We start from the raw sequence: 55,683 nt of genomic DNA on the forward strand, positions 1-55,683 counted from the left end.
ACGAGCTCGACGGCCTCGTCGTCAGCATCCCCGAGCGACAGGGCTAGTTCGCGAACTCGCAAATCCAATCGAAATGGTGTGACGGCCGGGCGCTTTTGGTTATTGTCGGCCCATGGATGAGATCGCCAGAACCGACGTCGTCATCATCGGAGCCGGCCCCGTCGGCCTCTTCGCCGTCTTCGAGCTTGGTCTCTACGACCTGAAATGCCACCTGATCGACATTCTCGATCGGCCCGGCGGGCAGTGCGCCGAACTCTATCCCGACAAGCCGATCTACGACATTCCCGGCTATCCGGTGATCGGCGCGCAGGAACTCGTCGATCGGTTGATGGAGCAGATCAAGCCCTTCAATCCGCAATTCACCTTCAACCGGATGGTCTCGGGCCTCGAAAGGCGCGAGGACGGCACGTTCCGCTTGACGACCGACGAGGGCGAGGTGGTCGAGGCGAAGGTGGTGGTGATCGCCGCCGGCGGCGGCTCCTTCCAGCCGAAACGCCCTCCCATCCCTGGAATCGAACCGTTCGAGGGCGACAGCGTCTTCTACTCGGTGCGCCGCCGCGAGGATTTTCGCGACCATGACGTGCTGATCGTCGGCGGCGGCGATTCCGCGCTCGACTGGACGCTCAACCTGCAGCCGATCGCCAGCAGCGTCACGCTGGTGCACCGGCGCCCCGAATTCCGCGCCGCTCCCGACAGCGTCAACAAGATGTACGCGCTTCAGGAGATGAAGAAGCTGGAATTCCATGTCGGGCAGGTGACCGGCTTGAAGGGACGGGACGGCAGGCTGGAGGCCGCGACGGTCAAGGGTTCCGACGGCGAGTTCGACGTCGCCTGCACCAGGCTCCTGCCGTTCTTCGGCCTGACGATGAAGCTCGGACCGGTCGCCGAATGGGGGCTGAACCTGCACGAAAACCTCATTCCCGTCGACACGGAGAAGTTCGAGACCTCGGTGCCGGGCATCTTCGCGATCGGCGATATAAACTGGTATCCGGGCAAGCTGAAGCTCATCCTTTCGGGCTTCCATGAAGCCGCGCTGATGACGCAGGCGGCGAAACGGATCGTCAGCCCTCAGGAGAGGGTGGTGTTCCAGTACACCACGTCGTCGACCAGCCTTCAAAAGAAGCTCGGCGTCTCCTGAGGAGCTTTCTCAGCCGGGAATACGGCCGGCCTCGATCTGCTCGAGCCGGTAGCGCAGCAGCCGCAGAAGGCGGCTCTCGAAATTTATCCCCTCGACCCGGTCGAACTCCTCCTGGGCGCGGTCGTGCTGGGCCAGGATGCGCTCGCTGAGGTCCTTCGCCTTCTGCGCGGCGACCTCGCAACTGCGCTGGTTGCGGATGTGGTGCAGGGCTTCCTCGAGCTCGCGGGCGTGGTTCTTGGCGATGATGACGTGGCTTTCCTCGTGGCGCTTGATATCCGAGGAGAGCGTGTCCCAGATGAGCCTCGTGTCCTGGTCAGAGCCCTTGCGCCTGTTCCAGCGCGGCAGGATCATGTTCGCCTTGACCGTCACCTTCGCATCCATGACGCTGCATCGCCCGTTGCGCTCGCCATAGCTGACGCGCGTGGTGAACTCCATGCGGGTCGCGCCGGGGTGACGCTTGCCCGACGACTGGACGGACGGTCCGCGGCGGTCGAGCTCCTTCTCGATTTCCTCGAGTGTTTTGCCGCCTATTGAGAAATAGGTGTAAGTCTTTGAAACGCTTGCGCTATATGCCGGAGGCGCAAGCAGTGCCAAGACCATGGCGGCGAGAAAAGCTGTCTTCATCAGGTACCTCTTCGGGGCACACTGCGCCAGCCTGATCGGTGAAGCAATGGCGCCCGCCCGGTAAAGAAGTTCGGAACGGCTCTTTTCGCCCGGGCGTTGCCAAATGAGCGCAGTCCGGATTCCCGGTTGATTTTGCGCCTTCGCCGCCGCAAAAGAAATTCAAAATATCGGAAAGCTCCGTCGATGTTCGAACCCACCCTTTGGCCGTTGGCGCATGGCCGTGAAATCGAGATCGGCGCGCGCGCCGTCGTCATGGGCGTGTTGAACGTGACGCCCGACAGTTTCTCCGACGGCGGCCGGTTTTCCGAGACCGAAACGGCATTGGCGCAGGCGGAAAGGATGATCGGCGAGGGGGCCGCGATCATCGATGTCGGCGGGGAGTCGACGCGACCGGGCGCGGCCCCGGTCACGCTGGAGGAAGAACAGCGCCGCATCCTGCCGATCATCGAGGCCCTTGCCCGCCGCGGCGATGCGGTCATTTCCGTCGACACCTATCGCGAGGAGACGGCGCGGCGCGCGGTCGAGGCCGGGGCGCATATCGTCAACGACGTCTGGGGCCTTCAGCGCGAGCCGGCGATCGCCCGCCTCGCCGCCGAGACCGGCGCGGGGCTGGTGGTGATGCATACGGGGCGCGAGCGCGACAAGCTGCCCGACGTGATCGACGACCAGCTTTCCTTTCTTCAGCGCTCTCTGGAAATCGCCGCGGAGGCGGGCGTCGAAAGAAAACGCATCCTGCTCGATCCGGGCTTCGGCTTTGCCAAGGAGACCATGGAGGAAAATCTCGATCTGATGGCGCGGTTCTTCGAGCTCCGCTCACTCGGCTATCCCTGGCTCGTCGGCACGTCGCGCAAGCGTTTCATCGGTCAGGTCACCGACCGCCCAGCCGGCCAGCGTGACATCGGCACGGCGGCGACGAGCATGATCCTGCGGTTGCAGGGAGCGGCGATCTTCCGCGTCCACGACGTGGCGACGAACATGGACGCCCTGCGCTTTGCCGACGCCATGATCGCGCGCGGACTGACCGCGCGGGGCACGTCATGACGGCGATCGAAACCAGCGCCTTTCTCGGGCTTGGAGGCAATATCGGCGATCCCGCGACGGCAATGGCGGCGGCGCTTTCGGCTATCGACAAAAGCCCGGACGCACGGGTGGCGCGCGTCTCGCCGCTCTACCGCACGCCGCCCTGGGGAAAGACCGACCAGCCGGATTTCCTGAATGCCGTCGCCGAGTTGCGCACGACGCTTTCGGCGCGCGAATTGCTGGAACTCTGCCTCGATACCGAGCGCGTCCTGAAGCGCGTGCGGAACGAACGCTGGGGGCCGCGTGTCATCGACATGGACATTCTCGTCTTCGGTAAGGAAATCATCGACGAACCGGGCCTCCAGATCCCGCATCCGCGAATGCTCGACCGCGCTTTCGTGCTGGCGCCGCTGGCGGATGTCGCGCCCGACCTGGAGATCGAGGGAAGGACGGTGAGCGAGCATCTCGCCGCGCTCGATCTCGCCGGAATAACGCGGATCGACGGCGATCCGAATTGGTGGCGGAACGTCTGACCGGAGCCTGCGGTCACGCCGAACATCTGACAAATGGGATTATGCAGCAGCAATATCCATTTGTTTCTGCATGAATTTTCTCCCAGGATACGCCAGAGAAGCTCGGGCGATCCTATCGGGCAGCCTTTCCCTCTTCCGCGCCGCGCATGACCTCGGCTGCCTGTTCGTTGCCGGCACGGCCGGTCTGGCGCGGTGGCGCGAGCGGCGTCGGCACCGGCTGATTGCCCTGCAGGAGCGCGGTGCCGGCATAGATGCCGCCGGCCACCTGCAGTTCCAGCCTCTCCGCGTCGCGCCGGCGCACCTCGTCCATGAGGTCGATCGCCTCCTCCTCGGGAACACCGAGCTTGAGCAGCGTCTTCTTGCCGAAGACGATGGCCGATTCCACCGTCTCGCGGATCTGATAGTCGACGCCGGCATTGATGAGGTCGAGTGCCGCGCCGCGGTCGAAGGCGCGGGCGAGCACCTTGGTCAGCGGAAACTCGGTCTTGACGAGCTGCGCGATCCTGAGTGCCGTTTCCGGCTTGTCGACGCAGATCAGCACCGCCTCGGCATTGCCGGCGCCCGCCGCATGGAGGATGTCGAGCCGCCTTCCATCGCCGTAATAGACCTTGAAGCCGAAATCCGCGGCCGCCTGGATCATCTCGACATCGTCGTCGATGATCGAGACGTCAACGCCGCGCAGGAGCAGCGGCTGCGACGCGATCTGGCCGAAGCGGCCGAAGCCGATGATCAGCACGCTTCCCGTCAGCCCGTCCGCGACTTCCACGCCGTCGAGCGACTGGCTCGGCGCCGGTGTAAGCCGCTTCAGCGCCATGATCGCGAACGGCGTCAGCACCATCGATATGATCACGGTCGAAGTGAAGATCGCGTTGGTCGGCCCGTCGATCAGGCCGACACTCGCGGCGGTGGAATAGAGGACGAAGGCGAATTCGCCGCCCTGCGCCATCAGGACAGCGCGTTCCAGCGCCTCCCGGTGACCGGTCCTGAGCAATCTTGCGATCGCGTAGATGCCGATGCCCTTCATTACCATGAAAGCGACGACGGCAACCGCGATAAGCCCCGCATTCTCCGCGATCACCGAGAGGTCCAGCGCCATGCCGACGCCGAGGAAGAACAGCCCCAGCAGGATGCCCCGGAAAGGCTCGATGTCGGCTTCGAGCTGATGGCGGAAGGTGCTTTCGGAAAGAAGCACGCCTGCGAGGAAGGCTCCCATCGCCATCGACAGGCCGCCGAGCTGCATGGCGAGCGCCGATCCGAGGACGACGAGCAATGCCGCCGCGGTCATCACCTCGCGGGCGCCGGACTGGGCGAGAATGCCGAACATCGGATTGAGGAGGAAGCGTCCGACGAGAACGAGGCCGGCGACGGAGCCCAGCGCTATCCCGATGCTCGCCCAACGTGCCGCGGCGCTGACATCCTCGGTCCCATGGGCAATGAAGGCGACGAAGGCGAGCAGCGGGACGATCGCAAGATCCTCCAGCAGCAGGATCGAGACGATGCGCTGGCCCTTCGGCGTGGAAAGCTCGCCGCGCTCGTTGAGAATCTGGAAGACGATCGCGGTGGACGTCAGCACGAAGCCCATGCCGAAGACGAAGGCCACGGCCGCCGGATAGCCGAGCAGCATGCCGATGCCTGTGAGCAGCGCGCCGCAGGTGGCGACCTGGAGCGCGCCGAGGCCGAGGATTTCACGCCGCAGGCCCCATAGGCGGGAAGGCTGCATTTCGAGCCCGATCACGAACAGGAACATGACCACGCCGAGCTCGGCGACGCCGATTATGGTCTCGGGATCGCTGAAGAGGCCGAAGCCGAAAGGTCCGATGACGAGCCCTGCGGCCAGATAGCCGAGCACGGAATCGAGCCCGAACCGCTTGAACAACGGTACCGCGACCACGCCCGCCGAAAGCAGGGCCACCACCGGAACGAGGTCCACACCGTGCGCCGCTTCGCCTGCCATCTTCGTTTCTCCGTCCGGGCCCCGCTGTCCCGATTGCTATCTTTAGAGCATTTGCGGTGTTGTGAAATGACGGATTATCTCAGGAATGCACGCGCGCATACCAGCGGAAGCTGATCGAGGGCGGTGTTGCCGGCGATGAGGGCGGCCCGCGGGAGACTATTGCCTTGCGATGGCACCGACGGCGCTGGAATCCACGCGCTTCAGGTTCATGCCGATGACGGGAACCATCTGATCGTCGACCTTCACGGAGACGGTGACGTGCATGGTGTTGTCGTCGGGCAGGCGGGCGAGCATGGCGCCGTCGAGCTGGTTGCGGTTGAGCGTCAGGATGACCTTTCTGCCGGAGACATTGCCGCCGACGACATCGAGGCCCTTGCCGACCGCGCCGTCCATGAAGGTTCCGCGATAGCCCTGCTTGCCCTTGTGTTCGACGCTTGCGGCCATCTTCTGCGTGAACAGGCCGACACGGCAGCCGCCTTCCAGCGACATGCCGATCTTGCCGTCCGGCGTCGCGCCGGTGAAATTGCAGACGAACTTGGTGCCCTTGTACTTGCCGGCGACGATCTCGCCCGGGCCCGACCATGCCCCGGTAACGGAGCTGAAGAACTTCTTGTCCTTCTCGGAGGCGCTCGCGGAGCCGGCGGCCCCGAAGGTCATGGCTGCGGCCGCAGCCAGCGGCAAGATTGCGGACAGGAAGGCGCGAGCCATCATGAGAACACCCAGAAACCGGAGATACGGAAAACAGCGTGGCAAATCATCGCCATGAATGGTTAATGCTTCGTCAACTTTCCGCCCGATCCCCAGCCGCGAGAATGGGCAAGTCGACTTTTCCGTGCAAGCTCAATCTTTGGAATCGGCCGCCGTCTGGCCCTTTTTGCGCGCAAAGCGGGTAAGGGCGGCGAGGAAATCGCTCATGCCGGGTCGCCTGAGCGCGCTGAACGGCATCGGCCGGACCGTTTCCATGGCGGCAACGCCGATTCGCGCCGTCATCATGCCGTTGACCACGCCTTCGCCGAGCTTCGCCGAGAGCCGTGCCGCAAGCCCTTGCCCGACCAGCTGGTGCACCAGTTCGTCGCCCGCGGCGATCGCGCCGGTGACGGCGAGATGCGCGAGCACGTCGCGCGTCAGCCGGATGAAGCCGAGCGTGCCCGGTCGGGCGCCGTAGAGCTCGGCGAGCCGGCGGATCAGCCTTCCCGCCTCGAACAGCACGTAGGCGAGATCGACGAGCGCGCGCGGGCTTACCGCGGTCACCACCGATACGCGCTTGGCGGCATCCAGGATCAGCACCTGCGCCCTCGCGTCGAGCGGGCCGAGGAGTTCGGTCTCGGCGAGGCGAATGAGGTCGGCGCCGTCGATGATGTCGTTCTCGATATCGGCGAGTGTCCGCCTGCCGGCGGCCGTTTCCGGCTTCGTCGAGACGAGATCCGTCAGGTCGCGCACGACATTGCGCGCCGCCTTGGTGTCGTCGCGCTCGAGCGCGTCGAGCGCCCGCCCATGCAGCTTTTCCACCGAGGCGAGCCTGAAAAGCCCGGCAAGCTCGCGCACGAGGATGGCGAGGAATGCGATGGCTGCCACGGCGGCGACACCGGTCGCCAGCCAGCCGAGCCAGTCGGAGCGCGAGAACAGGTCGCGGATGAGGCGGTCGGTCCAGAGACCCACGGCAAGCGTGACCAGAATGCCGAGCGCACCCAGGAAGATCGCGCCGATCCGCGAGCGTCGCCGCGGCGGGCTTGCCGGCGGCGGCTCGGCGAGAGCCGTGTCCGGCTCGTCGAAGACGTCGACCTCCGCGGGGACGACGACGGCCATATCCGCGCTCTTCACGGCGCGTGGCCGGCGTGGCGCTTCGGGCTCGGGCCTAGGTTCCGGCTTTTTCTCCGGCTCGATGCGGAAGGCGGCGGGTTTTCGCGGTGCGGTCATGCGAGGCGGTCTCCGAGCAGGAATTGCAATGCGCGGTCGAGCCTGATGTGGGGCATGGAGAGCGTCACGCCTTCCGCCGTGCGTTCCAGCTTGGGCGGGCGGAAGCGGACGAATCGTATCGCGGGTTCGATCGCCCTGGCGGCGTCGCCTTCCGCAGGCTGATGAAAAAGGAGATCAACATCTTTTGGCAAGTCACCGGGAAATATAGCAGTTTCGGTTTCGCCATCGAAAGTCTCGTCGCCGATCCTTTCGCCCTTGAGCGGTGTGCCGATGATCACCGGCAGCGTCTCTCGACCCTGCTTGACCGTGCCCTCGCGCGTCGCCCGGATCGCCGCCATCGCCAGCACGTCGACGCTCGCACCGGTGAAGCTCGCGCGCTCGACCGCGCGATCCGTCAGCCGCCTGACGATCGCCTGGAGCCTGTCGTGGCTTTCATGATGGATATGGTCGGCCTTGGTCGCCGCGATCAGGATGCGGTCGATGCGGCGCGAGAAGAGGTTGGTCAGGATGCCGTCCCTGCCGGCGCGGAAGCAGGCGAGGATTTCCGTCACGGCGCGTTCGAGGTCGGCGACGGCCGCCGGTCCGGCGTTCAGCGCCTGCATCGCGTCGATCAGGACGATCTGGCGGTCGAGCCGGGCGACATGCTCGCGGAAGAAGGGTTTGACGACATGCGTCTTGTAGGCCTCGTAGCGCCGCTCCATCATCGCCCGCAGCGAACCGGGCCTCGAGCGCTCCTCTTCGAGGTTCGGAAGCGGCGCGAAGGTGAGGGCGGGCGAGCCGTCGAGGTCGCCGGGCATGAGGAACCGCCCCGGCGGCAGCGTGGAAAGCGCGCGCTCGTCGTCCTTGCAGGCCCTGAGATAGCGCGTGAAGGCCTCGGCGAGGCTGCGTGCGGTCATTTCGTCGGCATCCGCGTCAGGGTCGGCCGCTTCGGCGAGGTGGCGCCATTCCTCAGAAAGATCGGCCCGCACCGGCAGCAGCGAGAGCTCGTGCGCGTCGCGTGAGAACTCGGCATAGTCCTTGCCGAGCAGTGGCAGGTCGAGGAGCCACTCGCCGGGATAGTCGACGATGTCGAGCGAGAGACGGCCACGCGAGAACAGTCTGCCCCAGCCGGACGCCGATTCGAAGTCGATGGTCAGCCGCAGCTCCGATATGGCGCGTGTCGAATCCGGCCAGACGCGCTCCTTCACCAGCGCGGCGACATGGTCCTCGTACTGGAAGCGCGGCACGGCGTCGTCGGGCTGGTGCTCGAGATAGGCCTTGGCGATACGTCCGCTCTTTTGCGCCTCGAACATGGGCAGGCGCCCGCCATGGATCAGATTATGGACGAGGGAGGAGATGAAGACGGTCTTGCCGGCGCGCGAGAGGCCGGTTACGCCGAGGCGCAGGGACGGTGAGACGAGATCCGTCGCGCGGCCCGTAAGCGTGTCGAGCGCGATGCGCGCCTCGTCGCCGAAAGTCGTCAATCCCGCCAAATGCATGCTCCTGCGCTGTTGCCGGACCGATATAGGGTCTCGCCGCCGGCAATGAAACGGCGGGCGTTCAAAGATCGCGCGGCGTCAAGAAGGCTTCAAGATAGCCGTCTTCCGGCGAAACGTGGGAAAGCGGCGTCGAAAAGCGGATAACGGCGAGGCCGGAGGTTGGAAAACCACCCGCCACCGTCTCCAGCGCTGCCGTCTCGCCGTCGCTCGAAAGCGCCGCCGCCAGATCCTCCATCATCGGATTGTGGCCGACGACCAGCAGGGAAGCGACGTCGCCGGAAGCGCGGATTATATCGAGATAGCCGGCCGAATCCGTGCTGTAGAGCTCGTCGGTGTATTCGATCGTCTCGGTGGGCAGGTGGCGCGCCACCGCCTGCCAGGTTTCCCGCGCCCGCTTCGCGCTCGAGCAGAGGACTTTATGGGGAACGTAACCGCTCAGCACCATCGAGGCGCCGATCATATCGGCGTCGGCCTGACCCGACGGGTCGAGCGGCCTGTCGAAATCGCGTGTGCCGGGCTGCGCCCATTTGGCCTTGGCGTGGCGAAGGAGGTAAAGCCGGGTCATCGTGTTTCCCCTCTCGGCCCGGCCGCGACGTTGCTCGCAGGCCTTTGGTCAAGGATTTAGCGGGCTCGGGCGCGGCGCGCAAGAAGAGCGGGGCGCGGTGGAAAATACACGCGCGCCGATTGTGCGCGGGATCTGCATTTGGTTCAGACTTCGATGGATTTCCTTGCACTTAGCGGCAGTGAAACCTTCCGCAACGTAATGTGAGCGGGCGGTTTGACATTCACGTGAAGGGGTTAGCCTTTGCGCTTGTGCGACCCGAAAGCGGCGAATATATAGGCGCCCGGGTATCTGTTTTGGGGTGAGTCGAATGACCGAATTCATTGAGGCCGATTACGTACCCTCCGAGGACGAGCCGTTCATGAACGAACGACAGAAGTCCTACTTCCGCGCCAAGCTCGTCGCATGGAAGAACGACATACTGCGCGAGGCGCGCGAGACCCTTGAAATTCTGCAGCAGGAAAACGCCAACCATCCGGACCTGGCCGACCGGGCGTCTTCGGAAACCGACCGCGCTATCGAGTTGAGGGCAAGGGATCGGCAGCGCAAGCTGATTGCCAAGATCGACGCGGCCCTGCAGAGGATCGAGGATGGAACGTACGGATATTGCGAAGAGACCGGCGAGCCGATCGCGCTCAAACGGCTGGACGCGCGACCGATCGCGACGCTGTCGATAGAGGCGCAGGAGCGCCACGAGCGCCGCGAGAAAGTCTATCGCGACGATTGAACGACGACTGAAGCTTGATGGCGGCCCGGAGCCGCCTTTTTTGTCTGCGGCATTTCGCAGGGCCCGCGGCCCACGAGGCTGCACGTGCTGGCGGAGCGGATCACAGGACGCGCCCGCCTTGGTCGGGCATCCCGGGATGCCGGCTTCCGCCAGGCACCACGTTCGGTTTTCAGCGATTGTGACCGGAGAGCTCGTTGAGCAGCCTGCTCATCTCCTCGTCGAGGGAATCTTCTTCGCTGGCTGCCTCCTCGGTGGCCGTCTGCTTCGTCCTGTCGCTTTCAAGCGTGACCTCGAGCTCCTCGAGCAGCGCCTCGTTGAGGTCCGGCTCGTCGATCCCATGCTCCTCGCTCGCGGCGGGTTCGATCTCGACGGGCCGTTCCGGCTCGATGATGCCGTTCGGCTGAGCAAGCGCGCTTCCCGCCGCAATGGCGGCAGGGGCGGCGATGGTCGGCGCCAGGGATTGGGGTCGAGGCGCGGGCTGCGCCTCCTGTTGCGCCGGAGGCTGTGGAACCGGCGCGGCCGGTCGCAACTCGCGCTGAAACTCGAATTTAGGGGGGACGATGGGCTCCGGCCGGCGCTCCGGCTCGCTGCGGGGCGTTGGCGCGGCTGCGGTGGGCTCGGCCGCCGGCGTGGCTGCGTTCTGCTGGCTCGGCGCCGCGGGTTGCGGAATGGGCGCAACCGGATGCGCGGCCGTCGGCTGCGGTTCGCGAGCGGGTTGGCGCGGCGGCGTCGCGGCTTGGCTCGGGGAGGGAGAAGACGGGGCGGACACCGGCTGCGCTCGCTGGCGCAGGTCCGGTGATGCGGTGGTTGCGTGCTCGTGGTCGCGAAACTCGTCGATCGCAGGGCGTCTTGCCGGCGGCAAGAGGCGGATGTTCTGCTCGACCACCACGTCGCTCGGCCCGCCTATGAGGATGAGGTGCTCGACGTCGTCGCGGCGCACGAGGACGAGGCGGCGATGGCTGTCGACCGCCGTTGCGTCCATCACGGCGAGCCGCGCCTTGCGGTTGCGTCCGCCGGCCACGAAGGTGCCGAAGGTAAGGCTGCGCGCAATTCGGATGATGATGAGCAGGACCAGGAGCGCGATGAGCGCCACCACGGTCCACATCAGCGCGGAGGCGTATTCGGCCCCCGCCACGCTTTCAAGCCACCCGCGCATCTCTCGAACTCCCTGAAAATCCCCGGCCGTCGTCTTGTTGTCGGATTTAAACTAGCGGCGGCCGCGCATGGCCGCAAGCTGCGGGCGAAGCCGGTTTTCAACGTCGTCGTGGCGTCATTTGCCGCGAAGCTTGAGCGAAACCTGCGGACAGTGTCCTCTCGGGGCCATCCCCGGGCCTGCGGACCTTGCGGATGCGGACGGCCATGATGTATGCCGGATTGCCCCCGAACCACCGTGTTCGGACATCCACAGGCAGGGAAAGAATGGCCAGAGAAAGCGGCGGCGAGCCTTCACCAGCTCCGATTGTGGACCAGAACACCCGGCCGGGGGCCATCACCCGACTCGTCATATTCATCATCGTTTTGACGGTTTCGGCGATATTCTTCGCCATCTTCCGCGAGCGGCTGGGCGACCCGTTCCTCCTTGGCCTGCTCGGCGTGCTGGCGATGATCGGCATCGGCTATCTCTTCGCCACCGCGATCGGCTTCATCCAGATCGCGCCGCGCTCCACCGCCGACGAACTGTCGCGCGCCTTCGTCGACACGATGGACGAGGGTCTCGTCGTCAGCGACGCCAAGGGACGCATCGTCTATGCCAACCGCGCCTACGCGCAGATGACCGGTTCGACCTCCGCCGCCGACATCAAGACGGTCGACGGCCTGCTTTCCGACAGCCCTGAAGCCTCGCCGACCGTCTACCGCATCGCCTCGGGACTGCGCGACGGCCAGCCCGGCGACGGCGAATTCAGGCTGACGCAGGCGATCCGCCCGGGCGCCCAGCCGGGCGCCCACTGGTACCGGACGCGGGCGCGCATGTTCAAGGTTCCCGGCTACCGTCAGCCGCTGCAGGCCTGGCAGCTCGCCGACATCTCCGCCGAGCGGGCCGAGCAGGAGCGGTTCTTCCTCGACCTGCAGAAGGCGATCGACCATCTCGACCACGCGCCGGCGGGCTTCTTCGCCGCCGATGCGGAAGGCCGCGTCACCTATATCAACGCGACGCTCGCCGAGTGGCTGGGGCTCGATCTCGCCAATTTCACGCCGGGCTCGACGACGCTGTCGCAGATCATCGCCGGCGACGGCATGGCGCTGGTGCGCTCGGTGAAGGCCGATCCGGGGGCGACGCGCAATGCCGTCGTCGACCTCGACCTTTCCACGGTCAATGGCGAGGCTCTGCCGGTGCGCTTCATGCACCGCGTGTCGGCCAGCCGTGACGGCGTGCCTGGCGCGTCGCGGACCATAGTGCTCAACCGCAACCAGGGCGAAGACGCCTCCGCCGACCTGCGCGCTTCCGAGGTGCGCTTCACGCGGTTCTTCAACTCGACGCCGATGGCGATCGCCGGTGTCGACGGGGAAGGGCGGATATTGCGCACCAACGCGCCGTTCCTGTCGCTGTTCTCCTCCGTCGTCGACAGCGACATGGTCGATCGCCGCGTGCGGCTCGACACGGCGATCCATCCGCGCGACCGCGCCGCCTTCGAAGCCGCGCTCGAAAAGGCCAAGCAGCACCAGGCCGACATCGCGCCGATCGATACCGTCATGCCCGACAATGAGGAGCGCTTCATGCGCTTCTACGTCAATGCGGTGGCTGACGCTGCCGGCGGCGAGGGCGCCGAGGAAGCCGCGATCGTCTACGCCGTGGAGACGACGGAGCAGAAGGCGCTCGAGGCGCAGATGGCGCAGAGCCAGAAGATGCAGGCGGTGGGCCAGCTCGCCGGCGGCATCGCGCACGACTTCAACAACGTCCTGACCGCCATCATCATGGCTTCGGACCTTCTGCTGACCAACCACCGCCCGTCCGATCCGTCCTTCCCGGACATCATGAACATCAAACAGAACGCCAACCGCGCCGCCTCGCTCGTGCGGCAACTCCTGGCGTTCTCGCGCAAGCAGACCCTGAGGCCGGAAGTGCTGAGCCTCACAGACGTGCTCGCCGACATCCGCATGCTCCTGTCGCGGCTCGCCGGGGCCGACATCAAGCTCAACATCGACCATGGCCGCGATCTGTGGCCGGTCAAGGCGGATATCGGCCAGTTCGAGCAGGTCGTGGTCAATCTGACGGTCAATGCGCGCGACGCGATGCCGGAAGGAGGCGAACTCACGGTTCGCACCAAGAACGTGTCGACGGACGAATGCGCGCGCTACGGCTATCGCGAACTGACGCCGGCCGACTACGTGCTCGTCGAGGTGGAGGACACAGGCACCGGCATCCCGACCGAAGTGCTGGAAAAGATATTCGAGCCGTTCTTCACCACCAAGGAAGTCGGCAAGGGCACCGGCCTCGGCCTTTCCATGGTCTACGGCATCATCAAGCAGACCGGCGGCTTCATCTTCTGCTCGTCGGAGGTGGGCAAGGGCACGGTGTTCCGCATTTTCCTGCCGCGGCACGTGGCCGAGGCGAAGCCTTCGGCAGTCGGCGAGGCGGCGGCCATTCCGAACGGTGGGCCCAAGGCGGCCGAAAACAAGGACCTTTCCGGTTCCGCCACCGTGCTCCTGGTCGAGGACGAGGATGCCGTGCGCGTGGGCGGCGTGAGGGCTCTTTCCTCGCGCGGCTACACGGTTCACGAAGCCTCGTCCGGGGTCGAGGCGCTGGAACTCTTCAAGGAGCTCGACGGCAAGGTCGACATCGTCGTCTCCGACGTGGTCATGCCGGAGATGGACGGTCCGACCCTGCTCGGCGAATTGCGCAAGCAGCAGCCGGACATCAAGTTCATCTTCGTCTCCGGCTATGCCGAGGATGCGTTTGCGAGGAATCTGCCGGCGGATGCGCAGTTCGGCTTCCTGCCCAAGCCGTTCTCGCTCAAACAGCTTGCGACGGTCGTCAAGGACATGCTCGACGACGATCAGGCCGAAGGCCGCTGACGGGCGAAAGCGAGGTATTGCGCCATGGCGAAGGCGATCCACAGCATGATCCGCGTGCTCGACGAGGAGTGGTCGGTGAATTTCTACCGCTCCGCCTTCGGCCTCGAGATCGCCGACCGTTTCGACTTCGATGATTTCACCCTGGTCTATCTGCGCAACGGCGAGGCCGATTTCGAGGTCGAGCTGACCATCAACAAGGGCAGGCGGGAGCCCTATTCGCTCGGCGACGGCTATGGCCACATCGCCTTCTGCGTGGACGATCTGGACGCAGAGCACGACCGCTTCACGAAATCGGGTCTCAATCCCGGCAGGATCGTCGAGCTCAACCGCGACGGCGTCGCGCTCGCCCGCTTCTTTTTCGTGCAGGATCCCGACGGCTACAAGATCGAGGTGCTTCAGCGCGGCGGTCGGTATCGATAATGCTGCTGGCTGAAGTAAAGGCAATTCGTGGTCTTGCCTATTTTTTGAGCTAAAAATCCCGAGCCGCACAAGTTTGCCTCATCATCGCGGGTCCCGGCCCGTCGCAAATCCGGTTCCGCTTTCCAAGCGAAGCCTCATATTCCCTTGATTGGATTGCCCTTCGGCCGCCTCTCCGCTGCCGGCGCAGAACTGGCACGGCTGTTGCTTTGCTTTGTGCGGTGCAAACAAAACAAGGCACGGAGGGTATCAATGAGGGGTAACACGTCGCTTGTGGTCCGGCTGGCTTCCGCCGGTCTCGTCGCTGCGGGGCTTCTGGCTTCGCCGGCGCTGGCGCAGGAGGACACCATCAAGGTCGGCATTCTGCATTCGCTTTCGGGGACGATGGCGATTTCGGAGACGACCCTGAAGGACACGATGCTGTTCCTGATCGAGGAGCAGAACAAGAAGGGCGGCCTGCTCGGCAAGAAGCTGGAGGCCGTGGTGGTCGATCCGGCTTCCGACTGGCCGCTCTTCGCGGAAAAGGCGCGCGAGCTGATCTCGGTCAACAAGGTCGACGCGGTGTTCGGCTGCTGGACGTCCGTCAGCCGCAAATCCGTCCTGCCGGTATTCGAGGAGCTGAACTCGCTGCTCTTCTACCCCGTCCAGTACGAGGGCGAGGAAAGCCAGCGCAACGTGTTCTACACCGGTGCCGCGCCCAACCAGCAGGCCATTCCCGCCGTCGACTACCTGATGAACGAAGAGGGCGTCGAGCGCTGGGTGCTGGCCGGCACCGATTACGTCTATCCGCAGACGACGAACAAGATCCTCGAGGCCTATCTGAAGGCGAAGGGCGTCGCCGCCGAGGACATCATGGTCAACTACACGCCGTTCGGCCATTCCGACTGGCAGACCATCGTGACCGACATCAAGAATTTCGGCTCGGCCGGCAAGAAGACGGCGGTCGTCTCCACCATCAACGGCGACGCCAACGTGCCGTTCTACAAGGAGCTCGCCAACCAGGGCATCAAGGCCGAGGACATCCCGGTCGTCGCCTTCTCGGTCGGCGAGGAGGAGCTTGCCGGTCTCGATACCGAGCCGCTGGTCGGTCATCTCGCCGCCTGGAACTACTTCCAGTCGGTCGACACGTCGGAGAACGAGGAGTTCATCGCGGCGTGGAAGTCCTATATCGGCGACGACAAGCGCGTCACCAACGACCCGATGGAGGCGCACTATATCGGCTTCAACATGTGGGTGAAGGCGGTGGAGAAAGCTGGTACGACCGAAGCTGACGCGGTCATCGACGCCATCGTCGGCGTCTCCGTGCCGAACCTCTCGGGCGGCTATTCGGCGATGATGCCGAACCACCACATCACCAAGCCGGTGCTGATCGGCGAGATCCAGGCGGACGGCCAGTTCGAGACGGTGTGGGAGACCCCCGGCCTCGTCGTGGGCGACGAATGGTCGGACTACCTGCCCGATTCCAAGGACCTGATCGCCGATTGGCGGGCGCCGCTCTCCTGCGGAAACTTCAACGTCGCCACCGGCAAGTGCGGGGGCAAGGGCATCAACTGATCGCGACGAGGGGGCGGGGGCTTTCTTATCGCGATCCGTTCCGGGCGGGCTCTACTCCGCCCGCCCGGACGATCTTCCGCAAAAACGAGACCGAACAGGTAGACCGAACCGCATGCGACTTCTCCGCGCCCTTGGCCTGATCCTGCTTTTTGCCGCCGGCTTCGGCGCGCCCGCGCATGCCGACGAGGGCGAACTGAGGACGATCATCGCCAAGTTCGCCACTTCCAAGAATTTTCGCGAGACCGAAGCGGTCGTGCGCGAACTCGCCGCCACTGGCGACCCGGCCGTCGGCCGGCCGCTCGGGGCGCTGGCCGACGGCAATCTTTCCTTCCGCAAGTCCGACGGGCAGGTTTTCATCGTCTCGGAGGCCGGCGGCGCGCTGACGCTCCTCGACCCGCTTTCCGGCGGGCGGTCGGGCGAGGCGGCAAGCCGGGAGGTGACCAAGGTTCGGGTCAACAACAGCCTGCGCCGCGCCGTACGAGAGGCGATCGGCGCGCTGACGCTCAATTCGCCGGACGCCGGCGTGCGCCTGTCGGCCGCCGAAACCATGTTCCGCTCGCCGGATCCCGAGGCGATCGACGCGCTCGATGCGGCAATCGCCGTCGAAGCGGTCGCAAACGTCAAATCCCGCATGGAAGAGGCCCGCGCCGCCGCCGTGCTCGCCTCCGACCTTGGCGACAGCGAGAAGCTTGCGGCGCTGAAGACGATCGAGCGGCGCGGCGACAGGACGGCGCTCTCCTTGCTGGCTGCCGTCAAAGGCCGGGCGGATGGCGTACTGAAGGGCGCCGCCGCGCGCTCCGCGGCGAACGTCCGGGAAACCCTCTCGGCGTGGGATGCCGCGCAGAACGTCTGGTTCGGCATCTCGCTCGGCTCCGTGCTCCTGCTCGCCGCGATCGGTCTCGCCATCACCTTCGGCGTCATGGGCGTCATCAACATGGCGCATGGCGAGATGGTGATGCTCGGCGCCTACACGACCTTCGTCGTCCAGAACGTCATCCGCGCCTCCTATCCGGGCCTCTTCGACTGGTCGCTGGCGATCGCCCTGCCGCTCGCCTTTCTCGTCGCTGGCGGCGTCGGCCTGATCATCGAACGCGGGGTGATCCGCTTCCTCTACGGGCGGCCGCTGGAAACGCTGCTGGCGACCTGGGGTGTGTCGCTGATCCTGCAGCAGGCGGTGCGCACGATCTTCGGGCCGACCAACCGCGAGGTCGGCAACCCGTCCTGGATGTCGGGCGCCTTCGAGATCGGCCAGATGTCGATCACCTGGAACCGGCTCTGGATCGTCGTCTTCGCGTTCACCGTGTTCGCGGTGCTGCTCTACGTCTTCAAATTCACCGCCTGGGGCCTGCATATGCGCGCGGTGACTCAGAACCGGCGCATGGCCGCCTCCATGGGCATCCGTACGCCCTGGGTCGATGCGCTCACCTTCGCGCTCGGCTCGGGTATAGCGGGCATCGCCGGCGTGGCGCTTTCGCAGATCGACAACGTTTCGCCCAATCTCGGCCAGGGCTACATCATCGATTCTTTCATGGTGGTCGTCTTCGGCGGCGTCGGCAATCTCTGGGGCACCTTCGTCGGCGCGATGACCCTCGGCGTCGTCAACAAGTTCCTCGAGCCCTATGCCGGCGCGGTGCTCGGCAAGATCATCGTCCTCGTCCTGATCATCCTTTTCATCCAGAAGCGTCCGCGCGGCCTGTTCGCGCTCAAGGGAAGATCGGTGGAGGCATGATCACGCAGCGCCTTTTCGTCGCCGGGCTCACGCCACGTATCCAGATCGTCATCGCGCTGCTCGTCGGCGCGGCGGTCCTGGTCCCGGTGCTCAACCTGGCTTTCCCACCGTCGAGCCCGTTCCACGTGCCGAACTACATGGTCGCGCTCGTCGGCAAGTATCTCTGCTACGCGCTGCTGGCGCTGGCGCTCGACCTGGTGTGGGGCTATTGCGGTATCCTATCGCTCGGCCACGGCGCCTTCTTCGCGCTCGGCGGCTATGCGATGGGCATGTATCTGATGCGCCAGATCGGCGCGCGCGGTGTCTACGGCAATCCCGACCTGCCCGATTTCATGGTGTTCCTCAACTGGAAGGAACTGCCCTGGTACTGGCACGGATTCGACCAGTTCTGGTTCGCGGCCATCATGATCATGGCCGTGCCCGGGCTGCTCGCCTTCGTCTTCGGTTGGTTCGCCTTCCGCTCCCGCGTCACCGGCGTTTACCTCTCGATCATCACGCAGGCGATGACCTACGCGCTGCTGCTCGCCTTCTTCCGCAACGACATGGGTTTCGGCGGTAATAACGGACTGACGGATTTCAAGGACATACTTGGCTTCCCGGTGCAGGCGAGCGCCACGCGCTCGGCTTTGTTCGCCGCCTCGGCGCTGGCGCTGGCGGCGGGCATCGCGCTCGTGGCCGCGATCGCCGGCTCTAAGCTCGGCAAGCTGATGGTCGCGGTGCGCGATGCCGAAAGCCGCACCCGCTTCATCGGCTGGCGGCCGGAAAACGTGAAGCTGTTCGCCTTCACCGTGTCCGCGGTGATGGCCGGCATCGCCGGCGCGCTCTACGTGCCGCAGGTCGGCATCATCAATCCGGGCGAGTTCGCGCCGGCCAACTCCATCGAGGTGGTGGTGTGGACGGCAATCGGGGGCAGGGGAACCATCGTCGGCCCGATCCTCGGCGCGCTGCTCGTCAATGCCGGCAAGAGCTGGTTCACCGGCGCGCTGCCCGAGCTATGGCTCTTCGCGCTCGGCGGGCTCTTCGTCGCCGTCACGCTGTTCCTGCCGAAGGGCATCGTCGGCACCTACGACCAGTGGCGCGCCGTCCGCCGGGAGCGCAGGCTCGCCAAGGCCGACCTGCCATCCGGTCCGGCCGAAGCCGGGGACGTCCGCATCGTGCGCGCCAGTTCCGCCACCTCGCCGGTGCCGCAGGGCGGGCCGGAACCGCAGCCGGCGGAGTGAGACGATGACGAAGAACCACACCATTCTCTATCTCGACGGCGTCTCGGTCTCCTTCGATGGCTTCAAGGCGATCAACAATCTTTCGCTCGTGCTCGACAAGGGCGAGATGCGCGCGATCATCGGGCCGAACGGCGCCGGCAAGACGACGATGATGGACATCATCACCGGCAAGACGCGGCCCGACGAGGGCGAGGTCTTCTTCGACGGCACGATCGACCTCACCAGACATGACGAGGCCGACATCGCGATGATGGGCATCGGCCGCAAATTCCAGAAGCCGACCGTCTTCGAGAGCCATACGGTCGAGGACAATCTGCTTCTGTCGATGAAGGGGCCGCGTTCGATCTTTCCGGCGCTCGTCCACCGCGGCTCGATCGGGGAGGCGCGGCGCATCGACGAAATCCTCGCCACCGTCCGGCTCGAGGCACGCCGCGCGGATCTCGCCGCCAATCTCAGCCATGGACAAAAGCAATGGCTGGAGATCGGCATGCTGCTCGCCCAGGACCCGAAGCTGCTTCTGGTCGACGAACCCGTCGCCGGCATGACGGATGCCGAGACGGAGGAGACCGCGCGACTGCTGCGCGAGATCTCGAAGACGCGCTCGGTCGTGGTGGTCGAGCACGACATGCATTTCGTGCGCGAGCTCGACGTCAAGGTGACCTGCCTCCATGAAGGCTCGGTGCTTTCGGAAGGTTCGCTCGACTTCGTCTCCTCCGACGAGCGCGTCGTCGAAGTCTATCTGGGCAGGTGAGGGATGATGTGGAGATTTGATCTCGACCGCTTCGCGTTTCCGGCTTTGGTCGTTCCGCCTCCGCGCGAAAGAGGTTCGGAAAGCGAAACCCGGGACGGAAGGGCGGCGCTTACCTTCACTGGAAGTGGAGAGCGCCCATGCTGACGGTCACCGACGCGGTGCTTCACTACGGCGCGGCGCAGGCGCTGCGCGGCGTGTCGTTGCGGGCCGAGGCCGGCAGGATCACCTGCGTGCTCGGGCGCAACGGCGTCGGCAAGACGAGTTTGATGAGATCCATCGTCGGCCACCACCGGCTGACGACTGGCAGCATAGCCTTCGAGGGGAAGGCGCTCGACCGGAGCGCGGCGTACGATCGCGCCCGGTCGGGCATCGCATTCGTGCCGCAGGGCAGGGAGATTTTCCCCCTGCTCTCGGTACGCGAAAACCTGGAGACCGGCTTTGCCCCACTCAGGCGGGGCGAACGCAGCATTCCGCCGCATGTGTTCGAACTTTTTCCCGTCCTGAAGGACATGCTGTCGCGCCGTGGCGGAGACCTTTCGGGTGGCCAGCAGCAGCAACTGGCCATCGGCCGCGCATTGGTGATGCGGCCGAAGCTTCTGGTTCTCGACGAGCCCACGGAAGGCATCCAGCCCTCGATCATCAAGGACATAGGCCGGGCGATCCGGTTCCTGCGCGATTCGGCCGGCATCGCCATCCTGCTCGTCGAGCAATATCTCGACTTTTGCCGCGAGCTTGCGGACGAAGTCTACATCATGGACCGTGGGCTGGTCGTCCACCACGGACCGGCGACCGATCTCGATCGCCCGGATGTCCGTAAATTCCTGACGGTCTGATCCGCCATGACGGCGCGCCGGGTCTCGGACCGACGCATTTGAACTAAATTGCAGTCCGCGGATAAACGTAAAATCCACATCTGGAGTTTATCTCCGCGCAACTCACGGGGATTGGGGGGATGGAATGATCGTTGGGCAAGCCGGTGTCCTTTCGAGCGCGCAGCCTGCGGCTTTGCCTGACGCCTCGCGTCCCGTTGCCCGGTCCGTCGTCTCCCAGTCCTCCGATGCAGGGCAGATCCGCTCCAGGGCCGGCTATCTCGGCACGCTTTCCTCGATCAGTCCCGGCTCGCTCGCGGCCGCCTATGGCGTGATGAGAAGCGCGAGCGCCTCTCCGCTTGCCAGCCAGGCCTCGTTGGATGCGCTTTCGCTCATCGAGCGGGTGCGAAGCGGCGACGTCGCGCTCGCCCTTGCTCCGGCGGCCGTGCGCTCCGGCGTCGGCATCCCCGGCGCGCTGAATGCCTATGAAGAGATCATTTCCCTGAAGATCGACCGCTGATAGCGGACGTGAATCCGCACGGCATAAAAATAAGCAATTACTAATATGTTGCATTGAGGCAACACGGTTTCCGTTGCCTCTTTTCAGCTTTTTTTTGCCAAAGGGCGGCCACTATTGGAACCGAGAAGGAACGAGGTGCCGGGGCGGCCGGTGCGCATCGTCCAAGAACAAACTTGTATCGGGTAAACTCCAATGTGTGTCTCACGTCTCCTGGCAACATTCCTTCCTCGTCACGTCCTGGTGCTACTCACCCCGCTTCTTCTGGCGGGCTGCATGTCGACCGGCGCCGTTCTGGAAAGCGTCAAGCCCGGTCCGGATCCCTACTACGTCGCGATGTACGGGCCCAAGCCCGACGAACGCTTCCCGCTCCCCGCGACCGACATCACCAAGGTCGATTCGAAATTCTTCCGCCAGCAGGTGCGCTACGACACCCCGGAACGGCCGGGCACGATCGTGGTCGATACCGCCAACCGTTTTCTCTACCTCGTCCAGGAGGACGGCATGGCGATGCGCTACGGCATCGGTGTCGGCAAGGCGGGGCTGGAGTTCGAGGGTGCCGCGCGGGTCGGGCGCAAGGCCGAATGGCCACGCTGGACGCCGACCCAGTCGATGATCGAGCGCGAGCCGGAGCGCAACGCGCAATGGGCGGGCGGCATGGAGCCGGGGCTGACCAATCCGCTTGGTCCGCGCGCGCTCTATCTCTTCCAGGGTGACCGCGACACGCTCTTCCGCATTCACGGCACGTCCGAACCATGGTCGATCGGCCTGGCCGTCTCTTCGGGCTGCATAAGGCTCTTCAACAACGACATCATCGACCTTTACAGCCGTGTTCCCGTCGGCGCGCCGGTGGTCGTCCTGCAGCACGAGTTTCCGGCGGCGGAACCGGCGATCCAGCAGCATGACCAGCCGCTCGTCTATGACGAGGTCAATCAGCGCCGGCCTTCCCTGGATATCTGATCGGCGGACCGGTCGGCCTCGGGCGAAGCCCCGAGGCCGTGCCCGAATCGGCAGTATGTGCCGGCCCAACATTCCGGCAGACCATATTCGCGGAAATATTTGATTTTACTCCGCTTTTCGCCCGGCCGCATTTTGCCGCAATCTGTGTTAAAAGGCGCCGGGACGAGAACGTTATCAGGAGAGGGTATTTTAGATGATGAAGAAGATTGTGATCGGCGCCATGGCGGCGGTTTTCCTGGCCGGGTGCACGAGCGATCCCTTTACCGGCGAGCAGCGGCTGTCGCGCACGGCCGGAGGCGCCGGTCTCGGTGCCCTCGCGGGCGCCGGCCTCGGCATGCTGGCCGGCGGTGACGACCGCCGCAACGCGCTGATCGGCGCCGGCATCGGCGCGCTCGCCGGTGGCGCGATTGGCAACTACATGGATCGCCAGGAGGCCGAGCTTCGTGCCCAGCTCCAGGGCACCGGCGTGTCGGTCACCCGCAACGGCAACCAGATCATCCTCAACATGCCGTCGAACATCACCTTCGCGTCGGATCAGGATGCGGTCATGTCCGGCTTCTACCAGACGCTCAACTCCGTCGCCCTGGTGCTGCAGAAGTTCAACCAGACCTTCGTGGACATCAACGGCCATACCGATTCGACCGGCAGCCTGGCCCACAACATGGACCTTTCGCAGCGCCGGGCGATGTCGGTCGCCAATTATCTCGGCAGCCAGGGCGTCGATTCCCGCCGCTTCGCGATCAACGGCTTCGGCCCGAACCAGCCGGTCGCCTCGAATGCGACGCCGGAAGGCCGGGCGCAGAACCGCCGCGTCGAGATCTACCTTTCGCCGGTCACCTGATCCCGGCGCAATTCACGAGAAGCCCGCCTTTCCGGGTCGGAAGGGCGGGCTTTTTCTTGGGTGCCGGAATTCGGGGGAGTCAGAGCGCGCTCGCGATCCTTGCAGCCAGACGTGCGTTGTTCTCGACCAGCGCGATGTTGGTGCGCAGGCTCTCGCCATCCGTGATTTCGAGCAGCCGGGAAAGCAGATAGGGCGTCACATCCTTGCCGGTGACGCGGTTCTTCCCGGCATCGGCCTGCGCTGCCGCGATGTGGCCCTGCATGATTTCGGCGGGAATTTCGGCTTCCTCCGGTACGGGATTCGCGACCAGCATGCCGCCGACGATGCCGAGCGCCCCGCGCGTCCGGTGAAAGCCGGCGATCGCCTCGGCGCTGTCGAGGGTCAGCGGAGCGGCATAAGGCGAAGTCCTGGACCAGAAGGCCGGCATGACCTTCGTTCCATATCCGATCACCGGCACGCCGCGGGTCTCGAGCACTTCGAGCGTCTTCTCGATGTCGAGGATCGCTTTCGCGCCCGCCGACACGACGATGACCGGGGTGCGCGCGAGCTCGTCGAGATCGGCCGAGATGTCGAAGCTCGTCTCCGCGCCTTTGTGGACGCCGCCGATGCCGCCGGTGGCGAACACGCCGATGCCGGCGAGATGCGCCGCGATCATCGTCGCCGCGACCGTGGTGCCGCCGGTCCGGCCTTGCGCGACGGCGAAGGCGAGATCGGCGCGCGAAAGCTTCATCGCGCCCGAGACCTGGGCCAGTGCCTCGCGCTCTGCAGCCGAGAGGCCGACCTTGAGCCGCCCGTCCACCACCGCGATGGTCGCCGGAACGGCGCCTTCCTCGCGGATGATCTCCTCCACGCGCGCCGCCATCGCATTGTTGTCGGGGTAGGGCATGCCATGGGTGATGATGGTGCTTTCCAGCGCCACCACGGCCGTGCCGGCTTCGAGCGCTGCGGCGACTTCCGGGTGGATGTCGATATGGGGGCGGGCGGTTTCAGGCGTCATGTGGTTCTCCTTGTCGCGGCGCTCATGCCACGGCGCGGGCCTCGCCCACAAGCGCAAGCGCGTCGGCGAAATCCTGATCCGAATAGGTAGCAACCACGTTGCGGCTTTCCAATGTCAGCATTGCGGCCGCCATTCCGTATCGCACCGCCTGGCGCAGCGGCAGGCCTTGCATCATTATCGCCGTCGTCGCCCCCGCGATCGCATCGCCCGCGCCGGTCACGTCGGCGACCTGGCGCGGCGCGGCGGGGACGAGCTCGAACATGCCTGCCAGGTCGAAGCCGACGAGCGGATGCGAGCCGGCCGTGATCACCGCGCTGGCGAGCCCCATGCCCCGGATCGCGGCGGCGATGTTTGCCGGCATGGCATCGGCGGGGCGGCCGGAGAGCGTGCGCGCCTCGCGCAGGTTCATGAAAAGGCAGGCGAGCCGGTCGAGGCAGGGCGCAAGCCGCGTCACCTTCGCCGGAGAGATGGCGACGGCGTTGACCGGCTTTCCCGCGCTCGCCTGCATCAGCGCGAGCAGTGCTGCTTCGGGCATGTTGGCGTCGCACAGGATTGCCTCGGCGCGGCCGACCGCGTCGCGGAACTTGCGGCGGCGTATCTGCTTGGCGAAGCCGATATCGTAGAGCCCCATGTCGGCGAAACCGGCGATCAGCTCGCCCTCCTCGTCGAGCAGCGCGGTATAGCTGGGCGTGGTCCGGTCGAGGAAGCTGGCGGAAAGATCCTCGATTCCCGCCTCGTCGATCGCGCGTCCCACCGCCTCGGAGGCCGCGTCGCCGCCGCGCAGCGACATCAGCGCGCCATGTACTCCGTGCCTCGTCGCGTTGCGCAGCGCGTTGAAGACGCCGCCGCCGATCTCCTCGCGCATCGTGCCGGGATTGGACGCGCCGGGCAGGTAGCGGCCGGAGACCTGTCCGCGCCTGTCGATATGGGCCGCGCCGACGGCAAGAAGCATGGGTGATGTCATCGAAAAAATGCTATAAGGAAACGATTGGGCGGGACGATATCGCGCACCGCCGGCCGCCGCAATCGCCAGGCGCGATTCGGAGCCGTTTTCAGCGTGGCTGCCTGCGTCGGATCGTCCCCATGCGCGGCTTCACCTCCACGCCGGACCTTGGTACGAAAAAAGAACATCCAGAAGAAAATGCAATGATTTCAGTGTCATACCCTCTATTGCAAAAAGAGAACAAAAAAGGTACAAAAAACATCAGGGACATCGGATTGTCCGGCTTCGCTGACTACCAAGGGGTAAGGTATCATGGCTCAGAACTCATTGCGGCTTGTTGAGGATAATTCGGTGGACAAATCAAAGGCTCTGGATGCGGCTCTCTCACAGATCGAGCGTGCGTTCGGCAAGGGATCGATCATGCGGCTCGGCGCCAACGAGCAGGTGATCGAGATCGAGACCGTTTCGACGGGCTCTCTCGGCCTCGATATCGCGCTTGGCGTCGGCGGCCTTCCGAAGGGACGCATCGTCGAGATTTACGGGCCGGAAAGCTCGGGAAAGACCACGCTCGCGCTGCACACGGTCGCCGAGGCGCAGAAGAAGGGCGGCATCTGCGCCTTCGTGGACGCCGAGCACGCGCTTGACCCGGTCTATGCCCGCAAGCTCGGCGTGGATCTGGAAAACCTCCTGATCTCGCAGCCCGACACCGGCGAGCAGGCGCTGGAGATCTGCGACACGCTGGTGCGTTCCGGCGCCATCGACGTGCTGGTGGTCGATTCGGTCGCGGCCTTGACGCCGCGCGCCGAGATCGAGGGCGAGATGGGCGACTCCCTGCCGGGTCTGCAGGCCCGTTTGATGAGCCAGGCGCTGCGCAAGCTCACCGCGTCGATCTCGCGCTCCAACACCATGGTCATCTTCATCAACCAGATCCGCATGAAGATCGGCGTCATGTTCGGTTCGCCGGAAACCACGACCGGCGGCAATGCGCTGAAATTCTATGCCTCCGTCCGTCTCGACATCCGCCGCATCGGCTCGGTGAAGGACCGTGACGAGGTGGTCGGCAACCAGACCCGCGTGAAGGTGGTCAAGAACAAGCTTGCTCCGCCCTTCAAGCAGGTCGAGTTCGACATCATGTATGGCGAGGGCGTCTCAAAGACCGGCGAGCTGATCGATCTCGGCGTCAAGGCCGGTGTCGTCGAGAAGTCCGGCGCCTGGTTCTCCTACAATTCGCAGCGCCTCGGCCAGGGGCGCGAGAACGCCAAGCTGTTCCTGCGCGACAATCCGGATACGATGCGCGAGATCGAGCTTGCGCTGCGGCAGAATGCCGGCCTGATCGCCGAAAAGTTCCTCGAAAATGGCGGTCCTGGCGGGCTGGACGAGGATGGCGGGCCGGAAGCCGCGGAAATGTAGGAAGGCTTACCCCTCGAAGAACCATCGCAGCCGCCGGCGTTCGCGCCGGCGGTTTTTTTGTTCTTCCTGCTTTCGCCACGCGCGCGATCAAAACTTCGCAAGCCGTTCGGTCTCGATCCGACGGGATTTCTGGACAGTCATATGTCCTGACGCTAAAAGGCGTTCTCCAAATTCCGCGGAACTTTGCTCCGGGCTCTTTCACGAAGGTAGAAGCATGAGTGGCGTCAACGAAATCCGATCGACCTTCCTCGACTATTTCAGGAAGAACGGACACGAGGTCGTCGCGTCGAGCCCGCTCGTGCCGCGCAACGATCCGACGCTTATGTTCACCAATGCGGGCATGGTGCAGTTCAAGAACGTCTTCACCGGGCTCGAGACGCGACCTTTTTCGCGCGCCACGACGGCGCAGAAGGTCGTCCGCGCCGGCGGCAAGCACAATGATCTCGACAATGTCGGCTACACCGCGCGGCATCTCACCTTCTTCGAGATGCTCGGCAATTTCTCCTTCGGCGACTATTTCAAGGAACGCGCGATCGAGCTCGCCTGGAACCTGATAACGAAGGATTTCGGACTGCCGAAGGACAAGCTGCTCGTCACGGTCTACCACACCGACGACGAGGCGGCTGACCACTGGAAGAAGATCGCCGGCTTCTCCGACGACCGCATCATTCGAATTCCGACCAGCGACAATTTCTGGGCGATGGGTGACACGGGTCCTTGCGGGCCGTGCTCGGAGATTTTCATCGATCGCGGCGAGCACATCTGGGGCGGTCCTCCCGGAAGCCCGGAGGAGGACGGCGACCGGTTCCTCGAATTCTGGAACCTCGTCTTCATGCAGTTCGACCAGACGGAGCCAGGCGTGCAGGTTCCGCTTCCGCGTCCGTCGATCGATACCGGCATGGGGCTCGAGCGGATGGCATCGATCCTGCAGGGCGTCGAAACCGTCTTCGAGACCGATCTGTTTCGTCACCTGATCGACGCCACGGCATCCGTGCTCGGCAAGGCGCCGGTGCCGGACACCCTCGCGTCCTACAGGGTGATCGCCGATCATCTGCGTTCGTCCTGCTTCCTCATCGCCGACGGGGTTCTGCCCTCCAACGAGGGGCGCGGCTATGTGCTGCGGCGCATCATGCGCAGGGCGATGCGCCACATGCAGTTGCTCGGCGCCTCTGAGCCGCTGATGCATCGGCTCGTGCCGGCGCTGCTGCGCGAGATGGGACAGGCCTATCCGGAACTGACACGCGGCGAGGCGCTGATCACCGAGACGCTCAAGCTCGAGGAAACGCGCTTCCGCAAGACGCTGGCGCGCGGGCTCGGCCTGCTTTCCGACGCGACCGCGACGATGGATGAGGGCGATCGCCTCGACGGCGAGACTGCCTTCAAGCTCTACGACACGTTCGGCTTCCCGCTCGATCTCACCCAGGATGCGTTGCGCCAGCGCGGCATTTCGGTCGATACGGACGGCTTCAACGTAGCGATGGAGCGCCAGAAGGCGGAGGCGCGCGCCAATTGGGCCGGCTCCGGCGAGGCCGCGACCGAGGCCGTGTGGTTCGCCGTCCGCGACAAGGTCGGCGCCACCGAATTCCTCGGCTACGACACCGAGCAGGCCGAAGGCGTGGTCACCGCGCTGGTCAAGGACGGCGCGCAGGTGGAAGAGGCACGCGAGGGCGACACCGTCGCGCTCGTCGTCAACCAGACGCCGTTCTATGGCGAGTCCGGCGGCCAGGTCGGCGACACCGGCACGATGACCGGCGAAGGCTTCAAGGTGGAGATCACCGACACCCAGAAGAAGGGCGACGGCGTGTTCGTCCATTCGGGCAAGGTGGTTTCGGGGGCCCTGAAGGTGGGCGCCGCGGTCGAGATGAAGGTCGACCACGAGCGGCGCACCAGGATACGCGCCAACCATTCGGCCACGCACCTCGTTCACGAGGCGCTGCGCGAGGTGCTCGGCACTCATGTCGCCCAGAAAGGCTCGCTGGTCGCGCCCGACCGGCTGCGCTTCGACTTCTCGCATCCGAAGCCGATTTCGAGCGGGGAGCTCGAGCGCATCGAGGAGTTCGCCAACGAGATCATCGTGCAGAACGAACCGGTGACGACCCGGCTGATGGCGGTGGACGACGCCATTGCCGAGGGCGCGATGGCGCTGTTCGGCGAGAAATACGGCGACGAGGTGCGCGTGGTGCGCATGGGCACCGCGCGCCACGGCGACAAGGCCGGGAAGGCCTATTCGGTGGAACTGTGCGGCGGCACGCATGTGGGCGCCACCGGCGATATCGGCCTGGTGCGCCTGGTCGCCGAAAACGCGGTCGCCGCCGGCGTGCGTCGCATCGAGGCGCTGACCGGGGATGCCGCGCGCCGCCATCTCGACGAGCAGGACCGCAGGCTGAAGGCGGCCGCGACCGCGCTCAAGGTCTCGCCGGCCGACGTCGTCTCCCGCGTCGAGGCGCTCCTCGACGAGCGCAAGAAGCTCGAGCGCGAGCTTGCCGATGCGCGCAAGAAACTGGCGCTCGGCGGCGGTGCGGGAACATCCGGAGGGGGCGGCGAAGGCGAAACCATCGCCGGCGTGGGCTTCCTCGGCCGCGTGGTGTCCGGCGTCTCGCCGAAGGATTTGAAGCCGCTTGCCGACGAGGGCAAGAAGTCGCTCGGCTCCGGCGTCGTGGTATTCGTCGGAACGTCGGAAGACGGCAAGGCGAGCGTCGTCGTCGGCGTCACCGACGATCTCACCGTCCGCTTCTCCGCCGTCGATCTGGTCCGGCAGGCATCGGCTGCGATCGGCGGGCAGGGCGGCGGCGGCAGGCCCGACATGGCCCAGGCCGGTGGTCCCGACGGGGCGAAGGCCCAGGCCGCCGTCGATGCGGTGAAGGCGGCGCTGGCCGCCTGATCAATCCGAATGCACGAGCGGGCCGATCCGGTCGATCCGGTCGGTCCAGATCGCGCCTTCGAAACGGCGCGGGAGCTTGCGCAGGGTGGCCTCGTCGTCGACGCCGGTCGTGGAAGGCCTGCCGGGATTGTCGCCGAGTGCCACGAGCATGGTGCCATGTTCGGCGAGCCGCGCCGAAAGCCGGTGCGGATAGCCCCAGATGAAGGGCGCGAAATTCGCCGGCACCATGAACAGCGTCTGCCTGCAATCCTCGGGCACGTAGCCGCTCCAGCCGAGCAGCCCGTGGCGGATGAAGCAGCGTATCGCTCCGTCCGTGCCGAGCACCTTCGTCTGCGGGCTGTCGGCCTTGAACGCCTCCACCGCCCTGCCGCCACCGTAGATCGTAATGTCGGCCCGCCGTTCGGGCGGCAAAGCGTTGAGCCGCGCGGCGAGAAGCCGGCCCTCGTCTTCGTCGTTGCTTTTGATGTTGATGAGGAAACGGCGGTCGGGAAACGCCTCCAGCACTTCATCGAGGGAAGGCATCAGGCCGCCGCCCTTGCCGCGGAACGGAAAGGTCCTGCCGCCGTCGGCCGTGTAGCCGTAGCCGACGTCGAGCGCTTTCAGCTCGGCCAGGCTGTGCTCCCGGGTGACGCCGCTTCCCTCGGTTCGGCAATCGACCGTCCAGTCGTGGAAAACCGCGAACTGGCCGTCGGTCGTCGGATGGACGTCGAACTCGACGATGTCGGCGCCGGCCGCGAAGGCGGCCTCGAAACCTTCGATCGTGTTTTCCAGATAGGGGTGCTCGGGCGCAAAAATGCGTTCGGCCGTGCAGGTGTCGTTTTCGAGGCCCTCGCGCGAGTAGGTCTGGCCGAGGCCGCGATGGGCGATGAGGAGTGGCCGCGCCGCGCTTTCCGGCGCGAGGAGGTCGGTGTTCACCACGAATGCCACCGCAACGAATGCGGCAACAATCAGCGCCAGCGCCTTGAAAATCCTGCGAATCATCTGGATCTGCCCCCGTTTGCCGCGTTGATCTCAGCCAAGCTGGGCGTTTCTTTGACTGGCCGGCGGAAAGGTCGGTTCAGCTCGTGGGTTCCGTCGCCAGGAAGCTTGGTCTGGCGCCGATCCTCCCCCACCAGCCGACAAGCTCCGGTTGAGCCTTCATGAGTGGCGCGGCTTCCGGCGCCTTGAGGAAATAGGCAAAGATCGGCGCGGCATGGAGGTCCGCAAGCGTCAGCGTGTCGCCGAGCAGCCAGGGGCCTGGCGATTTCAGCCTGGAGAGCGTGGCGAGGCAGGTCTCGGCCACGGGAATCGCCGCCGCGATCCTCGCCTCGTCGGAGGGCTTGCCGTCGCGCGGCTTGGAAACCCGCTCGACATAGATGTCCCACACCAGCGTCCGGTAGGCATAGGCGTCGAGCAGGCCGATGATCTGGTTCATCACCGCGCGCCGGCGCGCATCGCTCGGCTGCAGCGCCGGACCGTCGAAGGCGTCGTCGACATATCGCGTGATCGCGGAGGTCTCGAACAGGCGGAAGGCGCCGTGCTCGAAGGCGGGGATCTTGGAGAAGGGGTGATGGTCGCGGTACCAGGCGGGCGGCCCGCCCGGTGTGAAGACGTCGACCGGCATCACCTCGTGGTCGACGCCCTTTTCGAGGAGGACAAGCCGCGCGATCCGGACGTAGACGCTGTAGTCGGATCCGAAAAGGCGCGGCTTGCCGGTCATTTCATGCCTCAGGCGGCCATCGCCTTCTGCAGGTTCTCGTCGATCTTGTCGAGGAAGCCGGTGGTCGAGAGCCAGGGCTGGTCGGCGCCGATGAGAAGCGCCAGGTCCTTGGTCATGAAGCCGTCCTCCACGGTCTGCACGCAAACGCGCTCCAGCGTGTCGGCGAAGCGCTTCAGCTCGGCATTGTCGTCGAGCTTGGCGCGGTGCGCCAGGCCGCGCGTCCAGGCGAAGATCGAGGCGATCGAGTTGGTCGAGGTCTCCTCGCCCTTCTGATGCTGGCGGTAGTGGCGGGTGACGGTGCCGTGGGCGGCTTCCGCCTCCACCGTCTTGCCGTCCGGCGTCATCAGCACCGAGGTCATCAGGCCGAGCGAGCCGAAGCCCTGCGCGACCGTGTCCGACTGCACGTCGCCGTCATAGTTCTTGCACGCCCAGACATAGCCGCCCGACCATTTCAGGCTCGCCGCCACCATGTCGTCGATCAGGCGGTGCTCGTACCAGATCTTCTTTTCCTTGAAGGCGGCCTCGAACTCCTTCTCGTAGACTTCCTGGAAGATGTCCTTGAAGCGGCCGTCATAGGCTTTGAGGATGGTGTTCTTGGTCGACAGGTAGACAGGGTAGCCGCGCAGCAGGCCGTAGTTCAGCGAGGCGCGGGCGAATTCGCGGATCGACTCGTCGAGATTGTACATCGCCATGGCGACGCCGGAGCCCGGCGCGTCGAAGACTTCGTGCTCGATGGTCTGGCCGTCCTCGCCGACGAACTTGATCGTCAGCTTGCCCTTGCCGGGGAACTTGAAGTCGGTCGCGCGGTACTGGTCGCCGAAGGCGTGACGACCGACGATGATCGGTTTGGTCCAGCCCGGCACGAGGCGCGGGACGTTCTTCATGATGATCGGCTCGCGGAAGATCGTGCCGCCGAGGATGTTGCGGATCGTGCCGTTCGGCGACTTCCACATCTTCTTGAGCTTGAATTCCTCGACGCGGGCCTCGTCCGGCGTGATCGTGGCGCATTTCACGCCGACGCCGTGCTTCTGGATAGCCTTGGCCGCATCGATGGTGATCTGGTCGTCCGTGGCGTCGCGGCTCTCGACGCTGAGGTCATAGTAAAGCAGATCGATGTCGAGATAGGGGTGGATCAGCTTGTCCTTGATGAGCTGCCAGATGATGCGGGTCATCTCGTCGCCGTCGAGCTCGACAACCGGATTTGCCACCTTGATCTTCGCCATGAGAAATGCCTCGTTGATTTGAGAGAAAGGACGAATGTCCCGCAGGGTTCGAATTCGAGATGCGGCCCCTATAGCATCGTGCGCGGCCTAGTCAAAGCGGGCCGATGAACGCAGGCCGGCAGGGCTGGCAGAGGAGGCATGGAAATGGAATTCCGCCATGATCATCACGACACGGGCGAGGCGAAGCTGCACTTCGCCTCCATCGGGAACCCGGAGCATCCTCTCGTCATCTGCCTGCACGGATTCCCGGAATATTGGGCTGCATGGGGCGCGGTGATGGCCGAACTGGCGGACGGTTTCCACCTCGTCGCTCCGGATCAGCGCGGCTTCAACCTCTCCTCCAAGCCGGCGGCGATCGATGCATATCGCATCCGCCACATGGTCGCCGACCTCGCCTCGCTCGCCGATCGGCTGTCACCAGGGCGGCCCTTCGTTCTCGCCGGCCACGACTGGGGGGCGTCCGTCGCCTATGCATTCGCTTTCGCGCATCCGGGACGCCTCTCGCACCTCGTCATCGCAAACGGGGTTCATCCCGTGTGCTTCCAGCGCGCGATCCTCGACGATCCGGGCCAGCGCACGGCAAGCCAATACATCAATCGCCTGAAGGCGAACGACGCGGAGACGCTGCTTTCCGAGGACGGTTATCGGCGGTTGTTCCGCATGATCGAGGGATTTTCGAAGATCGACTTCATGGACGAGCGGATGAAGGCCGAATATCTCAATGCATGGCGGCAACCCGGCGCGCTCACCGGCATGCTCAACTGGTATCGGGCGTCGCCGGTCGCCGTTCCGGCCCCGGGCGAAGAGGCCGGCGGTTCGCTCATCCTCGACATGCCGCGTGAAGCGTTCAAGGTCGCGATGCCGCATCTGGTCGTATGGGGCGACGCCGACGAGGCGCTGCGACCGGCATGTATCGAGGGGCTGGAGGATTTCGCGCCCGATCTGACGGTCAGGCGGATCGACGGCGCGGGCCATTGGATCCTGCACGAGAAGCCGGCGCTGGTGGCGAGGACGATGCGGGAATTTCTGGCCGACAGGGCTGGCGAATAGATTCAAGTTTCCGAGCAGTCCCCACCGTCTCGAGGCAGCGCAGCGCCGCTCGTTCCCGTCGCCGGTGCCGCTCTGCCCATTAATGTTATTGATTATAACATTTATATTGACAGATGACCCGCACGTCGCAACGTTGCCTTCCGCAGGGTAAGCCTGCGGAAGGAGCTTGGTGAGGAGGTCGCTGCAATGCGGGGATTGATGTTCGGCGCCGGCACGCTGGCGCTGCTGGCGATGAATTGCGCGGCGGCGCAGGCGCGAGACGAGCAGGCTTGTGTGTCGCTGAGCGGGCTGGAACTGCCGGGTTACGATCTGCGGATAGAAAGCGCGAAGCATGTGGCCGGGGAGGAGCCGCCGCATTGTCTTTTGACGGGCTCCTTCGAGCATCGCACCGGCGTCGACGGTGTCCCTTATGCCATCGGTTTCGGTCTGGCCTTGCCCGACGACTGGTCGGGACGGTTCTTGTTTCAGGGTGGCGGAGGGCTGAACGGTTCGGTGAGGCCCCCCATAGGCGCGACCGCGGCCGGGGAAAAATCCGCGCTCGAGCGCGGCTTCGCGGTGGTTTCCAACGACGGCGGTCACAAGGGCGAGAGCTTCGACGCCTCCTTCAAGAAGGACCAGATCGCGGCCTTGAACTTTGCACAAGGCTCGGTGGACAAGGTGACCAGGCTCGCCCGCGCCATCGTCGACAAATATTACGGCACGCCGGCCAGCCGCTCCTACTTCGCCGGCTGCTCGACCGGCGGGCGCGAGGGGATGATCGCGGTGCAGCGCTATCCTGATCTGTTCGACGGCATCATCGTCGGGGCTCCCGCGATGCGCACTGGCCGCTCCAACATGTCGCTCGCGGCCAAGGCCGTCGCCATGAACCGCATAGCGGCGAAGGGCGCCGATGGCTTGCCCGACCGGATGGCAGCGCTCGGCGATTCAGACCGCGAATCGATCTTGACGGGTCTGCTGGAAGCCTGTGATGGGCTCGACGGCGCCGAGGACGGCATGATCTTCAACATGGCGGCCTGCGCCTTCGACCCCAGAAAGCTCGCCTGTGAGGGCGAAAAAGGCGGAACCTGCCTCACCGTGGAACAGGCCGAGGTCGTCGCCGAGACCTTCGCGCCGACATTCGACGCTTCCGGTCGGGCGGCCTATCCGGCATTTCCCTACGATACGGGCATCGTCTCCGAGGCGGATACGATACCGGGCATCCTGCGCGTGGACGACAAACGGAACCGTCAGTTCCGCAACACGGCGCTCGACTTCGACGTCGACGCCATCCTCGCGGCGCTCGACGGCGATCCGCACCAGCATCTCATCGACACGAACGGATGGACCGACCTCGGCTCGTTCGCGGGCCAGGGCGGCAGGATCATGTTCTTCCACGGCATGAGCGATCCGGGCGGGCTCGACCAGTTCGACATGCTGAGCGAATTGGTCGAATGGGTCGAGAACGGGGTTGTACCCGATCGCGTCGTAGCCTCGGGCAGCGCTTTTCCCGAGCGCACGCGGCCGTTGTGCCCGTATCCGGCCTACGCTCACTATTCCGGAAGCGGCGACGCGGAGAATGCCGCCAGTTTCGAGTGCCGTCAGTAAAGCCATCTCGGCTTGAAGGAATTCGGGGCCGCCTTGCGACGACCCCGAAAACCTGTCGATCAGACGCCGATCTTGCCGCCGCCCTGCTTGGTGATGGCAACGACGGCCGGACGGACCGGAATGTCGTCCTGGAAATCCGGCCAGCGAGTGGAAAGATCCTCGTAATAGGAGGGGCGGCCGAACGGCTCCCAGTCGTCGCCGCCGTCGCCCGGATGTTGCACGGCCACGAACAGCGACTGGTCGTCGGGCGTGAAGACCGGGCCGCAGAGCTCGGCGCCCACCGGCACGCGGTAGAAGAGCTTTGACGTCGCGCGTGCATCGCCCTCCGTATCGACGGCCCAAAGTCCGTCGGTGCGGCCCGTGGCCGAGGGGTTGTTGCCATCGGTCGAAACCCAAAGCCGCCCGGCGGCGTCGATCGCGCAATTGTCCGGCATGCCGAACCAGCCATCCTTGGTGGTCTCGGTGGTGAAGGTGGCACCGACCTCGGCTATCGAGGGATCGCCGCACTGCAGCAGCACCTCCCATTTGCCCGTGGTCGCCGCGAAGTCGCCGTCGGTTTCGGCGATCTCGATGATGTGGCCGAAGGCGTTCTTGGCGCGCGGGTTGGCGGCGTCGACGTCCTCCTCCGAGCGGCGGGTGTTGTTGGTCAGCATGACGTAGACGCGGCCGTTGACCGCGTTGGGTTCGACATCCTCCGGGCGGTCCATCTTGGTGGCGCCGAGGAGGTCTGCGGCGCGGCGCGTCTCGATGACGACGTCGGCCTGGCTCTCGAAACCGTTTTCGGCCGTCAGCGGTCCTTCACCATGGATGAGCGGCAGCCACTCCATCGAACCATCCTCGTCGAAGCGAGCCACGTAGAGCGTGCCCTCGTCGAGCAGGTCCATGTTCGCTGCGCGGTCGTCGGGATTGTAGCGGCCGGCGGTGACGAATTTATACACATAGTCGAAGCGCTCGTCGTCGCCGAGATAGAAGACGACGCGGCCGTCGCGCGAGACGATGGATTCGGCGCCTTCGTGCTTGGTGCGACCCAGCGCGGTACGCTTCTTCGGCGTGGAGTTCGGGTCGAACGGATCGACCTCGACGATCCAGCCGAAACGGTTGGGCTCGTTCGGCTCCTTCGAGACGTCGAAGCGGTCGTAGAACTTGCCCCATTCATAGGTTGCGTCCGGCACGCCGAGGCGCTCGTAATTGGTCGCCTCCGGGTGGTCGGCCGGCAGCTCTCCCATGAAATAGCCGTGGAAGTTCTCCTCCGCCATGATGTAGGTGCCCCAGGGCGTGACGCCGCCGGCACAGTTGTTGACGGTGCCGAGCACGCGGGTGCCGGTGGCGTCCGCGCCGGTGCGCAGGCGCTCGTGACCGGCAGCCGGTCCAGTGACCTCCATTTCGGTATCGGCGGTGATGCGACGGTTGTACGACGAATCCTTGACGAGCTGCCATTTGCCGTCGACGCGGCGGATTTCGGCGACCGTGCCGCCATGCGCGGCCATTTCGATGTCGACGCGCTTCTGGTCCGCGGGCGCGACCTGCGGCTTGCCGTCCGCGATGGTCACGATGCCGGGGAACATCAGATGCTCGTTGGTGTATTCGTGATTGACCACCAGCAGGCCATGGGCTGCCGGGTCCTCGGCGTCGGGCAGGGGGATATAGCCGACATAGTCGTTGTTGTAGCCGAACTGACGGCGCTGGCTTTCCGCGGTCTGCGCGGTCGGATCGAATTCCGGCGCGTCGGGAAAGAGCGGATCACCCCAGCGCAGGAGCACGTCGGCGTCGTAGCCCTCGGCCACGTGATGGTTCTCGTCGACGCCCGCGGCGACCTCGGGAAAGGAAAAGGCGGAGCCGGTGCCGCCGGCGCGCGCCTTGTCGGCGCTGATGAGGGCAAGCGGGGCGACCGTCGCGGAGATCGCCGAGACGGCGAGCGCGCCCTTCAGGAGATCGCGGCGCGAGAAGCGCTTGGCGATGATCTCGCCCATGGTGGGGTTGTCGCTGGCGTTGCGCGCCGGGCCGTCGGCCTCTTCCAGCAGGCTCGTGCGGAAGATCGATTCACTGGCTGGAGTGTGCTTGTTCATCGTCCAATCCTGTTCATGAGATAATGCAAGTTCGCTTGTTTGGAACTGCTCCAAGCTGGTAAGGCCTGCGCATGACAGTGGGATGAAATCGGGTAGTCGGCTCCTGCGCATTTTACGGGACTTGGGCGAACCTTGCGGACCTGCTGTAAAAGACGATCGGAAGTGGACTTAACCGGACAATGGCAGGCACTGATTTGAAGAAAGCGCTCATCGAGGAAGGACCGGCGATCATCCTGGTCGAGCCGCAGCTCGGCGAGAACATCGGCATGGTGGCCCGGGCCATGGCGAATTTCGGTCTGGTCGAGCTGCGGCTCGTCAATCCGCGCGACGGTTGGCCGAGCGAGAAGGCGCGGGCGGCCGCGAGCAAGGCGGATCACGTCATCGACCGCGTCGAGGTCTACGAGACGGTGAAGGACGCGATCTCCGACCTCAATTATGTGATCGCCACCACGGCGCGCGAGCGCGACGGCTTCAAGCCGGTGCGCGGGCCGGTGGAGGCCGGCCGGATACTGAGACGGCGTTTTGTCGGCGGCGAGAAATGCGGCATTCTCTTCGGGCGCGAGCGCTTCGGCCTCGACAACGAGGAAGTGGGCCTCGCCGACGAGATCGTCACCTTTCCGGTGAATCCCGCCTTCGCCTCCCTCAACATCGCCCAGGCCGTTCTTCTCATGTCCTATGAATGGATGAAGTCCGGGTTGGAGGATGAGACGCAGACACCGTTCCGTGGGCCGGAAATGGCGCCAGCGCCGAAGCGCGCGCTGCAGGGCCTGTTCGATCATCTGGAGGAGGCGCTCGAGGCGCGCGGCTATTTCCGTCCGGCCGCAAAGAAGCCCAAGATGGTCGACAATCTCCGCGCCGTTCTGACCCGGCCGGGATTCGCCGAGGCAGAGATCAAGGTATTGCGGGGCATCGTCGCCTCGCTCGATTACTTTTCGCCGAAATCGCCACGCGGCTCGGGCTATCCCGAGCGCAAGGCGAAGGCGGATGCGGCGGCGCGCGAGAGGGCGGATGATGACAAGAGCGGGGACGAATAGCAGCCGGCCGATCCTGGTATTCGATTCGGGCGTCGGCGGGCTCACGGTGCTGCGCGAGGCGCGCGTGCTGATGCCGGACCGGCGTTTCGTCTATGTCGCCGACGACGCCGCCTTTCCGTACGGGGCGTGGGAGGAGGAAGCGCTGCGGGCGCATATCGTGAGGCTCTTCGCCGGCCTGATCGAGCGTCATCGGCCGGAAATCGCGGTGATCGCCTGCAACACGGCGTCCACCATCGTGCTGGATGGCCTGCGCGATGCCTTTCCCGACACGCCCTTCGTCGGAACCGTGCCCGCCATCAAGCCGGCGGCCGAGCGCACCCGTTCGGGCCTCGTCTCGGTGCTTGCGACACCCGGTACGGTGAAACGACAATATACGCGGGACCTGATCAGCGAATGGGCCACCAAGTGCCACGTCCGGCTGGTCGGCAGCGACCGCCTGGCCTCGCTCGCCGAAACCTATATGCGCGACGGCTTCGTCGACGAGGAGGCCGTGCGTGCCGAGATCGCGCCTTGCTTCCTCGACGAGGGCGGCAGGCGCACCGACATCGTGGTGCTGGCCTGCACGCATTATCCCTTTCTGGTCAACCGCATGCGCAAGACCGCGCCCTGGCCGGTGGATTGGATCGATCCCGCCGAAGCGATCGCCCGGCGGGCGCTGTCTCTGCTCCCGCGGGAGCACGCCGCGCAGATGCACGGGCCGGGCGGCCCGGACCTCGCCATCTTCACCTCCGGCGCCTCCGATTTCGCCGCGCGGCGGCTGATGCAAGGTTTTGGCTTGATGGTGAGGGACGGCGACGGGCGACAACAAGAACCTGATTCATGACGAGAGGGGTGCCATAGGTTGGCGTTTTGGTCGTCGTCCGTTACTTCCGAGCATCGCGACGTCCAACCCGGTGAATAGGCATCGTTGACATTCCGGCCTTTTTCGCCTAGTTGACCGCCAGCGCCGGGCAGAGATGTCCGGCGATTTGAATGACGTGTCCCGTGGATATCTTCGCAAAGCGTGCGTGGAATATCCTGTCAGGTCTCGAAAACGGAGGCCAGAGGAGGGCGCGTTTCCTTTGCCTGGAGCGTGAAGCTCCGGGTGCAATTGCTTGAAAGGGAATGCGATGAGCAAGCGCGAATCCGCAAAGTACAAAATTGACCGCCGTCTCGGCGAAAACATCTGGGGCCGTCCGAAGTCCCCGGTCAACCGCCGTGAATACGGCCCGGGCCAGCACGGTCAGCGCCGCAAGGGCAAGCTCTCCGACTTCGGCCTGCAGCTTCGCGCCAAGCAGAAGCTGAAGGGCCACTATGGCGACATCTCCGAAAAGCAGTTCCGCAAGACCTATGAAGAGGCGGACCGTCGCAAGGGCGATACGCCGGACAACCTGATCGGCCTGCTGGAATCGCGCCTTGACGCGGTCGTCTACCGCGCCAAGTTCGTGCCGACGATCTTCGCCGCGCGCCAGTTCGTCAATCACGGCCACGTCAACGTCAACGGCCGCCGCACCAACATCGCCTCCTACCGCTGCAAGCCGGGCGACGTGATCGAGGTCCGCGAGAAGTCGAAGCAGCTCGTTATCGTCCTCGAATCGGTCCAGCTCGCCGAGCGCGACGTGCCGGACTACATCGAGGTCGACCACAACAAGATGGTCGCTACCTATGCGCGCGTTCCGGGCCTCGCCGACGTGCCGTTCGCGGTTCAGATGGAACCGAACCTGGTCGTCGAGTTCTACTCGCGCTGATATCTGCAAATCATGCTGCAAGGGCCGCGCAATGCGGCCCTTGTTGATTCCGGTTTTGGAATTTTTCCTTTTTTAGACTACACATTGCGCCGAACAATTGTGCTCGAACAAAGCGCGTCGCGCTTGTGGTACGCTCCCTGAAAGCATGATGCCGTCTCGGAGAAAGCGCGCAGCCTGATGAAATCGACGACCGTAGCCGGCCACTACATCGCCCTGCTTTGGGCGACGGCCGTGTTCCTCCTGCTCCTCACCCTGTTTTCCTTCATGCTGCCGGACTTGACGGCGCATTGGTTCCTGTCCGAGGGCGGGCCGGTCGAGACGCTTTCGGCTGCGGGCTACATCGTCTGCCTCGTCACGCTGGTACGCGAATGGGAGTATCCTCAGCTCCTCGACCATTATTACTTCCCGTCGACGATTCTCGCGGGCTGCGCCCGCGAATTGGATTTCCACACGCTGTTCACTAGCCGCAGCATCAGCACGCTGAGATTCTATACCTCCGGCGACGTTCCGATGGCTGAGAAGGTCGTGGTGGTCGCCGTCCTCGTGTTTCTCGCCTGGTGCGGCATTGCGATGATCCGCCGCCATGCGGGTGATTTCTTCACCGGCCTGCGCAAGGGAAATGTCACGGCGCTTGCCATCGCCGCGGCGATCATCAGCGGCGGCCTCTCCAAATCATTCGACGGGCTCGGTCGCAAGCTGGCGGATTTCGGCATCGAGCTCGGCCTCGGCGGCATCAAGGCCGCGCTCGCCATTGAGGAAGTGCTCGAACTGGGCATTCCCATGTTCCTGATGATCGCCATCTTCGCCTACTTCCCGAAGGTCACCGCAGCGCGGGTGCAGAGAAATGCAAGCTGAACTGGTGGAAACGAGCCGGGAAGAGGGCACGCAGGCGCACCCCATCTTCCGATCCGTTCCGACGTCGGTCGAATTCAACAAGCTGCGCAAACGCCTCGTCCGCGAAACGCGCCAGGCGATCGAGGACTTCGCCATGGTCAAGCCCGGCGAGCGCTGGCTGGTCGCGCTTTCGGGCGGCAAGGATTCCTACGGCCTGCTGGCGCTGTTGCTCGACCTGAAATGGCGCGGGGTGCTGCCGGTCGAGCTGCTGGCGTGCAATCTCGACCAGGGGCAGCCGAATTTTCCCAAGCACATCCTGCCCGAATTCCTCACCCGCAACGGCGTGGAGCACCGGATCGAATATCAGGACACCTATTCGATCGTCACGGACAAGATTCCGGAGAACCGCACCTATTGCTCGCTATGCTCCAGGCTGCGGCGCGGCCATCTCTACCGCATCGCGCGTGAGGAAGGGTGTTCGGCGCTGGTGCTGGGTCACCACCGCGAGGACATTCTGGAGACGTTCTTCCTCAATCTCTTCCATGGCGGGCGGCTGGCGGCGATGCCGCCGAAACTGATGAACGACGAGGGCGATATCATGGTGCTGCGGCCGCTCAGCTATTGCGCCGAGGCGGACCTCGCCAAATTCGCCGAGGCGATGAAGTTTCCCATCATCCCGTGCGATCTCTGCGGCAGCCAGGACGGCCTTCAGCGCAATGCGATGAAGGCGATGCTGGAGGATATCGAGCGGCGCATGCCGGGCCGCAAGGACACGATGATCCGAGCGATCGGCAATGTGCGTCCCTCGCATCTGCTCGACACGAAGCTGTTCGATTTCACCGGATTGTGAGCCGACGCCCGCGACAGGCGCCGGATGAGAAGCGTCACACCGGCTTGTTGTGGACCTGGAACAGCTTGCCCTTTTCCGCCAGCAGTACCAGCGTCAGGCCCGCCAGCGCGCCGAAGAAATAGCCCGCGGCCAGCGGCGTGATCGTGCCGTTGAAGGCCTGACCGATCGAGGCGCCGATGATGCCGCCGCCGACGGTCTGGATGAAGCCCTGCACCGAGGAAGCGGTGCCGGCGACATGGCCCAGTGGTTCCATCGCCAGCGAGTTGAAGTTCGAGCCGATCCAGGAGAACTGCATCATCGCCAGGGCGAAAAGCGACGTGAACAGCCACAGCGGCATCGGCCCGGCAAGCGATATGGCGAAGGCGATGCCCGTTATCGTGAGGAAGCCGAGCAGGGCGCCATGCGCCATCCTGCGCATGCCGAACCGGCCGACGAGGCGCGAGTTCAGGAAGGACGACATCGCCATCAGGCCCGCCACGGCGGCGAACAGCACCGGAAACCACGCACCGACGTCGTATATGCCGATATAGATCTGCTGCGCGGAATTGATGAAACCGAACAGCGCGCCGAACATAAATGTGAGCCCGACCGTGTAGCAGATCGAGATGCGGTTGGTCAGCACGGTCCGGAATCCGTCCGTTATCGCGGAAATGGTAAGCGGGCGCCGGTATTCCTCATGCATCGTCTCGGGCAGGCGCATCCAGGTCCACAGCAGGATCAACGCCGACACGACGCCCATGAAGACGAAGATCATCGGCCATTCGGAAAACAGGATGATGACCTGACCAACCCCCGGCGCGATCACCGGGATGATCATGAAGACCATGAAGACCAGCGACATGACCTCGGCCATCGCCCGGCCGCCGAACGTGTCGCGCACGACCGAGACGGCGATGACGCGCGTCGCGGCGGCTCCGAGGCCCTGTATGAAGCGCATGACCAGCAGGGCGCCGAAGCTCGGTGAAAGCGCACAGGCGAAAGCGGCCACGACATAGACGACGATGCCGGCGAGCAGCGGCCTGCGACGGCCGAAACGGTCGGAGAGCGGGCCGAAGAAGAGCTGAGCAAGCCCGAAACCGGTAACATAGGCGGTAATGACATATTGCCGGCTGTTCTCGTCGGCGACGCCGAGGCTGCCGCCGATCTGCTGCAGCGCCGGCAGCATGATGTCGATCGCGAGCGCATTGAGCGCCATAAGCGCGGCGGTCAAGGCAATGAATTCATATTTGGGAATGGAGTGCGCCGCTTGTCGCGGCTCGACATTCTTCTGCATGAATGAAAATCCGATTTTCGGCAAAAACCAAAAGCGCCGGTGGGAGCCGGCGCATTTCTACGTCGTGGGCTCCGCGGAACGGAGCCGGTCAGGTGTGTTGGATCAGGCGGCGCCGCGGACGCTTACGCCTTTTTCCTCGAAGAAGGATTGCAACTCACCAGCCTGGAACATTTCGCGCACGATGTCGCAGCCGCCCACGAATTCGCCCTTGACGTAGAGCTGTGGAATCGTCGGCCAGTTGGAATATTCCTTGATGCCTTGGCGAAGCTCGTCCGAGGTGAGGATGTTCACGCCCTTGTAGTCGACACCGAGATAATCGAGAATCTGCACCACCTGACCGGAGAAGCCGCACTGCGGAAAGCCGGGCGTACCCTTCATGAAGAGCACGACGTCGTTGCTCTTGACTTCGTTGTCGATGAAACCGCTGATCTCGCTCATGAGTTTGCCTTTCGTCGTCCGGTTCGCGTCCGAACAGGATATCGGTGTAGCCCCTAGATAGAATATCGCGGCGGCAATGTCGAGGATGCGAAACGCCTCACTGCTTGCGGGCGCGTATGCAGAGGAAGGCGGGTGAGACGCTAAGTTCCTCGAAATGCTCGGGATCGGCCTCGGCCATTTCCGGGACCGGCAAGGGTTCGACGAATTTTTCGACGAGCCAGCCTGCGTCGGCAAGCCCGTTCAGGATGTCGCCCAGCGGGCGGCGGTACGATTCGACGTAAGGCTTGGGCTCGCCGAAACCGCCCCAATGCATGCCCCAGCGATTCGTCTCGAAATAGGTCTTGCCGCCGCGGGAGCGGGGATCCTGCCAGTCGCGCATCGGATGGCCCATGGAGAACACGAAGACAGCTCCGGGCCTGGCGACGCGGTGCAATTCGCGAAATGCCGGCTCAAGCCGCTCGACGTAGTCGAAGGCGAGCGACGAGACCACGCGGTCGAGGCTGTCGTCTGCTATCCAGTCGAGCGGTCTGGAAAGATCGCCCGCGTGCAATTCCACGGCAAGGCCGGCGCAACGCCGGCGCGCCAGCGCGATCATCTCGGGCGTCACGTCGAAGCCGGTCACCTTGGCGCCGGCTCGGGCCAGTATCTCGCTCAATATGCCGGAGCCGCAACCGGCATCGAGTACATTGAGCCCGCGAACGTCTCCCAGGAGCGCCAGAGTGGCCGGCCGCTCGTAAAGCGCGTTGTGCGGCTTGGTCGGCGCGATCGCGTCGTAGCGCTCCGCGAACGATCCGTACGCGGCGGGCGCAAGCGGTCCGTCGTTTTCCGAGCGATCGCCCATGGCGACGGCCCGCGATCAGTCGGGTGCGCTGGTCTGGAGGGCGAGCGCGTGGAGCGTGCCGCCCATATTGCCCTTCAGGGCCTCGTAGACCATCTGATGCTGCTGGACGCGGCTCTTGCCGCGAAAACTCTCCGACACGACTTCGGCGGCGTAGTGATCGCCGTCGCCGGCGAGATCTCGGATCGTGACGACGGCATCCGGGATGCCTTCCTTGATCATCCGTTCGATCTCGCGTGCATCCATTGCCATGCCGGTTCACTCCTTCTGGGTCGTCTGCCTGCCGCGAGTTTCTCGATGACTCGCGGTCCTGTCGTTTTCCCGCGTCGGGAATCGGACAATGGGAAAGGTTGCGGCCCGATGCAAGCTTCCCGGACGATCATGCTCGCACGGGCCCGTTATGGCGAGGCCTAATATTCTATCTCGTTTCGCATGAAGCGGGGGAACCATCCCTCGTGCGCCGCCTTCAATTCGTCGACCGGGATGGCGCGGGCGTCGGCAAGCTTCAGCGAAGCGCCGCTGGTCGTGCCAAGCGTATGCACGGCAAGACCAAGCTCCTCGGCGCGCCGCCGCACGGTCTCGGCCGCTTCCTGTGTCTCGGCCGTCATCACGTAGCGCGCCTGGTCCTCGCCGAAGAAGCGTTCCGCGAGCTGCAGTGCCGAGCCGGCGGGCGCCTCGATGGCCGCGCCTATGCCCGAGGCCATGGCCATTTCGGCGAGCGCCACGGCAAGCCCGCCATCCGAGCAATCGTGACAGGCGGTGATCTTGCTCTCGCGGATGAGCGCGCGCACGAAGTCACCGACCTTGCGTTCGACCTTCAGGTCGACCTGCGGCGGCGCGCCCTCGGTATTCTGGAAGTATTCGCGCGCATAGATCGACTGGCCGAGATGGGTTCCCCATTCCTGCTGCGCTGAAATCAGGAGGATCGTCTGGCCTTCGCCGGCAAAACCGATGCGGGCCATCTTCGACCAATCCGGAATGAGCCCAACGCCGCCGATCGTCGGCGTCGGCATGATCGCCACGCCGTTTGTCTCGTTGTAGAGCGAGACGTTGCCGGAAACGATCGGGAAGGCGAGCTCCTCGCAGGCTTCGCCGATGCCCTTGATGGCGAGCACGAGCTGGCCCATGATCTCGGCGCGTTCGGGGTTGCCGAAATTGAGGTTGTCGGTGGCGGCCAGCGGCTCGGCCCCCGTCGCCGAAAGATTACGCCAGCACTCGGCGACCGCCTGCTTGCCGCCCTCATAAGGATCCGCCTCGCAATAGCGCGGGGTGACGTCGGAGGAGAAGGCGAGCGCCTTGCTCTCATGGCCTTCGACGCGGACCACACCGGCGTCGCCGCCCGGAATCTGCAGCGAATTGCCCTGGATCAGCGTGTCGTACTGCTCCCATACCCAGCGGCGGGAGGAAAGGTGAGGGGAGTCGAGAAGCTTGAGCAGCGCGTCATCGAGCGAGGGGTGCTCGCCGGCGAGCTCGACGCGGTCCGGATGCCGCCGCGGCATGCGCCACGGACGATCATATTCCGGCGCCTCGTCGCCGAGCTCCTTGATCGGCAGGTTGGCGACTTCCTCGCCCTGATGGAGAATGCGGAAGCGCAGGTCGTCCGTCGTCTTCCCCACGATCGCGAAGTCGAGGCCCCATTTGCGGAAAATGGCCTCGGCCTCTTCTTCCTTCTCGGGACGAAGCACCATGAGCATGCGCTCCTGGCTCTCCGACAGCATCATCTCGTATGCGGTCATGCGCTCCTCGCGCACCGGCACCTTGTCGAGGTCGAGTTCGATGCCGAGGTCGCCCTTGGCGCCCATCTCCACCGCCGAGCAGGTGAGGCCGGCCGCGCCCATGTCCTGGATGGCGATGACCGCGCCGGATGCCATCAGTTCGAGGCAGGCCTCGAGCAGACATTTTTCCGTGAAGGGATCGCCCACCTGCACGGTCGGGCGCTTCTCCTCGATCTTGTCGTCGAATTCGGCCGACGCCATCGTCGCGCCGCCGACGCCGTCGCGCCCGGTCTTGGCGCCGAGATAGACGACCGGCAGGCCGATGCCTTCGGCTTTGGAGTAGAAGATCGCATCGGTCTTGGCCAAACCCGCGGCAAAGGCGTTGACCAGGCAGTTGCCGTTGTAGCGGGCATCGAAATTGACTTCTCCGCCGACTGTCGGCACGCCGAAGGAATTGCCATAGCCGCCGACGCCGGCCACCACGCCGGCGACCAGATGCTTCGTCTTCGGATGGTCCGGCTCGCCGAAGCGCAACGCGTTCATCGCCGCGATCGGCCGCGCGCCCATGGTGAAGACGTCGCGCAGGATGCCCCCGACGCCGGTCGCCGCGCCCTGATAGGGCTCGATATAGGAAGGATGGTTGTGGCTCTCCATCTTGAAGACGACGGCGTTGCCGTCGCCGATGTCGACCACGCCCGCATTCTCGCCCGGCCCCTGGATGACCCTCGGCCCCTTGGTGGGCAGCGTCCGCAACCAGCGTTTCGAGGATTTGTACGAGCAATGCTCGTTCCACATGGCCGAGAAGATTCCGAGTTCGGTGAACGACGGTTCGCGGCCGATGAGATCGAGGATGCGCTGATATTCGTCCGGCTTGAGGCCGTGCGCGGCAATCAGTTCGTCCGAGATCGGGATGTCATTGCGAAGAGACATGTCGGATGGGTTCCAGATGTGCTTCCATTAGGCGTCCATTAACGCAAGTGGCCGCCGCGTCATACCGCCAAAAGGCGAAAAATCACCGTCCGCGGCGCGTCCGCCCGAAACGGCGTCTTTCCGGGATGCAAACCGGCAAGCTTATGCCGCGCCGTGGCATTCGCCGGAGCCGGCGGCCCAGCGCCTGACGTCGGCCGCTATCCTCGATCCGCCCGCTTGATCCATCATCGGCCCGAAAACGTCGACGCGGGCGGGTGTTCCCTCCGCCTGCACCACCAGCAGCGGCCGCGACTCGGGGCTTCTCGCCGGCACGAGCAGGATTCGCGGCCTACCGGAGAACGAATTCAGCTCATTGGCCATCCGGTAGGGCGCGAATGCCGGGTCTTTCGACGCGAACCAGCATTTCTGCGCCGAGATCGCCACCTGCTCCATGGTCGCGAGCGCGGCGCTCTTGCCGGAGGTCGAGACGCCTTCCGAACCGCGTCGCGATTGGCAACCAGCCAGTGCGATGCCGGCTAAGAGGAAGGAAGCCGCGAACAGACGAAAGGCGGTGGAGACGCGCAAGGACGATGGCTTCACGCAGCGATTCCCAGGACGCTCTCGAACAAAGGTCGCCCGTCGGTACCGCCATGGGCGGTTTCGATCAGGTTTTCGGGATGCGGCATCAGGCCGAGGACGTTTCCCTTTTCGCTGATGATGCCGGCGATGTCGTTGATCGAGCCGTTGGGGTTGGTGCCTTCGGCATAGCGGAAGACGACCTGTCCTTCGCCCTCGATGCGCGCGAGCGTCTCGGCGTCGGCGAAATAATTGCCGTCATGATGCGCGACCGGGCAGCGCATGATCTGCCCCGGCGCGTAGTTGCGCGTAAACGGCGTGTTCGCGTTGGTGACTTCGAGCTTCACCTCGCGGCAGACGAATTTCAGCGAAGTGTTGCGCATCAGCGCGCCGGGGAGTAGCCCGGCCTCGAGCAGGATCTGGAAGCCGTTGCAGACGCCCATCACCATGACGCCCTTGGCGGCCTTCTCGGCGACGGCGCGCATCACCGGCATGCGTGCCGCGATCGCACCGCAGCGCAGATAGTCGCCATAGGAGAAGCCGCCGGGAATGGCGATCAGGTCGACATCGGGGATTTCCGTGTCGGTCTGCCAGATTGTCACCGGCGGCTTGCCGCCGATCTTGGTCAGCGCCGCGATCATGTCGCGGTCGCGATTGAGGCCGGGAAGGAGGACGACGGCTGCTTTCATTTCGGTTCGTATGGCCTTTGAGGTTCGGCGAGTTCGCGCAGTTCAAGCCGGCGTTCGATACGGTCGAAGCGTTCGTCGTGGCGCGCGAGACTGGTGTAGATATTGGAGATGTCCGTCTGGATCGAGATCATATGGCCGCGCAGCGCGCTGTGACCATGGCGCAACTCATCGACGCCGGCTTCGATTTTGTCGAGCCTGAATTGAATGTTCTTCAGTATCTCGTAGATCAACTCATTCGTGATCTCGGCCACCGCAACCTCCGGTGCAACCTCAGGTTATGGATACACTATAGTTCTCGATGACAGTGTTCGCCAGAAGCTTCTCGCACATGGCCTTGAGATCGGCCTCGGCCTTCGCCGTATCCGTCCCGTCGAGTTCGACGTCGAAGACCTTGCCCTGGCGGACCGAGCCGACGCCTGCGAAGCCGAGCGCGCCGAGCGCGCCCTCGATCGCCTTGCCCTGCGGGTCGAGCACGCCGTTCTTCAGGGTGACGGTAACGCGGGCCTTGATCACGGATTGCAAGCTCCTTGGCAATGGCTGTCGATGAGGGCGCCGCTCAGTGCGGCTTGCCCTTGCCGTTCGAATTGGAGACGAGGATGGGTCCGGTCGGGCGGGGCGGATCGTTCTCGTTCATGATGCCGAGGCGGCGTGCGACTTCCTGATAGGCTTCGACCAGCCCGCCCATATCGCGGCGGAAGCGGTCCTTGTCGAGCTTGTCCTGGGTCGCAACGTCCCACAGCCGGCAACTGTCGGGAGAAATCTCGTCGGCGACGACGACGCGCATCATCTCGCCCTCGAAGAGGCGGCCGCACTCGATCTTGAAATCCACGAGCTGAATGCCGACGCCGAGGAACAGGCCGGAGAGGAAGTCGTTGACGCGGATGGCGAGCGCCATGATGTCGTCGATTTCCTGCGGGCTCGCCCAGCCGAAGGCGGTGATGTGCTCTTCCGAGACCATCGGATCGTCGAGCGCGTCGGCCTTGTAGTAGAACTCGATGATGGAGCGCGGCAGGACCGTGCCTTCCTCGAGGCCGAGACGCTTGGCGAGCGAGCCTGCGGCGATGTTGCGCACCACCACTTCGAGCGGAATGATCTCCACTTCCTTGATGAGCTGCTCGCGCATGTTGAGCCGGCGGATGAAGTGGGTCGGAATGCCCATCCGGTTGAGATGCGTGAAGATGTGCTCGGAAATGCGATTGTTCAGCACTCCCTTGCCATCCACGACTTCGTGCTTCTTCTTGTTGAACGCGGTTGCGTCGTCCTTGAAGAACTGGATCAGGGTGCCAGGCTCCGGTCCTTCATAGAGGATCTTGGCCTTGCCTTCATAAATGCGACGGCGACGATTCATGACGATCTCTGGTCTTTGAGGCAGGTCTTGATGAACTGCCTTCTTGCGGCGCGGCAAGACATTTGCGGCGACTGGGAATCTTCACGCGGTCTCTAGCGCAAACGTAAGCATTGCTCAATGCGCAATTGCTTACATAGATGCCCGTGCTGTCGGCTATCCCAAGCCAAATGACGCAGGGCAGTCGACAGAGAGCGTATTGACCGCGGGCTCCGGTTTTGGTTTTTGACTTTCGAACCCATATAGGCGTGTCAGGATTCGACATCCAGCCGGAGGATATTCCATGAGCATGAAGGATCGCGAAGAGGGCTTCGAAAAGAAGTTCATTCACGACGAGGAATTGAAATTCAAGGCGATGGCCCGCCGCAACAAGATGCTCGGCCTGTGGGCCGCCGAGAAGCTCGGCAAGACCGGGGACGACGCCGATGCCTATGCGCGCGAGGTGGTGAACGCCGATTTCGAGGAAGCCGGCGACCACGACGTATTCCGCAAGGTGCGCAAGGATTTCGACGCGGCCGGCGTCGACCAGTCGGACCACCAGATCCGCCGCACCATGGAAGAGCTTCTTGCTCAGGCCGTCGAGCAGATCAAGAACGGCTGATCCATCCGGCAAACTGCATCCTTGAAACCGCCCGCGACGATCGGGCGGTTTTTCTTTTCATGGTGGTGCGCTTCTGTTTGAATGGGCTCTTTCAAGGAGGATCCCGTCAAAAATGTCACTCGCATCACGCCTCGAAGCCGGCGAAACGATCTTCACTGCCTGGTCCGGCATACCGGATGCGCTCGTCGCCGAAGCCTTGACATCCACCGCCTTCGATGCCGTCACGCTAGACATGCAGCATGGCGGACATCACGAGGACAGCGTGCTGCGCGGGCTGCTGCCGATCGTCAGGAGCAACAAGCCGGGCATCGTCCGCATTCCCGTGGGCCGTTTCGACATGGCGAGCCGCGCGTTGGATTTCGGAGCCGAGGCGGTCATTGCGCCGATGGTGAACTCGGTCGAGGACGCGCGCCAATTCGCCGCGGCCATGAAGTATCCGCCGGTGGGATTGCGCTCCTGGGGGCCGAGCTATGCGATGCCGCGCCGAGGAACGACGGACATGGCAGCCTGGCTGCGGCAGTCGAATTCCGACACGCTCGCCTTCGCCATGATCGAGACACGTCAGGCGCTGGCGGCGCTCGACGACATTCTTGCCGTGCCGGGCATCGACGGCGTGCTGGTCGGTCCGTCCGACTTCTCCATCGCCTGGAGCGGGGGCGCGACGGTCGATGCCGCGCTGGAGGACATGATGGAGGCGATCGCCGATATCGGCGCGCGCGTGACGAAGGCCGGCAAGCACGCCGCGATCTACGTCATCGATCCCAAACTGGTCCGCCGTTTTGCACAGATGGGCTTCCGGCTCTTCGCCATGGGCAACGAGCAGCGCTACATGTCGCTGGGCGCGGCCTCGCTCATAGACGCGGCGAAGGCGTCCCTCGGCTGACGTTCGGCCAGCCTAGAGCTTCGACATGAAATGCGCGAAGGTCATCGAGCCTTCGGGCCACGGGCCGTGGCCCGATTCCGCGTTCAGATGCCCGGATTCGCCGGCGTCTATGAAGAGGGAACCCCACGCTGCGGCGATATCCTCGGCCACGTCGAATGCGCAGAAGGGGTCGTTGCGGCTCGCGATCGTGATCGAGGGAAATGGCAGCGGATCGCGCGGATAGGGGCCGAAGGTCATCAGGTGCCTTGGCCGGATCCCGGGGTTGGCGACGTCCGGCGGCGCGACGAAAAACGCGCCCGCGACCGGCTTGCGGGTGTCGGCAAGCGCGTGAATGGCCGTTGGAACGCCGAGCGAGTGCGCGACGATGACGACCGGCTTGTCGGCTTCGTCGACCGCCATAGCGACCTTCGCGGCCCAATCCTCACGCACCGGTTTCGACCATTCGGCCTGCTCGACGCGGCGCGCGGTCGAAAGCTTGTTCTCCCAGCGCGTCTGCCAGTGATCGGGCCCGGAATTGGTGTAGCCGGGGATGATGAGGATGTCTGCGTCCTTTACCTTCATGCCGCGCCATGTAGCGACGCGGCTCGCCGCATGCAACCTGCCGCCGCAAAACTCGATCGGTGAACAGCCTGTCGCTGCCGGGGCGACTTGCGCGAACGATGGCGGAAGCCGATCTTTCGGCTTGAAAAGAAACCGTCGCCCTGTCGGGAGCGTTCGTCTGCAACCGACTGGACGCGAAACATGGACGGCGGTCCGTCGCGCCTGGCGCGACGAGGAGCCGCCAGGACGGAGCAAGAGATGAGCGAGATTCCATTCGCCGCCACCACGCCTGTCAGCGTCGGACGCGTGGGATTGCGCGCGAGAGACGGCGCGGCGCTGGCCGATTACTACAAGAAGATACTCGGCCTGAGGGAGCTTCGCCGCTCCGGCCGCGTGATAGGGCTCGGCGCCGGAGGACGCGAACTTCTGGAGATCGAGGAATCACCAGTGCTGCGAGAGGACGACCCTCGCAGTGCCGGCCTTTTCCACACCGCGTTCCTGCTGCCGGAGCGCGCGGACCTCGCACGTTGGGTGAGGTACGCCATCGACGAGCGGGTTCCGGTCACCGGCGCGTCGGACCACAATGTCAGCGAGGCGATCTATCTCAACGATCCCGAAGGAAACGGCATCGAGATCTACACCGACAGGCCGCGCGAGACGTGGCAATGGGAGGAGGGCAGGCTGCGGATGGGAACCGAGGCGCTGAACGTGCAGGGCTTGCTCGCGGAGCTCGGCGTAGGCGACGCCGGCTGGAAAGGCGCACCCGAAAACAGCGTCGTCGGACATGTGCATCTGCGCGTGGGCAATCCGGCGGAAGCCGAGCGCTGGTGGAACGACGAGCTGGGCTTCGATACGATGGTCCACTACGGCGAAAGCGCGGTGTTCCTCTCGTCGGGCGGTTACCACCACCACATCGCCGCCAATTCCTGGCAAAGCAGCGGCGCCGGTCCCCGCGAGAATGACCGCACGGGTCTGAGTTTCGTGGAGCTGGCGGCGAAGGATGCGGCGAAGTCCGCCTCCTATTCCGACCCTTGGGGCAATGAAATCCGCGTGCAGCCGGTCAAGGCTTAGGCCCTGGAACGACCGCGAAAAGAGAAGGCCCGCGGCAGGGATGCGCGGGCCTTCTTCATTTTGACTGGAGGACGAGGCATCGGCTGCCATCGGCGCACCGCCCCTCGGTTCTCCTCAAGGTCGAGTTAGAGTTCGCATGTAAAAATGCGCCAAATATGGCGACGCCCGATACCGGCTTGCGCCGCGCTTCCGCTTCAGCTCGCCCCGAAGACGCGGCGGAAGATCGTATCGACATGCTTGGTGTGGTAGCCGAGGTCGAATTTCTCCCGGATGACATCCTCCGAGAGAGCGGTGCGAACATCCTTGTCGGTGAGAAGTTCCTCAAGGAAATCAGCACCTTTCTCCCAGACCTTCATCGCGTTTCGCTGAACCAGGCGGTAGGCGTCCTCGCGGCTGACGCCGGCCTGCGTCAGCGCCAGCAGCACGCGCTGCGAATGGATCAGGCCGCGAAACTTGTTCATGTTCTTGAGCATGTTTTCCGGATAGACGACCAGCTTCTCGACGACGCCGGTCAGCCGCGCGAGCGCGAAATCGAGCGTAATCGTGGCATCCGGCCCGATCATCCGTTCCACCGAGGAATGCGAAATGTCGCGCTCGTGCCACAGAGCCACGTTCTCCATGGCCGGCATCGCGTAGGAACGCACCATGCGCGCAAGCCCCGTCAGGTTCTCGGTCAGCACCGGATTGCGCTTGTGCGGCATGGCGGACGAGCCCTTCTGGCCAGGCGAGAAATATTCCTCAGCCTCAAGGACCTCGGTGCGCTGGAGGTGACGGATTTCGACGGCCAGCCGCTCGACGCAAGAGGCGATCACGCCGAGCGTGGCGAAGAACATGGCATGGCGGTCGCGGGGAATGACCTGGGTGGAGACCGGTTCCGGCTTCAGCCCGAGCTTCGCGGCAACGTGCTCCTCGACGCGCGGATCGATATTGGCGAAGGTGCCGATCGCGCCGGAGATGGCGCAGGTCGCGATTTCCTCGCGGGCATGCACCAGCCGCTGGCGGCAGCGCTCGAATTCAGCATAGGCGAGGGCCAGTTTGACGCCGAAAGTGGTCGGCTCGGCGTGGATGCCGTGGCTGCGGCCGATCGTGACGGTATCCTTGTGCTCGAAGGCGCGCTTCCTGAGCGCGGCAAGCAGCCCGTCGAGATCGGCGAGGAGAATGTCGGAAGCGCGCGCGAGCTGGACGCTGAGGCAGGTGTCGAGCACGTCGGACGAGGTCATGCCCTGATGGATGAAGCGCGCGTCGGGCCCGACGAATTCGGCGAGATGGGTCAGGAAGGCGATGACATCGTGCTTGGTCTCGCGCTCGATCTCGTCGATCCGGTCCACGTCGAAGGTCGCGCTGCCGCCCTTTTCCCAGATCGTCTTCGCGGCTTCCTTCGGGATGACCCCGAGTTCGGCGAGCGCGTCGCATGCATGGGCCTCGATCTCGAACCAGATGCGGAACTTGGTTTCCTGCGACCAGATGGAAACCATTTCGGGACGCGAATAGCGCGGGATCATGAGGCCTGTCCTGATGTTGGAGATGTTCTTGCGCGCTCCCTACCAGAGGGACGCGAAATCCTCAACGTAAAGGCTGCATTTTGCAGGGCGTGCGCCCGTGGCCCCGCTCAGAACCGGCCGGTGACCGCGATCCAGCGATGGTCGGGGCCTTCGAAGCCGAACTGGCGGATCGCGATGACGACGGCGAAGACGGGTTCGCCGCCTTCTGGGAAGAAGGTCTGTACGCCGCCGATGCGGTAGCCGAGCGGGCAGCCGCGGCTCGACGGTATGGATTTGTCCTCGTGAATGATTTCGGCGGTGTCTCCCGGTTTCACGCCGATGCGGGTCAGGCGGAAGCCTACGGCCTCGCCGAGCCCCTGGCAGAGTTCGGGCTGCTCCAGCGCCAGTTCCTCGACGCGGAACTCGAGGACTTCGTCGATCGGCGGAAAGATCGGTCTCGGCTGAATCGCCATACGGTGGGGATCGGCGGAAAGTTCGGTCACCGGACTGGAGCCCGCCGTGAAGCCACGATTTGCCGAAAGCACGTCGTCGGCAACGATCTCTTGCCCTTTTTCGCGGGCCTCGGCTCGCGCGCCGTCGACGGAGGCGCCCTCGTCGTCCAGGCGCACGCGGATCGGCGCGCCGGCGACGAAGCTGTCCTTGGTGGTATCGATGTAGAAACGGTTGGCATAGGGAAAGCCCGAACCGTCCTGGATGCCGAATTCCTCGAAGGCGAAGATGCCGCCGTCGGCGCTGAAGCCGAGGATGTTCAATTCAGCCGCGTCCCCGGCGAGGGCCGGCGGGGACGCGATAGCGGAAGCGGCGAGCGCGACGAGGGCGGCGACGATGGATTTCATGCGGGATCCCCCTTGGTTGTGGGTCTGGCCTGCGGCGAAACTATCACGCGAGGCGCGTCTCGTCGCGCGCGCCTATTCGATCCTCGAATGCCAGACCGGAAACAGGTCCCGTTCCCGCGGCGTGGCGGCATGGACCGCGCGGGCGATGGCGCGCGCCATGGTGGCGCCGGCGGCTGCGAAAAGCTCCATCGCCGAATGCATGTCCAGCGCGATCTCGCTCTGCCCGGTGGCGAGCCCGAAGACGAGATCGCCGTCGGCCGGTGTATGGGTCGGCCAGATCGCGCGGGCGAAGCCGTCATGCGCGGCGATCGCCAGGCGTTTTGCCGCGGATTTCGGCAATATCGCGTCGGTGGCGATCACCGCGATCGTCGTGTTTGCGCCCGGCTGTGGCCGCTCGTCGAACTTCCAGGCGATGTCCGATGCGTTTGCGGGCATCGGTGAGGGATAGCCGAGCCCGCCGAACTCGTCGCCGATCTCGAAAGGCGCGGCCCAGAAATGCGCGGAGTCGGCAACCGTCACCGAGCCGACAGGATTGGCGATCACCAGCGCACCGACCGTGACGCCGTTCGAAAGCATCGTGGATGCCGACCCCAGCCCGCCCTTGAGACCCGAGCAAAGCGCGCCGGTGCCGGCGCCCGCCGTGCCGATCTCGAAATCGTCCGCTGCGGCCTGCGTTGCCTCGTAGCCGAGCTCGCGATAGGGCGGATAGCGGCCCCAATTCTTGTCGCCGCCATTGATCAGGTCGAAGATGATCGCCGAAGGGACGATCGGCACGCGCTGGCCGCGCACGTCGACGCCTATGCCGCGTTCGCGCAGCGCGGCCTGCACGCCCGAGGCGGCGTCGAGACCGAAGGCCGAGCCGCCGGAAAGCGCGATCGCGTGAACTTCCTGCGCCGAATTATGGGCCTCCAGCGCGTCGGTCTCGCGCGTGCCCGGCGCACCGCCCAGCACCTGGACGCCGGCGGTGGCGGGCGCGTCGCATACGACGACGGTGACGCCGCTCTTCAATCCGAGGTCATGCGCGTTGCCGACCCGCAATCCGGCGACGTCGGTGATGAGGTTTCGCGCTCCTGTCCGGAAAGCCATTCCGCTACTCCACGGGTACGAAATTGGTGCCGTCGAAACGGTAGAGCCGATAGGGATTCTCCGCCCGGTCTCCCTTTTCGTCGAACCTCACCGCTCCGATCACCGTCTGAAAGGCCGTGCTCGAAAGCGCCTCGGCAAGCGATGTCTCCGATTCCTCGGCCTGCGTTCCGGCCTGGTCGGCGATCTGGAAGGCGGCGTAGGTCGGAAGGACATAGCCTTCCGGCTCGATGCCCGCCTCGCGGAAGCTCGCGACCAGATCCTGCGGCGCGATCTCGCTCCATTCCGGCAGGCCGATCATCAGCGTGCCTGTGGCAAGCG

The 55,683-nt window shown here is 64.7% G+C and carries 56 protein-coding genes (2 of these 56 only partly in view); 28 read left to right on the forward strand and 28 right to left on the reverse strand.

Going from position 1 to position 55,683, the window contains the following annotated elements; genetic code table 11:
• Both XW59_RS15515 and XW59_RS15520 read left to right on the forward strand, forming a co-directional pair.
• Positions 1-47, forward strand: partial view of a 2Fe-2S iron-sulfur cluster-binding protein gene (locus XW59_RS15515; protein ID WP_047146183.1) — the end only. 274 nt of this gene lie to the left of the window's left edge; the window shows 47 of its 321 coding nt (coding positions 275-321); its start codon lies beyond the left edge, outside the window; the stop codon is at positions 45-47.
• Positions 48-112: 65 nt separating this feature from the next.
• The gene (locus tag XW59_RS15520) at positions 113-1,138 is read left to right on the forward strand and encodes an NAD(P)/FAD-dependent oxidoreductase (protein ID WP_047146182.1); all 1,026 of its coding nucleotides are present in this window, start codon (positions 113-115) and stop codon (positions 1,136-1,138) included.
• A 9-nt stretch (positions 1,139-1,147) separates the two neighbouring features.
• Here the strand turns inward: XW59_RS15520 and XW59_RS15525 are convergent, their stop codons facing one another.
• Positions 1,148-1,762, reverse strand: a complete 615-nt coding sequence (locus tag XW59_RS15525) for a DUF922 domain-containing protein (RefSeq protein ID WP_047146181.1) — start codon at positions 1,760-1,762, stop codon at positions 1,148-1,150.
• A 183-nt stretch (positions 1,763-1,945) separates the two neighbouring features.
• Here XW59_RS15525 and folP point away from each other — a divergent pair, with 183 nt between their 5' ends.
• Both folP and folK read left to right on the forward strand, forming a co-directional pair.
• Positions 1,946-2,803, forward strand: coding sequence for a dihydropteroate synthase (gene folP / locus XW59_RS15530; RefSeq protein WP_047146180.1), 858 nt, complete (start codon positions 1,946-1,948; stop codon positions 2,801-2,803).
• Positions 2,800-3,315 carry a 2-amino-4-hydroxy-6-hydroxymethyldihydropteridine diphosphokinase gene (gene folK / locus XW59_RS15535; RefSeq protein WP_047146179.1) on the forward strand — a complete coding sequence of 172 codons (516 nt, stop codon included), beginning with the start codon at positions 2,800-2,802 and terminating at the stop codon, positions 3,313-3,315. Before folP ends, folK begins: the two co-directional genes overlap by 4 nt.
• A gap of 112 nt (positions 3,316-3,427) precedes the next feature.
• Here folK and XW59_RS15540 read toward each other — a convergent pair whose 3' ends face one another.
• The 5 genes from XW59_RS15540 to XW59_RS15560 form a co-directional block, all read right to left on the reverse strand.
• Entirely contained in the window at positions 3,428-5,269 is a 1,842-nt protein-coding gene (locus XW59_RS15540) for a monovalent cation:proton antiporter-2 (CPA2) family protein (protein WP_047146178.1), read from the reverse strand.
• 156 nt (positions 5,270-5,425) lie between these two features.
• The gene (locus XW59_RS15545) at positions 5,426-5,977 is read right to left on the reverse strand and encodes a hypothetical protein (RefSeq protein WP_047146370.1); all 552 of its coding nucleotides are present in this window, start codon (positions 5,975-5,977) and stop codon (positions 5,426-5,428) included.
• Positions 5,978-6,109: 132 nt separating this feature from the next.
• On the reverse strand, positions 6,110-7,186 hold the full coding sequence (locus XW59_RS15550; protein ID WP_047146177.1) for a TIGR01620 family protein: 1,077 nt from the start codon (positions 7,184-7,186) through the stop codon (positions 6,110-6,112).
• Positions 7,183-8,658, reverse strand: a complete 1,476-nt coding sequence (locus XW59_RS15555; protein ID WP_246666105.1) for a YcjX family protein — start codon at positions 8,656-8,658, stop codon at positions 7,183-7,185. The genes XW59_RS15550 and XW59_RS15555 overlap by 4 nt, the downstream gene beginning before the upstream one ends.
• Before the next feature lie 67 nt (positions 8,659-8,725).
• Positions 8,726-9,229 (reverse strand): histidine phosphatase family protein, encoded by a 504-nt coding sequence (locus XW59_RS15560; protein ID WP_047146175.1) that lies wholly within the window; start codon positions 9,227-9,229, stop codon positions 8,726-8,728.
• 307 nt (positions 9,230-9,536) lie between these two features.
• Between XW59_RS15560 and dksA the strand changes: the two genes are divergently transcribed.
• Positions 9,537-9,953 carry an RNA polymerase-binding protein DksA gene (gene dksA / locus XW59_RS15565; protein WP_047146174.1) on the forward strand — a complete coding sequence of 139 codons (417 nt, stop codon included), beginning with the start codon at positions 9,537-9,539 and terminating at the stop codon, positions 9,951-9,953.
• A 169-nt stretch (positions 9,954-10,122) separates the two neighbouring features.
• Here dksA and XW59_RS15570 read toward each other — a convergent pair whose 3' ends face one another.
• Entirely contained in the window at positions 10,123-11,109 is a 987-nt protein-coding gene (locus tag XW59_RS15570; RefSeq protein WP_137327036.1) for a flagellar biosynthetic protein FliO, read from the reverse strand.
• A 263-nt stretch (positions 11,110-11,372) separates the two neighbouring features.
• On the opposite strand from XW59_RS15570, the gene XW59_RS15575 reads away from it, so the two are divergent.
• From XW59_RS15575 to XW59_RS15620, 10 genes are all read left to right on the forward strand, one after another.
• Positions 11,373-13,967 carry a response regulator gene (locus XW59_RS15575; RefSeq protein ID WP_047146172.1) on the forward strand — a complete coding sequence of 865 codons (2,595 nt, stop codon included), beginning with the start codon at positions 11,373-11,375 and terminating at the stop codon, positions 13,965-13,967.
• Between the two features lie 24 nt (positions 13,968-13,991).
• Entirely contained in the window at positions 13,992-14,387 is a 396-nt protein-coding gene (locus XW59_RS15580; protein ID WP_047146171.1) for a VOC family protein, read from the forward strand.
• 249 nt (positions 14,388-14,636) lie between these two features.
• Positions 14,637-15,938 carry an urea ABC transporter substrate-binding protein gene (gene urtA, locus XW59_RS15585; protein ID WP_047146170.1) on the forward strand — a complete coding sequence of 434 codons (1,302 nt, stop codon included), beginning with the start codon at positions 14,637-14,639 and terminating at the stop codon, positions 15,936-15,938.
• A 112-nt stretch (positions 15,939-16,050) separates the two neighbouring features.
• Positions 16,051-17,667 (forward strand): urea ABC transporter permease subunit UrtB, encoded by a 1,617-nt coding sequence (gene urtB, locus XW59_RS15590; protein WP_047146169.1) that lies wholly within the window; start codon positions 16,051-16,053, stop codon positions 17,665-17,667.
• Positions 17,664-18,887 carry an urea ABC transporter permease subunit UrtC gene (gene urtC / locus XW59_RS15595; RefSeq protein ID WP_047146168.1) on the forward strand — a complete coding sequence of 408 codons (1,224 nt, stop codon included), beginning with the start codon at positions 17,664-17,666 and terminating at the stop codon, positions 18,885-18,887. The genes urtB and urtC overlap by 4 nt, the downstream gene beginning before the upstream one ends.
• A gap of 4 nt (positions 18,888-18,891) precedes the next feature.
• Complete coding sequence (urtD, locus tag XW59_RS15600) at positions 18,892-19,638, forward strand: urea ABC transporter ATP-binding protein UrtD (RefSeq protein WP_047146167.1); 747 nt, start codon at positions 18,892-18,894, stop codon at positions 19,636-19,638.
• A gap of 137 nt (positions 19,639-19,775) precedes the next feature.
• A complete protein-coding gene (gene urtE / locus XW59_RS15605) occupies positions 19,776-20,471 on the forward strand; it encodes an urea ABC transporter ATP-binding subunit UrtE (protein WP_047146166.1) in 696 nt (231 codons plus the stop codon).
• Positions 20,472-20,595: 124 nt separating this feature from the next.
• Positions 20,596-20,967 (forward strand): hypothetical protein, encoded by a 372-nt coding sequence (locus XW59_RS15610; RefSeq protein ID WP_047146165.1) that lies wholly within the window; start codon positions 20,596-20,598, stop codon positions 20,965-20,967.
• Between the two features lie 192 nt (positions 20,968-21,159).
• Positions 21,160-21,924, forward strand: coding sequence for a L,D-transpeptidase (locus XW59_RS15615; protein WP_047146164.1), 765 nt, complete (start codon positions 21,160-21,162; stop codon positions 21,922-21,924).
• Positions 21,925-22,117: 193 nt separating this feature from the next.
• The gene (locus XW59_RS15620; RefSeq protein ID WP_047146163.1) at positions 22,118-22,765 is read left to right on the forward strand and encodes an OmpA family protein; all 648 of its coding nucleotides are present in this window, start codon (positions 22,118-22,120) and stop codon (positions 22,763-22,765) included.
• 79 nt (positions 22,766-22,844) lie between these two features.
• Here XW59_RS15620 and XW59_RS15625 read toward each other — a convergent pair whose 3' ends face one another.
• Positions 22,845-23,762, reverse strand: coding sequence for a pseudouridine-5'-phosphate glycosidase (locus tag XW59_RS15625; RefSeq protein ID WP_137327037.1), 918 nt, complete (start codon positions 23,760-23,762; stop codon positions 22,845-22,847).
• Positions 23,763-23,784: 22 nt separating this feature from the next.
• A complete protein-coding gene (locus XW59_RS15630; protein ID WP_047146162.1) occupies positions 23,785-24,726 on the reverse strand; it encodes a carbohydrate kinase family protein in 942 nt (313 codons plus the stop codon).
• A gap of 119 nt (positions 24,727-24,845) precedes the next feature.
• On the opposite strand from XW59_RS15630, the gene XW59_RS15635 reads away from it, so the two are divergent.
• From XW59_RS15635 to alaS, 3 genes are all read left to right on the forward strand, one after another.
• Positions 24,846-25,046, forward strand: coding sequence for a hypothetical protein (locus XW59_RS15635; protein ID WP_137327038.1), 201 nt, complete (start codon positions 24,846-24,848; stop codon positions 25,044-25,046).
• Positions 25,018-26,115: a recombinase RecA gene (recA, locus tag XW59_RS15640; RefSeq protein WP_047146161.1), complete on the forward strand. Its 1,098-nt coding sequence runs from the start codon at positions 25,018-25,020 to the stop codon at positions 26,113-26,115. Before XW59_RS15635 ends, recA begins: the two co-directional genes overlap by 29 nt.
• Positions 26,116-26,329: 214 nt before the next feature.
• Entirely contained in the window at positions 26,330-28,996 is a 2,667-nt protein-coding gene (alaS, locus tag XW59_RS15645; RefSeq protein ID WP_047146160.1) for an alanine--tRNA ligase, read from the forward strand.
• On the opposite strand, the gene XW59_RS15650 is transcribed toward alaS, so the two are convergent.
• The 3 genes from XW59_RS15650 to XW59_RS15660 all read right to left on the reverse strand — a co-directional run bounded on the left by XW59_RS15650 (position 28,997) and on the right by XW59_RS15660 (position 31,918).
• Complete coding sequence (locus XW59_RS15650; RefSeq protein WP_047146159.1) at positions 28,997-29,977, reverse strand: glycerophosphodiester phosphodiesterase family protein; 981 nt, start codon at positions 29,975-29,977, stop codon at positions 28,997-28,999. It abuts the gene before it with no gap.
• A 76-nt stretch (positions 29,978-30,053) separates the two neighbouring features.
• Complete coding sequence (locus XW59_RS15655) at positions 30,054-30,695, reverse strand: glutathione S-transferase family protein (protein ID WP_047146158.1); 642 nt, start codon at positions 30,693-30,695, stop codon at positions 30,054-30,056.
• A gap of 8 nt (positions 30,696-30,703) precedes the next feature.
• On the reverse strand, positions 30,704-31,918 hold the full coding sequence (locus tag XW59_RS15660; RefSeq protein ID WP_047146157.1) for an NADP-dependent isocitrate dehydrogenase: 1,215 nt from the start codon (positions 31,916-31,918) through the stop codon (positions 30,704-30,706).
• Between the two features lie 144 nt (positions 31,919-32,062).
• On the opposite strand from XW59_RS15660, the gene XW59_RS15665 reads away from it, so the two are divergent.
• Complete coding sequence (locus XW59_RS15665) at positions 32,063-32,968, forward strand: alpha/beta fold hydrolase (protein ID WP_047146368.1); 906 nt, start codon at positions 32,063-32,065, stop codon at positions 32,966-32,968.
• A 186-nt stretch (positions 32,969-33,154) separates the two neighbouring features.
• Positions 33,155-34,552, forward strand: a complete 1,398-nt coding sequence (locus XW59_RS15670) for a tannase/feruloyl esterase family alpha/beta hydrolase (RefSeq protein WP_082137614.1) — start codon at positions 33,155-33,157, stop codon at positions 34,550-34,552.
• Between the two features lie 59 nt (positions 34,553-34,611).
• Here the strand turns inward: XW59_RS15670 and XW59_RS15675 are convergent, their stop codons facing one another.
• The gene (locus XW59_RS15675; RefSeq protein WP_047146156.1) at positions 34,612-36,618 is read right to left on the reverse strand and encodes a PhoX family phosphatase; all 2,007 of its coding nucleotides are present in this window, start codon (positions 36,616-36,618) and stop codon (positions 34,612-34,614) included.
• Between the two features lie 179 nt (positions 36,619-36,797).
• On the opposite strand from XW59_RS15675, the gene XW59_RS15680 reads away from it, so the two are divergent.
• The 5 genes from XW59_RS15680 (at position 36,798) to ttcA (ending at position 41,063) form a co-directional block, all read left to right on the forward strand.
• The gene (locus XW59_RS15680) at positions 36,798-37,652 is read left to right on the forward strand and encodes an RNA methyltransferase (protein WP_047146155.1); all 855 of its coding nucleotides are present in this window, start codon (positions 36,798-36,800) and stop codon (positions 37,650-37,652) included.
• The gene (murI, locus tag XW59_RS15685; RefSeq protein WP_047146366.1) at positions 37,630-38,475 is read left to right on the forward strand and encodes a glutamate racemase; all 846 of its coding nucleotides are present in this window, start codon (positions 37,630-37,632) and stop codon (positions 38,473-38,475) included. The genes XW59_RS15680 and murI overlap by 23 nt, the downstream gene beginning before the upstream one ends.
• Before the next feature lie 286 nt (positions 38,476-38,761).
• Positions 38,762-39,379, forward strand: coding sequence for a 30S ribosomal protein S4 (rpsD, locus tag XW59_RS15690; RefSeq protein WP_047146154.1), 618 nt, complete (start codon positions 38,762-38,764; stop codon positions 39,377-39,379).
• A 177-nt stretch (positions 39,380-39,556) separates the two neighbouring features.
• Positions 39,557-40,234: a hypothetical protein gene (locus XW59_RS15695; protein ID WP_047146153.1), complete on the forward strand. Its 678-nt coding sequence runs from the start codon at positions 39,557-39,559 to the stop codon at positions 40,232-40,234.
• Positions 40,224-41,063, forward strand: a complete 840-nt coding sequence (gene ttcA / locus XW59_RS15700) for a tRNA 2-thiocytidine(32) synthetase TtcA (protein WP_047146152.1) — start codon at positions 40,224-40,226, stop codon at positions 41,061-41,063. Before XW59_RS15695 ends, ttcA begins: the two co-directional genes overlap by 11 nt.
• A 34-nt stretch (positions 41,064-41,097) precedes the next feature.
• Here ttcA and XW59_RS15705 read toward each other — a convergent pair whose 3' ends face one another.
• The 10 genes from XW59_RS15705 to purC all read right to left on the reverse strand — a co-directional run bounded on the left by XW59_RS15705 (position 41,098) and on the right by purC (position 48,849).
• Positions 41,098-42,336 carry a multidrug effflux MFS transporter gene (locus XW59_RS15705; RefSeq protein WP_047146151.1) on the reverse strand — a complete coding sequence of 413 codons (1,239 nt, stop codon included), beginning with the start codon at positions 42,334-42,336 and terminating at the stop codon, positions 41,098-41,100.
• Between the two features lie 102 nt (positions 42,337-42,438).
• Positions 42,439-42,774 (reverse strand): Grx4 family monothiol glutaredoxin, encoded by a 336-nt coding sequence (gene grxD, locus XW59_RS15710; RefSeq protein ID WP_047146150.1) that lies wholly within the window; start codon positions 42,772-42,774, stop codon positions 42,439-42,441.
• A 97-nt stretch (positions 42,775-42,871) separates the two neighbouring features.
• Entirely contained in the window at positions 42,872-43,615 is a 744-nt protein-coding gene (locus tag XW59_RS15715) for a class I SAM-dependent methyltransferase (protein ID WP_047146149.1), read from the reverse strand.
• Between the two features lie 15 nt (positions 43,616-43,630).
• Positions 43,631-43,864 carry a BolA family transcriptional regulator gene (locus XW59_RS15720; protein ID WP_047146148.1) on the reverse strand — a complete coding sequence of 78 codons (234 nt, stop codon included), beginning with the start codon at positions 43,862-43,864 and terminating at the stop codon, positions 43,631-43,633.
• A 158-nt stretch (positions 43,865-44,022) separates the two neighbouring features.
• Positions 44,023-46,257 carry a phosphoribosylformylglycinamidine synthase subunit PurL gene (gene purL / locus XW59_RS15725; protein ID WP_047146147.1) on the reverse strand — a complete coding sequence of 745 codons (2,235 nt, stop codon included), beginning with the start codon at positions 46,255-46,257 and terminating at the stop codon, positions 44,023-44,025.
• Positions 46,258-46,398: 141 nt separating this feature from the next.
• Positions 46,399-46,836 (reverse strand): hypothetical protein, encoded by a 438-nt coding sequence (locus XW59_RS15730; protein WP_246666106.1) that lies wholly within the window; start codon positions 46,834-46,836, stop codon positions 46,399-46,401.
• Positions 46,833-47,501, reverse strand: coding sequence for a phosphoribosylformylglycinamidine synthase subunit PurQ (gene purQ / locus XW59_RS15735; protein WP_047146145.1), 669 nt, complete (start codon positions 47,499-47,501; stop codon positions 46,833-46,835). Before purQ ends, XW59_RS15730 begins: the two co-directional genes overlap by 4 nt.
• Complete coding sequence (locus tag XW59_RS15740) at positions 47,498-47,752, reverse strand: hypothetical protein (RefSeq protein WP_047146144.1); 255 nt, start codon at positions 47,750-47,752, stop codon at positions 47,498-47,500. Before XW59_RS15740 ends, purQ begins: the two co-directional genes overlap by 4 nt.
• Positions 47,753-47,771: 19 nt before the next feature.
• Complete coding sequence (purS, locus tag XW59_RS15745; protein ID WP_047146143.1) at positions 47,772-48,014, reverse strand: phosphoribosylformylglycinamidine synthase subunit PurS; 243 nt, start codon at positions 48,012-48,014, stop codon at positions 47,772-47,774.
• Between the two features lie 43 nt (positions 48,015-48,057).
• The gene (gene purC, locus XW59_RS15750) at positions 48,058-48,849 is read right to left on the reverse strand and encodes a phosphoribosylaminoimidazolesuccinocarboxamide synthase (protein WP_047146142.1); all 792 of its coding nucleotides are present in this window, start codon (positions 48,847-48,849) and stop codon (positions 48,058-48,060) included.
• Positions 48,850-49,129: 280 nt separating this feature from the next.
• Between purC and XW59_RS15755 the strand changes: the two genes are divergently transcribed.
• Together XW59_RS15755 and XW59_RS15760 are read left to right on the forward strand one after the other, a co-directional pair.
• Entirely contained in the window at positions 49,130-49,447 is a 318-nt protein-coding gene (locus XW59_RS15755) for a DUF1476 domain-containing protein (RefSeq protein WP_047146141.1), read from the forward strand.
• A 112-nt stretch (positions 49,448-49,559) separates the two neighbouring features.
• Entirely contained in the window at positions 49,560-50,330 is a 771-nt protein-coding gene (locus XW59_RS15760) for an HpcH/HpaI aldolase/citrate lyase family protein (RefSeq protein WP_047146140.1), read from the forward strand.
• Between the two features lie 12 nt (positions 50,331-50,342).
• On the opposite strand, the gene XW59_RS15765 is transcribed toward XW59_RS15760, so the two are convergent.
• Positions 50,343-50,891: an alpha/beta hydrolase gene (locus XW59_RS15765; protein ID WP_047146139.1), complete on the reverse strand. Its 549-nt coding sequence runs from the start codon at positions 50,889-50,891 to the stop codon at positions 50,343-50,345.
• A gap of 237 nt (positions 50,892-51,128) precedes the next feature.
• On the opposite strand from XW59_RS15765, the gene XW59_RS15770 reads away from it, so the two are divergent.
• Positions 51,129-51,941 (forward strand): VOC family protein, encoded by an 813-nt coding sequence (locus XW59_RS15770; RefSeq protein WP_047146365.1) that lies wholly within the window; start codon positions 51,129-51,131, stop codon positions 51,939-51,941.
• Between the two features lie 194 nt (positions 51,942-52,135).
• Here the strand turns inward: XW59_RS15770 and purB are convergent, their stop codons facing one another.
• The 4 genes from purB to XW59_RS15790 form a co-directional block, all read right to left on the reverse strand.
• The gene (gene purB / locus XW59_RS15775) at positions 52,136-53,443 is read right to left on the reverse strand and encodes an adenylosuccinate lyase (protein WP_047146138.1); all 1,308 of its coding nucleotides are present in this window, start codon (positions 53,441-53,443) and stop codon (positions 52,136-52,138) included.
• A 107-nt stretch (positions 53,444-53,550) separates the two neighbouring features.
• A complete protein-coding gene (locus XW59_RS15780; protein WP_047146137.1) occupies positions 53,551-54,279 on the reverse strand; it encodes a DUF2259 domain-containing protein in 729 nt (242 codons plus the stop codon).
• Positions 54,280-54,351: 72 nt separating this feature from the next.
• The gene (locus XW59_RS15785; protein ID WP_047146136.1) at positions 54,352-55,365 is read right to left on the reverse strand and encodes a P1 family peptidase; all 1,014 of its coding nucleotides are present in this window, start codon (positions 55,363-55,365) and stop codon (positions 54,352-54,354) included.
• 4 nt (positions 55,366-55,369) lie between these two features.
• A protein-coding gene (locus tag XW59_RS15790) for a branched-chain amino acid ABC transporter substrate-binding protein (protein WP_047146135.1) crosses the window boundary here: on the reverse strand, positions 55,370-55,683 show its 3' end. The gene runs 748 nt beyond the window's last position; the window shows 314 of its 1,062 coding nt (coding positions 749-1,062); its start codon lies off the right edge, out of view; the stop codon is at positions 55,370-55,372.

This window comes from Aquamicrobium sp. LC103, from assembly GCF_001014615.2.
In the GTDB taxonomy this organism is placed as follows: Bacteria; Pseudomonadota; Alphaproteobacteria; order Rhizobiales; family Rhizobiaceae; genus LBCQ02.

Excerpts from the sequence above, each read along its gene's own strand:
- urtA (WP_047146170.1), top strand. The coding sequence starts at position 14,637 with ATGAGGGGTAACACGTCGCTTGTGGTCCGGCTGGCTTCCGCCGGTCTC.
- XW59_RS15770 (WP_047146365.1), top strand. The coding sequence starts at position 51,129 with ATGAGCGAGATTCCATTCGCCGCCACCACGCCTGTCAGCGTCGGACGC.
- XW59_RS15525 (WP_047146181.1), bottom strand. The coding sequence starts at position 1,762 with ATGAAGACAGCTTTTCTCGCCGCCATGGTCTTGGCACTGCTTGCGCCT.
- urtB (WP_047146169.1), top strand. The coding sequence starts at position 16,051 with ATGCGACTTCTCCGCGCCCTTGGCCTGATCCTGCTTTTTGCCGCCGGC.
- XW59_RS15630 (WP_047146162.1), bottom strand. The coding sequence starts at position 24,726 with ATGACATCACCCATGCTTCTTGCCGTCGGCGCGGCCCATATCGACAGG.
- XW59_RS15620 (WP_047146163.1), top strand. The coding sequence starts at position 22,118 with ATGATGAAGAAGATTGTGATCGGCGCCATGGCGGCGGTTTTCCTGGCC.
- XW59_RS15705 (WP_047146151.1), bottom strand. The coding sequence starts at position 42,336 with ATGCAGAAGAATGTCGAGCCGCGACAAGCGGCGCACTCCATTCCCAAA.
- purC (WP_047146142.1), bottom strand. The coding sequence starts at position 48,849 with ATGAATCGTCGCCGTCGCATTTATGAAGGCAAGGCCAAGATCCTCTAT.
- XW59_RS15715 (WP_047146149.1), bottom strand. The coding sequence starts at position 43,615 with ATGGGCGATCGCTCGGAAAACGACGGACCGCTTGCGCCCGCCGCGTAC.
- folK (WP_047146179.1), top strand. The coding sequence starts at position 2,800 with ATGACGGCGATCGAAACCAGCGCCTTTCTCGGGCTTGGAGGCAATATC.
- murI (WP_047146366.1), top strand. The coding sequence starts at position 37,630 with ATGACAAGAGCGGGGACGAATAGCAGCCGGCCGATCCTGGTATTCGAT.
- folP (WP_047146180.1), top strand. The coding sequence starts at position 1,946 with ATGTTCGAACCCACCCTTTGGCCGTTGGCGCATGGCCGTGAAATCGAG.
- dksA (WP_047146174.1), top strand. The coding sequence starts at position 9,537 with ATGACCGAATTCATTGAGGCCGATTACGTACCCTCCGAGGACGAGCCG.
- XW59_RS15625 (WP_137327037.1), bottom strand. The coding sequence starts at position 23,762 with ATGACGCCTGAAACCGCCCGCCCCCATATCGACATCCACCCGGAAGTC.
- alaS (WP_047146160.1), top strand. The coding sequence starts at position 26,330 with ATGAGTGGCGTCAACGAAATCCGATCGACCTTCCTCGACTATTTCAGG.
- recA (WP_047146161.1), top strand. The coding sequence starts at position 25,018 with ATGGCTCAGAACTCATTGCGGCTTGTTGAGGATAATTCGGTGGACAAA.
- XW59_RS15615 (WP_047146164.1), top strand. The coding sequence starts at position 21,160 with ATGTGTGTCTCACGTCTCCTGGCAACATTCCTTCCTCGTCACGTCCTG.
- XW59_RS15680 (WP_047146155.1), top strand. The coding sequence starts at position 36,798 with ATGGCAGGCACTGATTTGAAGAAAGCGCTCATCGAGGAAGGACCGGCG.
- XW59_RS15580 (WP_047146171.1), top strand. The coding sequence starts at position 13,992 with ATGGCGAAGGCGATCCACAGCATGATCCGCGTGCTCGACGAGGAGTGG.
- XW59_RS15610 (WP_047146165.1), top strand. The coding sequence starts at position 20,596 with ATGATCGTTGGGCAAGCCGGTGTCCTTTCGAGCGCGCAGCCTGCGGCT.
- urtE (WP_047146166.1), top strand. The coding sequence starts at position 19,776 with ATGCTGACGGTCACCGACGCGGTGCTTCACTACGGCGCGGCGCAGGCG.
- XW59_RS15760 (WP_047146140.1), top strand. The coding sequence starts at position 49,560 with ATGTCACTCGCATCACGCCTCGAAGCCGGCGAAACGATCTTCACTGCC.
- XW59_RS15520 (WP_047146182.1), top strand. The coding sequence starts at position 113 with ATGGATGAGATCGCCAGAACCGACGTCGTCATCATCGGAGCCGGCCCC.
- purB (WP_047146138.1), bottom strand. The coding sequence starts at position 53,443 with ATGATCCCGCGCTATTCGCGTCCCGAAATGGTTTCCATCTGGTCGCAG.
- XW59_RS15675 (WP_047146156.1), bottom strand. The coding sequence starts at position 36,618 with ATGAACAAGCACACTCCAGCCAGTGAATCGATCTTCCGCACGAGCCTG.
- XW59_RS15575 (WP_047146172.1), top strand. The coding sequence starts at position 11,373 with ATGGCCAGAGAAAGCGGCGGCGAGCCTTCACCAGCTCCGATTGTGGAC.
- urtD (WP_047146167.1), top strand. The coding sequence starts at position 18,892 with ATGACGAAGAACCACACCATTCTCTATCTCGACGGCGTCTCGGTCTCC.
- ttcA (WP_047146152.1), top strand. The coding sequence starts at position 40,224 with ATGCAAGCTGAACTGGTGGAAACGAGCCGGGAAGAGGGCACGCAGGCG.
- XW59_RS15720 (WP_047146148.1), bottom strand. The coding sequence starts at position 43,864 with ATGGCAATGGATGCACGCGAGATCGAACGGATGATCAAGGAAGGCATC.
- XW59_RS15655 (WP_047146158.1), bottom strand. The coding sequence starts at position 30,695 with ATGACCGGCAAGCCGCGCCTTTTCGGATCCGACTACAGCGTCTACGTC.
- XW59_RS15545 (WP_047146370.1), bottom strand. The coding sequence starts at position 5,977 with ATGGCTCGCGCCTTCCTGTCCGCAATCTTGCCGCTGGCTGCGGCCGCA.
- XW59_RS15560 (WP_047146175.1), bottom strand. The coding sequence starts at position 9,229 with ATGACCCGGCTTTACCTCCTTCGCCACGCCAAGGCCAAATGGGCGCAG.
- purL (WP_047146147.1), bottom strand. The coding sequence starts at position 46,257 with ATGTCTCTTCGCAATGACATCCCGATCTCGGACGAACTGATTGCCGCG.
- XW59_RS15650 (WP_047146159.1), bottom strand. The coding sequence starts at position 29,977 with ATGATTCGCAGGATTTTCAAGGCGCTGGCGCTGATTGTTGCCGCATTC.
- rpsD (WP_047146154.1), top strand. The coding sequence starts at position 38,762 with ATGAGCAAGCGCGAATCCGCAAAGTACAAAATTGACCGCCGTCTCGGC.
- XW59_RS15635 (WP_137327038.1), top strand. The coding sequence starts at position 24,846 with ATGCGCGGCTTCACCTCCACGCCGGACCTTGGTACGAAAAAAGAACAT.
- XW59_RS15765 (WP_047146139.1), bottom strand. The coding sequence starts at position 50,891 with ATGAAGGTAAAGGACGCAGACATCCTCATCATCCCCGGCTACACCAAT.
- XW59_RS15785 (WP_047146136.1), bottom strand. The coding sequence starts at position 55,365 with ATGGCTTTCCGGACAGGAGCGCGAAACCTCATCACCGACGTCGCCGGA.
- XW59_RS15550 (WP_047146177.1), bottom strand. The coding sequence starts at position 7,186 with ATGACCGCACCGCGAAAACCCGCCGCCTTCCGCATCGAGCCGGAGAAA.
- XW59_RS15540 (WP_047146178.1), bottom strand. The coding sequence starts at position 5,269 with ATGGCAGGCGAAGCGGCGCACGGTGTGGACCTCGTTCCGGTGGTGGCC.
- XW59_RS15665 (WP_047146368.1), top strand. The coding sequence starts at position 32,063 with ATGGAATTCCGCCATGATCATCACGACACGGGCGAGGCGAAGCTGCAC.
- XW59_RS15660 (WP_047146157.1), bottom strand. The coding sequence starts at position 31,918 with ATGGCGAAGATCAAGGTGGCAAATCCGGTTGTCGAGCTCGACGGCGAC.
- grxD (WP_047146150.1), bottom strand. The coding sequence starts at position 42,774 with ATGAGCGAGATCAGCGGTTTCATCGACAACGAAGTCAAGAGCAACGAC.
- XW59_RS15570 (WP_137327036.1), bottom strand. The coding sequence starts at position 11,109 with ATGCGCGGGTGGCTTGAAAGCGTGGCGGGGGCCGAATACGCCTCCGCG.
- urtC (WP_047146168.1), top strand. The coding sequence starts at position 17,664 with ATGATCACGCAGCGCCTTTTCGTCGCCGGGCTCACGCCACGTATCCAG.
- XW59_RS15780 (WP_047146137.1), bottom strand. The coding sequence starts at position 54,279 with ATGAAATCCATCGTCGCCGCCCTCGTCGCGCTCGCCGCTTCCGCTATC.
- XW59_RS15670 (WP_082137614.1), top strand. The coding sequence starts at position 33,155 with ATGCGGGGATTGATGTTCGGCGCCGGCACGCTGGCGCTGCTGGCGATG.
- purQ (WP_047146145.1), bottom strand. The coding sequence starts at position 47,501 with ATGAAAGCAGCCGTCGTCCTCCTTCCCGGCCTCAATCGCGACCGCGAC.
- XW59_RS15695 (WP_047146153.1), top strand. The coding sequence starts at position 39,557 with ATGAAATCGACGACCGTAGCCGGCCACTACATCGCCCTGCTTTGGGCG.
- XW59_RS15755 (WP_047146141.1), top strand. The coding sequence starts at position 49,130 with ATGAGCATGAAGGATCGCGAAGAGGGCTTCGAAAAGAAGTTCATTCAC.